The 57671-nt window shown below is 33.4% G+C and carries 65 protein-coding genes (2 of these 65 cut by a window edge); 54 read left to right on the forward strand and 11 right to left on the reverse strand.

Annotated elements, in window-relative coordinates; translation table 11 throughout:
* The 4 genes from IW20_RS25320 to IW20_RS10020 form a co-directional block, all read left to right on the forward strand.
* Nucleotides 1-2582, forward strand: partial view of a DUF6443 domain-containing protein gene (locus IW20_RS25320; RefSeq protein ID WP_081912466.1) — the 3' end only. 2776 nt of this gene lie to the left of the window's left edge; 2582 of the gene's 5358 nt are visible here — the last part of the coding sequence; its start codon lies beyond the left edge, outside the window; it ends in the stop codon at nt 2580-2582.
* A gap of 6 nt (nt 2583-2588) precedes the next feature.
* Nucleotides 2589-3224 carry a hypothetical protein gene (locus IW20_RS10010; RefSeq protein ID WP_012025619.1) on the forward strand — a complete coding sequence of 212 codons (636 nt, stop codon included), beginning with the start codon at nt 2589-2591 and terminating at the stop codon, nt 3222-3224.
* Between the two features lie 114 nt (nt 3225-3338).
* Complete coding sequence (locus IW20_RS10015; protein WP_035621474.1) at nt 3339-3662, forward strand: DUF6572 domain-containing protein; 324 nt, start codon at nt 3339-3341, stop codon at nt 3660-3662.
* A gap of 38 nt (nt 3663-3700) precedes the next feature.
* Nucleotides 3701-4240, forward strand: coding sequence for a hypothetical protein (locus IW20_RS10020; protein WP_012025617.1), 540 nt, complete (start codon nt 3701-3703; stop codon nt 4238-4240).
* 36 nt (nt 4241-4276) lie between these two features.
* Here IW20_RS10020 and IW20_RS10025 read toward each other — a convergent pair whose 3' ends face one another.
* The 4 genes from IW20_RS10025 to IW20_RS10040 form a co-directional block, all read right to left on the reverse strand.
* Nucleotides 4277-4873: a hypothetical protein gene (locus tag IW20_RS10025; protein ID WP_012025616.1), complete on the reverse strand. Its 597-nt coding sequence runs from the start codon at nt 4871-4873 to the stop codon at nt 4277-4279.
* Between the two features lie 25 nt (nt 4874-4898).
* Nucleotides 4899-5333 (reverse strand): hypothetical protein, encoded by a 435-nt coding sequence (locus IW20_RS10030; protein ID WP_012025615.1) that lies wholly within the window; start codon nt 5331-5333, stop codon nt 4899-4901.
* Between the two features lie 28 nt (nt 5334-5361).
* A complete protein-coding gene (locus tag IW20_RS10035) occupies nt 5362-6141 on the reverse strand; it encodes a hypothetical protein (RefSeq protein ID WP_012025614.1) in 780 nt (259 codons plus the stop codon).
* Between the two features lie 181 nt (nt 6142-6322).
* On the reverse strand, nt 6323-6943 hold the full coding sequence (locus tag IW20_RS10040; RefSeq protein WP_123869539.1) for a hypothetical protein: 621 nt from the start codon (nt 6941-6943) through the stop codon (nt 6323-6325).
* Between the two features lie 181 nt (nt 6944-7124).
* Here IW20_RS10040 and IW20_RS10045 point away from each other — a divergent pair, with 181 nt between their 5' ends.
* From IW20_RS10045 to IW20_RS10050, 3 genes are all read left to right on the forward strand, one after another.
* The gene (locus IW20_RS10045; protein WP_035621482.1) at nt 7125-7328 is read left to right on the forward strand and encodes a hypothetical protein; all 204 of its coding nucleotides are present in this window, start codon (nt 7125-7127) and stop codon (nt 7326-7328) included.
* A 66-nt stretch (nt 7329-7394) separates the two neighbouring features.
* Nucleotides 7395-7562, forward strand: coding sequence for a hypothetical protein (locus IW20_RS26235; protein ID WP_159436659.1), 168 nt, complete (start codon nt 7395-7397; stop codon nt 7560-7562).
* Between the two features lie 67 nt (nt 7563-7629).
* On the forward strand, nt 7630-8034 hold the full coding sequence (locus IW20_RS10050; protein WP_123869541.1) for a hypothetical protein: 405 nt from the start codon (nt 7630-7632) through the stop codon (nt 8032-8034).
* A 21-nt stretch (nt 8035-8055) separates the two neighbouring features.
* Here IW20_RS10050 and IW20_RS10055 read toward each other — a convergent pair whose 3' ends face one another.
* From IW20_RS10055 to IW20_RS10065, 3 genes are all read right to left on the reverse strand, one after another.
* Nucleotides 8056-9882 (reverse strand): KAP P-loop domain-containing protein, encoded by a 1827-nt coding sequence (locus tag IW20_RS10055; protein WP_012025611.1) that lies wholly within the window; start codon nt 9880-9882, stop codon nt 8056-8058.
* 68 nt (nt 9883-9950) lie between these two features.
* On the reverse strand, nt 9951-10202 hold the full coding sequence (locus tag IW20_RS10060) for a hypothetical protein (RefSeq protein ID WP_012025610.1): 252 nt from the start codon (nt 10200-10202) through the stop codon (nt 9951-9953).
* Nucleotides 10203-10306: 104 nt separating this feature from the next.
* Nucleotides 10307-10714: a helix-turn-helix domain-containing protein gene (locus tag IW20_RS10065; protein WP_012025609.1), complete on the reverse strand. Its 408-nt coding sequence runs from the start codon at nt 10712-10714 to the stop codon at nt 10307-10309.
* Nucleotides 10715-10887: 173 nt separating this feature from the next.
* On the opposite strand from IW20_RS10065, the gene IW20_RS10070 reads away from it, so the two are divergent.
* From IW20_RS10070 to IW20_RS10095, 6 genes are all read left to right on the forward strand, one after another.
* Nucleotides 10888-12525 carry a hypothetical protein gene (locus tag IW20_RS10070; protein ID WP_012025608.1) on the forward strand — a complete coding sequence of 546 codons (1638 nt, stop codon included), beginning with the start codon at nt 10888-10890 and terminating at the stop codon, nt 12523-12525.
* Between the two features lie 11 nt (nt 12526-12536).
* A complete protein-coding gene (locus tag IW20_RS10075) occupies nt 12537-13373 on the forward strand; it encodes a hypothetical protein (protein WP_012025607.1) in 837 nt (278 codons plus the stop codon).
* Complete coding sequence (locus IW20_RS10080; protein ID WP_035621485.1) at nt 13360-13722, forward strand: hypothetical protein; 363 nt, start codon at nt 13360-13362, stop codon at nt 13720-13722. The genes IW20_RS10075 and IW20_RS10080 overlap by 14 nt, the downstream gene beginning before the upstream one ends.
* 11 nt (nt 13723-13733) lie before the next feature.
* On the forward strand, nt 13734-14294 hold the full coding sequence (locus tag IW20_RS10085; protein WP_012025605.1) for a hypothetical protein: 561 nt from the start codon (nt 13734-13736) through the stop codon (nt 14292-14294).
* 55 nt (nt 14295-14349) lie between these two features.
* The gene (locus IW20_RS10090; RefSeq protein ID WP_012025604.1) at nt 14350-14691 is read left to right on the forward strand and encodes a hypothetical protein; all 342 of its coding nucleotides are present in this window, start codon (nt 14350-14352) and stop codon (nt 14689-14691) included.
* Between the two features lie 990 nt (nt 14692-15681).
* Nucleotides 15682-16149 carry a hypothetical protein gene (locus IW20_RS10095; RefSeq protein ID WP_035621488.1) on the forward strand — a complete coding sequence of 156 codons (468 nt, stop codon included), beginning with the start codon at nt 15682-15684 and terminating at the stop codon, nt 16147-16149.
* A gap of 65 nt (nt 16150-16214) precedes the next feature.
* On the opposite strand, the gene IW20_RS10100 is transcribed toward IW20_RS10095, so the two are convergent.
* Both IW20_RS10100 and IW20_RS10105 read right to left on the reverse strand, forming a co-directional pair.
* Nucleotides 16215-16529 (reverse strand): DUF6922 domain-containing protein, encoded by a 315-nt coding sequence (locus IW20_RS10100; protein ID WP_035621491.1) that lies wholly within the window; start codon nt 16527-16529, stop codon nt 16215-16217.
* Nucleotides 16530-16569: 40 nt separating this feature from the next.
* Nucleotides 16570-17253, reverse strand: a complete 684-nt coding sequence (locus IW20_RS10105) for a nucleotidyl transferase AbiEii/AbiGii toxin family protein (RefSeq protein WP_035621493.1) — start codon at nt 17251-17253, stop codon at nt 16570-16572.
* Nucleotides 17254-17455: 202 nt separating this feature from the next.
* On the opposite strand from IW20_RS10105, the gene mobA reads away from it, so the two are divergent.
* The 13 genes from mobA (at nt 17456) to IW20_RS10165 (ending at nt 27318) form a co-directional block, all read left to right on the forward strand.
* Entirely contained in the window at nt 17456-17890 is a 435-nt protein-coding gene (gene mobA, locus IW20_RS10110) for a conjugal transfer protein MobA (protein ID WP_035621661.1), read from the forward strand.
* A 4-nt stretch (nt 17891-17894) separates the two neighbouring features.
* Nucleotides 17895-19190: a conjugal transfer protein MobB gene (mobB, locus tag IW20_RS10115; RefSeq protein ID WP_035621496.1), complete on the forward strand. Its 1296-nt coding sequence runs from the start codon at nt 17895-17897 to the stop codon at nt 19188-19190.
* Between the two features lie 457 nt (nt 19191-19647).
* Complete coding sequence (locus tag IW20_RS10120; protein WP_035621498.1) at nt 19648-20211, forward strand: hypothetical protein; 564 nt, start codon at nt 19648-19650, stop codon at nt 20209-20211.
* A 4-nt stretch (nt 20212-20215) separates the two neighbouring features.
* Nucleotides 20216-21886, forward strand: coding sequence for a hypothetical protein (locus IW20_RS10125; RefSeq protein ID WP_035621500.1), 1671 nt, complete (start codon nt 20216-20218; stop codon nt 21884-21886).
* 159 nt (nt 21887-22045) lie between these two features.
* Nucleotides 22046-22963: a tyrosine-type recombinase/integrase gene (locus IW20_RS10130; RefSeq protein ID WP_035621502.1), complete on the forward strand. Its 918-nt coding sequence runs from the start codon at nt 22046-22048 to the stop codon at nt 22961-22963.
* Between the two features lie 10 nt (nt 22964-22973).
* Nucleotides 22974-23843, forward strand: a complete 870-nt coding sequence (locus tag IW20_RS10135) for a tyrosine-type recombinase/integrase (protein ID WP_035621505.1) — start codon at nt 22974-22976, stop codon at nt 23841-23843.
* 96 nt (nt 23844-23939) lie between these two features.
* A complete protein-coding gene (locus IW20_RS10140; protein WP_035621508.1) occupies nt 23940-24206 on the forward strand; it encodes a type II toxin-antitoxin system Phd/YefM family antitoxin in 267 nt (88 codons plus the stop codon).
* A 1-nt stretch (nt 24207) separates the two neighbouring features.
* Complete coding sequence (locus tag IW20_RS10145) at nt 24208-24483, forward strand: Txe/YoeB family addiction module toxin (RefSeq protein ID WP_035621510.1); 276 nt, start codon at nt 24208-24210, stop codon at nt 24481-24483.
* 12 nt (nt 24484-24495) lie between these two features.
* On the forward strand, nt 24496-24651 hold the full coding sequence (locus IW20_RS26240) for a hypothetical protein (RefSeq protein WP_165571425.1): 156 nt from the start codon (nt 24496-24498) through the stop codon (nt 24649-24651).
* A gap of 157 nt (nt 24652-24808) precedes the next feature.
* Nucleotides 24809-25657, forward strand: a complete 849-nt coding sequence (locus tag IW20_RS10150) for an RHS repeat domain-containing protein (protein ID WP_262488113.1) — start codon at nt 24809-24811, stop codon at nt 25655-25657.
* A gap of 14 nt (nt 25658-25671) precedes the next feature.
* On the forward strand, nt 25672-26199 hold the full coding sequence (locus tag IW20_RS10155; RefSeq protein WP_035621516.1) for a hypothetical protein: 528 nt from the start codon (nt 25672-25674) through the stop codon (nt 26197-26199).
* 64 nt (nt 26200-26263) lie between these two features.
* Nucleotides 26264-26713: a hypothetical protein gene (locus IW20_RS10160; RefSeq protein ID WP_035621519.1), complete on the forward strand. Its 450-nt coding sequence runs from the start codon at nt 26264-26266 to the stop codon at nt 26711-26713.
* Nucleotides 26714-26724: 11 nt separating this feature from the next.
* Nucleotides 26725-27318, forward strand: coding sequence for a hypothetical protein (locus IW20_RS10165; RefSeq protein ID WP_035621522.1), 594 nt, complete (start codon nt 26725-26727; stop codon nt 27316-27318).
* Nucleotides 27319-27575: 257 nt separating this feature from the next.
* Here IW20_RS10165 and IW20_RS10170 read toward each other — a convergent pair whose 3' ends face one another.
* Together IW20_RS10170 and IW20_RS10175 are read right to left on the reverse strand one after the other, a co-directional pair.
* A complete protein-coding gene (locus IW20_RS10170; RefSeq protein WP_035621526.1) occupies nt 27576-27752 on the reverse strand; it encodes a histone H1 in 177 nt (58 codons plus the stop codon).
* 72 nt (nt 27753-27824) lie between these two features.
* Nucleotides 27825-29504 carry an AraC family transcriptional regulator gene (locus IW20_RS10175; RefSeq protein ID WP_035621529.1) on the reverse strand — a complete coding sequence of 560 codons (1680 nt, stop codon included), beginning with the start codon at nt 29502-29504 and terminating at the stop codon, nt 27825-27827.
* Between the two features lie 346 nt (nt 29505-29850).
* Between IW20_RS10175 and IW20_RS10180 the strand changes: the two genes are divergently transcribed.
* The 28 genes from IW20_RS10180 to IW20_RS10315 form a co-directional block, all read left to right on the forward strand.
* A complete protein-coding gene (locus IW20_RS10180; RefSeq protein WP_035621531.1) occupies nt 29851-30567 on the forward strand; it encodes a hypothetical protein in 717 nt (238 codons plus the stop codon).
* 145 nt (nt 30568-30712) lie between these two features.
* Nucleotides 30713-31585, forward strand: coding sequence for a helix-turn-helix domain-containing protein (locus IW20_RS25325; RefSeq protein ID WP_051885689.1), 873 nt, complete (start codon nt 30713-30715; stop codon nt 31583-31585).
* Between the two features lie 104 nt (nt 31586-31689).
* A complete protein-coding gene (locus tag IW20_RS10190) occupies nt 31690-32370 on the forward strand; it encodes a hypothetical protein (protein WP_035621533.1) in 681 nt (226 codons plus the stop codon).
* 319 nt (nt 32371-32689) lie between these two features.
* Nucleotides 32690-33169, forward strand: coding sequence for a hypothetical protein (locus IW20_RS10195; RefSeq protein ID WP_035621536.1), 480 nt, complete (start codon nt 32690-32692; stop codon nt 33167-33169).
* A gap of 139 nt (nt 33170-33308) precedes the next feature.
* The gene (locus IW20_RS10200; protein ID WP_035621539.1) at nt 33309-33653 is read left to right on the forward strand and encodes a DUF4134 domain-containing protein; all 345 of its coding nucleotides are present in this window, start codon (nt 33309-33311) and stop codon (nt 33651-33653) included.
* A 12-nt stretch (nt 33654-33665) separates the two neighbouring features.
* Complete coding sequence (locus tag IW20_RS10205; RefSeq protein ID WP_035621543.1) at nt 33666-33995, forward strand: DUF4133 domain-containing protein; 330 nt, start codon at nt 33666-33668, stop codon at nt 33993-33995.
* A gap of 29 nt (nt 33996-34024) precedes the next feature.
* Entirely contained in the window at nt 34025-36493 is a 2469-nt protein-coding gene (locus IW20_RS10210; RefSeq protein WP_035621545.1) for a TraG family conjugative transposon ATPase, read from the forward strand.
* A 12-nt stretch (nt 36494-36505) separates the two neighbouring features.
* Nucleotides 36506-37195: a hypothetical protein gene (locus IW20_RS10215; RefSeq protein WP_035621548.1), complete on the forward strand. Its 690-nt coding sequence runs from the start codon at nt 36506-36508 to the stop codon at nt 37193-37195.
* A gap of 16 nt (nt 37196-37211) precedes the next feature.
* On the forward strand, nt 37212-37829 hold the full coding sequence (locus IW20_RS10220) for a hypothetical protein (RefSeq protein ID WP_035621550.1): 618 nt from the start codon (nt 37212-37214) through the stop codon (nt 37827-37829).
* Between the two features lie 6 nt (nt 37830-37835).
* On the forward strand, nt 37836-38465 hold the full coding sequence (locus tag IW20_RS10225; protein ID WP_035621553.1) for a hypothetical protein: 630 nt from the start codon (nt 37836-37838) through the stop codon (nt 38463-38465).
* A 16-nt stretch (nt 38466-38481) separates the two neighbouring features.
* Nucleotides 38482-39678 (forward strand): conjugative transposon protein TraJ, encoded by a 1197-nt coding sequence (gene traJ, locus IW20_RS10230; protein ID WP_035621555.1) that lies wholly within the window; start codon nt 38482-38484, stop codon nt 39676-39678.
* Between the two features lie 30 nt (nt 39679-39708).
* Entirely contained in the window at nt 39709-40317 is a 609-nt protein-coding gene (gene traK / locus IW20_RS10235; RefSeq protein WP_240478474.1) for a conjugative transposon protein TraK, read from the forward strand.
* Nucleotides 40318-40330: 13 nt separating this feature from the next.
* Complete coding sequence (locus IW20_RS10240) at nt 40331-40792, forward strand: hypothetical protein (RefSeq protein WP_035621559.1); 462 nt, start codon at nt 40331-40333, stop codon at nt 40790-40792.
* 4 nt (nt 40793-40796) lie between these two features.
* Nucleotides 40797-42074: a conjugative transposon protein TraM gene (gene traM / locus IW20_RS10245; RefSeq protein ID WP_035621561.1), complete on the forward strand. Its 1278-nt coding sequence runs from the start codon at nt 40797-40799 to the stop codon at nt 42072-42074.
* Nucleotides 42075-42092: 18 nt separating this feature from the next.
* The gene (traN, locus tag IW20_RS10250) at nt 42093-42938 is read left to right on the forward strand and encodes a conjugative transposon protein TraN (protein ID WP_035621563.1); all 846 of its coding nucleotides are present in this window, start codon (nt 42093-42095) and stop codon (nt 42936-42938) included.
* A gap of 26 nt (nt 42939-42964) precedes the next feature.
* Nucleotides 42965-43762, forward strand: a complete 798-nt coding sequence (locus IW20_RS10255; protein WP_035621566.1) for a hypothetical protein — start codon at nt 42965-42967, stop codon at nt 43760-43762.
* Nucleotides 43763-43764: 2 nt separating this feature from the next.
* The gene (locus IW20_RS10260; protein ID WP_035621568.1) at nt 43765-44823 is read left to right on the forward strand and encodes a hypothetical protein; all 1059 of its coding nucleotides are present in this window, start codon (nt 43765-43767) and stop codon (nt 44821-44823) included.
* Nucleotides 44824-44834: 11 nt separating this feature from the next.
* Nucleotides 44835-45140: a hypothetical protein gene (locus IW20_RS10265; protein WP_035621570.1), complete on the forward strand. Its 306-nt coding sequence runs from the start codon at nt 44835-44837 to the stop codon at nt 45138-45140.
* A gap of 76 nt (nt 45141-45216) precedes the next feature.
* On the forward strand, nt 45217-45642 hold the full coding sequence (locus IW20_RS10270) for a JAB domain-containing protein (protein WP_081912468.1): 426 nt from the start codon (nt 45217-45219) through the stop codon (nt 45640-45642).
* Nucleotides 45643-45779: 137 nt separating this feature from the next.
* Nucleotides 45780-46712 (forward strand): HamA C-terminal domain-containing protein, encoded by a 933-nt coding sequence (locus tag IW20_RS10275; RefSeq protein WP_035621573.1) that lies wholly within the window; start codon nt 45780-45782, stop codon nt 46710-46712.
* Entirely contained in the window at nt 46709-49288 is a 2580-nt protein-coding gene (locus IW20_RS10280) for a DEAD/DEAH box helicase (protein WP_035621576.1), read from the forward strand. Before IW20_RS10275 ends, IW20_RS10280 begins: the two co-directional genes overlap by 4 nt.
* Nucleotides 49289-49641: 353 nt before the next feature.
* Nucleotides 49642-50889, forward strand: coding sequence for a GTPase-associated system all-helical protein GASH (locus IW20_RS10285; protein ID WP_035621578.1), 1248 nt, complete (start codon nt 49642-49644; stop codon nt 50887-50889).
* 1 nt (nt 50890) lies between these two features.
* Complete coding sequence (locus IW20_RS10290) at nt 50891-51853, forward strand: TRAFAC clade GTPase domain-containing protein (protein WP_035621586.1); 963 nt, start codon at nt 50891-50893, stop codon at nt 51851-51853.
* Complete coding sequence (locus tag IW20_RS10295) at nt 51854-52681, forward strand: TRAFAC clade GTPase domain-containing protein (protein WP_035621589.1); 828 nt, start codon at nt 51854-51856, stop codon at nt 52679-52681. It abuts the gene before it with no gap.
* Nucleotides 52681-55218 (forward strand): GAP1-N1 domain-containing protein, encoded by a 2538-nt coding sequence (locus IW20_RS10300; RefSeq protein WP_035621591.1) that lies wholly within the window; start codon nt 52681-52683, stop codon nt 55216-55218. Before IW20_RS10295 ends, IW20_RS10300 begins: the two co-directional genes overlap by 1 nt.
* A 6-nt stretch (nt 55219-55224) precedes the next feature.
* On the forward strand, nt 55225-56370 hold the full coding sequence (locus IW20_RS10305) for a hypothetical protein (protein WP_035621594.1): 1146 nt from the start codon (nt 55225-55227) through the stop codon (nt 56368-56370).
* Nucleotides 56371-56372: 2 nt separating this feature from the next.
* Nucleotides 56373-57404 (forward strand): trypsin-like serine peptidase, encoded by a 1032-nt coding sequence (locus IW20_RS25330; RefSeq protein ID WP_051885691.1) that lies wholly within the window; start codon nt 56373-56375, stop codon nt 57402-57404.
* Between the two features lie 4 nt (nt 57405-57408).
* A protein-coding gene (locus IW20_RS10315) for a DNA/RNA non-specific endonuclease (protein WP_035621596.1) crosses the window boundary here: on the forward strand, nt 57409-57671 show its 5' portion. The gene runs 664 nt beyond the window's last position; only the first 263 of its 927 coding nucleotides appear in the window; it begins with the start codon at nt 57409-57411; its stop codon lies beyond the right edge, outside the window.

Raw genomic sequence — 57671 nt, forward strand, 5'->3', positions numbered from 1 at the left:
GAAAGCAATGGGAGTTTATTGTATATGATAAACTAGACCGCCCTGTGGCTACAGGGCCTGCAAATTCTCCTTTTAAAGACGATACAGCGGTAGGTTGGTTAATTACGAAATATGATGTTTTTGGAAGACCAATTTATACTGGTTGGTTAAATTCAACCTCAAATAGTTTGAGCAGAAAAGCCATGCAGGATGCACAAAATAAGGCAACAAAAATATTTGAAACCAAACAAACTTCTGGTACGATTGATGGAGTTGCTGTCAATTATAGTAACAATATTGAGCCAAAGATTTTTAAACTATTAACTGTTAACTATTATGATAATTATAATTATCCTAATGTGGGAACAGTTCCTACAACTATAGAAGGAGAATCTGTTTTGTCAAATGCCAAGGGTTTGGCAACAGGTAGTTGGATAAGAGCACTTACATTGCCCTCTGTAATTTCAGGAGAAACTAACAGTACATTTTATGATAACAAAGCAAGAACCATACGCAACAGTTATACTCAAAATACAGGGTATACAAATATCGATAGTAAACTAGATTTTACAGGAAAACCATCGTATACGATAACCAAACACAAGCTTACATCAAAAGCTGTCGAGCTTACAATAAAGGAAGAATTCACTTATTCAGCCCAAGATCATCTCCTTACCCACACACATCAAATAAATGGTGGAGCAATTGAATTATTGGCTGCTAATACCTACAATGAATTAGGGCAACTTATTGCGAAAAGCGTAGGAAATAATATGGGAAACCCCTTGCAAAAAATAAATTACGGCTATAATATTAAAGGCTGGCTCACAGAAATAAACAAAACGACCAATTTGCAGCAAGACACAGATCCAAAGGATTTATTTGCCTTTAGGATCAACTACAATAAAGTAGATTGGAATTCAGCTGCTGCTAAAAAACTTTATAATGGTAACATAGCAGAAACTACTTGGACTACAGGTACTGATGGGGTTGGTGTTGTGCGAGGATATGGATATCAATATGACCAACTGAATCGCTTGAAAGATGCTACTTATCAAACTCCGAATCTTACCGACAACAAGAATTATTTTGGAGAGAATCTGGATTATGATAAAAATGGAAATATCATGCACTTGCAACGCATGAATATTGCAGGTATATCAAGTAATCCTTATGTTGGGGATATGGATAATCTGGGTTATTTCTATCAAGATAATTCAAACCAACTAATGAAAGTGAGTGACTCATCTAATTCTCCAAAAGGATTTAAGGATGATAGTAATGGTTCTAATGATTATTCTGATGATTATGCCTATGATACTAATGGTAATTTGATTAAAGACGAAAACAAGAACATCACTGAAATACGTTATAACCATCTTAATCTGCCTACAAAAATAACATTTGGAGAGACAAATGTGATTGAGTATATTTACAACGCAGTCGGTCAAAAACTAGATAAAAACGTTTCAGATAATGGAATTTTAACCAAAACCAAATATTTTGGAGGGTTCCAGTATAAAAACTATGTATTGCAGTATTTTCCAACAGCCGAAGGGTATGTAAACAATACTTCGATAAATGCAACAGATAATTATAATTACGTATTTAATTATACCGACAATTTAGGAAATATCCGCGTGAGTTATAAAAAGAATGCTCAAAACGTTCCTGAAATTATTGAAGAAAGTAATTACTATCCATTTGGTTTAAAGCATCAAGGGTATAATCTTAATGAACCAAGCACTTACAAATATAAGTACAACGGCAAGGAGTTCCAAGACGAGCTGGGACTGGGACTTTATGATTATGGTTGGAGAAATTACGACCCTGCAATTGGAAGATGGATAAATCCTGACCCACTTTTAAATGATTTGAAGTTTACTTTTGATGACAGTCAAGTTGATGAAGACGATGACGATGAAGTTTTAGAAGCAATAATTACAAAAATTGATACTGGAGGAGGGATTTATAATCCAGATAATCTAAATCCTTATGGCTACGGTTATGATAATCCAGTAAGTTTTGCTGACCCAGATGGGAGATGCCCTATTTGTCCATTTATTCCACTTGCCATGTTACTCTTTGCTTCCGAACCTGCTATGGCACCCACGAAAGACCATGCTGGTGATTCAAGAAAAATGTCAGAAGCAAAAGAAGCAAAAGGTGCTATGATATTGTCGACAATTCCAATAGCTAGAGGTGCTTCAGCTCTTAACAAGCTCTCAAATGCTACTAAAGGAAAATCAACGATAAAAGAAAATGCAGAAAAAGGCAAGAAATGGGAGAAAGAAGTAACAAAACAATTAAAAGAAGAAGGGCACGATAATGTAAGTGAGCAGATTACTGTTAGTCCTAATGATGGAAAAGGTGGCACTACACCAAATGTTCGAGTGGATAACATGAGTAAAAAAGATGGTAAAATTAGACTTACTGATGCAAAGTCATCAAAAACGGCTGGTAATACAAAAAATCAAAAAGTTGGATATCCAGCACTTGAAAAACATGGAGGTACAGTCGTCGGAAATAAAGGAGCGGCACATGGTTATCCTGCTGGTACAAAGATACCGCCGACAAAAGTAGATATTATAAGACCTAAGTAAAGAGAAATGAGAAATTACGAAATAAAAGAAAAATTACTTTCCAAATTAGAGGTTGTATTATCGCAATACAATTACAAACTGAAGAAAAGTGCCGATGAGTTTATCCATAAAAATAAAGACGGATGGTTTAAGTTTCAACTTATTTTTTTAGAGAGAGATGATGATTGGGAAATAAATTTGGGAATGCTTATTAGAATTGACAATATTGAAAACATTTATCATAAAGGCTCGTATTTTGAACCTAAATATCATAAAACTACACCTACAATTGGAATCACGGTTGAAAATTACATTAATGATGGAAATGAATATCGTTTTGATTTAATAAAATCTCAAGATGTAGAGACTTGTTTCAACGGTATATTTGAGCTTTTTAAAGAAGTCGCAATACCATTTTTTGAAAAATATAAAAGTATAAATGAAATTGAGAAAGCAATAAATGTAAAAGAAGGAAACAGTATTTTTTCTGGGATAAAATACGAAGGTAACCTCGGAATAATACTAGCTAAGCTTGTTAATAATCCTGATTATGAATTTTTTAAAGCAAAATATTTGAAATATTACACAGAGGATTATGACGGATTTTATTTGGAAGAATATCTAAATATCATCAAGGTTCTAGATTCTATAGTCCTTCAATAAATTTTCACATGTAAATAAGGGATGTGCAAACTAAAAATGTAGACAAAGTTAAGGGTGTATTTTTGCACCCTTATCTTTTTTGATTACAGTAACAAAATTAAAAAAAATAAAAATATGTCTATTGAAGATAAAAATCTAATAGATCTTATTAGCGTAGATAAACAGGGAATATTAGTTCTGACGATATCTGATCATTTAAAGTGGGATGATAAGAATGAACATTTATTACTTTTACAAGAGAAGATAAATATTTATCTGGATTTCATTGAAAACGGTCAATTGGATGAAAGCTATCCTGATAAAGCTGATAAAAAAATTATGATACAAATTGTTTTTAAATATCAGCCGAACAAAACAGCTGAAGATTTTTTAGAAAAAGCTGGAGAAACTGTTAAAGGAATTGGTTATGGTTTTAATTTCTATCAGCTTAATCAATAAATGATAATGTCAGACAAAATTTTAAAGAAAATATAAATATGTTGCAATTTGATCCTGAGATATGGGGAACAGTTTCTGATTGGTTTATGGTAGCAGTTACTACGTTAACAGCTTATTATCTGTACAAAACACTAAAATCACAAAAAGAAGTTCAGATAACTCAAAATAAACTTTTTGAAATTGAGAGTGTGAGATTCAGGGAAAGTATAAAACCTGTTCTTAAGTATAATATTTCTGAAAACATTATTACTCCTCAAGAAAGAGAAAAAAGTAGAGTTTATACGATTGAAGTTACTAATGATTCTTATAATACGGCATTAGAAATTTCAGTTGATCATCCAGAAAGAGACGATATTAAAAGAGTAGCTTGGGCACCACAGAAGCAAAATCATCTTAAAAAGACGGATGGAATTTATCTAATTCACTTTTTGATTGAAAAATTTAGCGATAATCATTTGATAATTTTCAGTATTGAATATAAAGATCTCTCTGGAACAAAATATAAACAAGGTGTTCTTTGTAGAATTGATAGTTATGGGAATGAAATTAATCCTTATCTGCCTGAAATTATAAATTAGATAAACTAAACGATTTAAGATAATATTAAAAGATAATTACAAATCGTCTAGTGCAGTTTTTTTTACTGTTGAACTATTGATTTTGTCAAAATATGCTAATTTAACGAAACAGCTTGTTACACTTTTATGATCAATTGATAATTGTATTTTTCCCTTGTCTGTTTCCCAAATCGAATAATATTTACAACGGTCAAACTTAACATCAAACATTTTTGTTCCATCATCTTTGGGCTCAGAAGAGCGGTTGTCAAACTTCTCAACCACAGCAGAAGGTTTCCCATATTTTTCTGTCAGCATCTCTTTTAGATTAATATAATTATCGTAAAGAGTTGACCAAGTATCTTTTTCAGGAAAAAGAACGGCTATTTTGTGGACTAAATCTTTCTGGTTTAATGTAGAAACGCCTACATAGCAGTCTTTATAACCTGCAAAATCTCCCTGCAATGTTGCCACTCCATCTTTCGTGCTTAGATGGTCGAATCCATTTTGTTTCATTTTTAATACATATTCTTCAAGCGTGCCATCAAGCGGAACACCTTTAAATACCAAATGTTTTGAAGTATCATCTTTTGTTTGCGAAAAAGAATTGTAAATAGGCAGTAAAAGAGTTAACATGATTAAAATTTTCTTCATAATCTATTATTTTTAATTTCTTTAATTAATGATGATTGCTACTTTCAGTTCTCGGCAGTTGATCTAAAACAATTTCTTTACGGTAAGTATTAAATAAAGTTAAGAAAAAGAGACTGAACTTATCTTTGAGCTGTTGTCGGCTAGTTTCAGTTTGACTTTGAGCGCAATTATTATAACTAACAACAACTTCATTGAATAATGTAATTTCATTAGCATAACCATAAAGTTGAATTAGTTTGTTCACTTCTGACATTAAACCCTTAATATCATTTTCAGCAGAGAGCTTGTTTGTGAATTCCCATAGCTCTACTATTTTTTGAAATAAAATAAATCGATATTCTAATCTTTTTTCAAGTTTCTTTGACTTAAGATTGAGAATTGGTGTTATAATAAAACCCGTAATTGAAATAATAAATCCTATACTTCCTAGAATTAAAGCAACAATATTTGATGTATCCATTCGCTTACTAATTTTGAAAAACTTAATTTTATTTTTGATTAAACTTAAAAGTTTTATCTCCAATTTTAACCTGAGTATTAATGCCTGAGTGGATTAGAGACAGGGCTAAGTCGAAAGGCTCTTTAGCATCTTTAGGTTTATAGGAAACAAACACTTCAGTCCCTTCGTAAAAATTCATCACCATTGCAATTAAACCAAATTGATCTGGCTCAAAGAATTGATAATTGAATATTTTCGGATTTTCACCTTTTAATTCATGGGGAATTTCATCAGTTTTAAGTTTTTCTTTTACCATTGCAGTCATGGTTGCTGTTGTCTGGTCATTATATTTTATAAATCCCATTAGCATTTTTATTTCGCCTTCAAAAGTATATCCAAACTCATTATAATAAAGACCATATGCAATATGTTCAAAACATTTTAATAATCTCTCATAATTAGGATTGCCATGGAGTACAGGAAACTTTTTTCCATTCTTTGTCTTTAATGTGTAGTTTTTCGCATTTCGTATAATTTCCTTGTCTAAAAAATCTTTACTTTTTCTGCGGAGTGCCCTGTCAATTTTGGTCTGTGTCTGTAAATATCCAATAGGATTATTTCCAACGATGCTGGCAATTGTAACCATTAGAAATTCGTCATCATGTGACTTATTTGAGTTATGTTCATCACATGAAGGAACAGTTATTAAATTATTTCTAAAATTTAAACCAAGAATATCTTTTGCTTCAGGAAATAAACTTATTGGAGGAACATGTTCTCTTGAAGTAGCTGGTGCTCCACATTTATAGCAGTATTTTATTTCATCCATAATAATCGTGACTTTATTTTTAACAGACTATTTTGTAGATGTTGTCTGTTTGTCATTTCAAATTTAAGGTTTTATATGAAATTATCTAAAATTCTTACAGATTTAATTGAGCGGATAATTTCAAGAAACAGGAAGAAGAGAGTCATATATCTATTTTACGATTTGACCAAAACGAGAGATTTTACGGCATTATTTCCTTATAGCTAATTATAATTACAGATTCTTCAAAAGCACTATAAATTTGCCCAACACTAGTTAAATTTTCTTTTCCTTTTTCAATTAAAAAAAATTCTAGCTTTTTCAGACCAGTGGGATTTTTACTCAGTACATTTCTCCAATCAGCTTTTCCTTTTATGAACTTTAAAAAACTCTCCTTGTCTTCTACTACAAAGTATTTTCTTCTTGGGTCTTCTGAGGTTAGAAGACCTATGTAATTACTAAAATAACCTCGTCTCCTTAATCCGTTAGAGCTTTTATCGTTCCATCTGCCAAATTTAAATTCAGCAATCCTTAAATTAGTTTCTAAATCAAATTTTTCTTTATGATTTCCAGCACCAAGCGATAAGTATTGTAATTTTTCATTTTCTTCAAGCCATTTTTTCTGTGCTATCATTATGCCTGTTGCATGAACAATTTCATCAATCTGGGCGGAAGCTTCTTTAATTATTTTGGAAGCGGAGAAAATATTTTCAAAATCATAATCCGAAACTACTGTATCGAGTTTTTCTAATGTTTTGAAGGTTTCCCGTATATCTAAGTTTTTAAATTTATTAATTATGCTGAGTGCTTCTATTAAATCCATTTTTTCAATTTTAGTATTTAAATGTTCAGTCGCCACATGGCTATGCTCATTTTTTTGCAATGATGTCCTTTAAATATTGAAAGAAAGAAAGAAAGAACATCATTTCAAATAATGAGTCGTTCGAATCCTTAAGCTTTTATCTTTCTGTTATCAAGAAAGTTGAAATTTTCAACCACTTTTCATGTTTGGAATAAATAATATTGATGCTGATTTCGATGTCACAGCAAATATAAAACAGCCTGCTTTAATTTGCTTCATCAAAAACAAATCAGTATCAGATGAATTTTTGATGTCCTATTTTATTTTAAAGCCTGTAAATACCTTGCAGGCATTGAGTTTTTTTAAGCGTCCTGATTTAATGTTTAAAACCTTGACAGGCGAATAAAAAATAATTAAAAAAAAAATCAACTTTTTTAAAAAATAGGAATATTTATATATAAAGGAAAATATTATGGATACAATTGTACAGTTAGTGGTGGTTATTTTTGTCTTTATCTTTGTGATGACTATTGTTTTAAATTTTGTAAAAAAAGACAGAATACCTCTTATGGGAGATTTTTTTGAGAAAGTCCTTCCAAGATTACCAATCAGTAAAATATTTTCAAGAAAAAAGAAATAAGCTTTTTGGGAAATATATAATAAGCTTTTTGGTACTTTTATTAATGAAACTAAACGTAAAAAATCTAATGAACAATATAATTACGGGTTACAATTATGATACACCCGAAGATGCAATAGTTTCTTTAGAAACTGCATTTTCAAAAAAGGATATAGTAAATGCTATTGCTTCAAAAGATTTTGAAGCAGAAGCAAAAATAGTTTTGCGCAGGACAAATGTAGAGATTAATGAAGAAACTGTTGATCTGACGGCAAAATTACTTGAACTCTCACTTGTTGAGTATATTCTAAATAATGGGTTTCCTGATTTTTCTATGGTAAAAAGGCAATTTTCTGAATTAAGTGAAATAGATAATCATTTGTTTTTCATCGAGGAAATATTAATCTATGAGAATGGTGAAACTTTCAGTAATATAGTTTTTCTAACATATGAGAATGAAAAATGGAAAGTAGCTATGACTGAGGAGAAATAATCTTAATGTGATGCTTAAGAATTACTCCATTCTTTCACAAATTTCTTCGAGCTGTACTATTAATTCTTTTTTGAGCATTTTCTGAAGATTTCCTGTACTTTCTGAATTTTTAATACAGAGAATCAGATCCTTGAAAAGATCAGTATTATCGAGAAAATAAGTTTTTATGTTTGAAAAACCGTGGCGCTGTTTAAGCAGGCTCGTAAACTGGACTAAAGTTCTATTTTCACAGCTTTGGAGGTGCGTCCATAAACTTTGGGCGCTGAAATTCTGAAACAGCTCTTTGTTTATGTTATATTCATCAAATACATCTTTCATCTTCTCCAAGTCATTCTGTGCAATAGCATTTAAAAGTGAATTCGTTTTTTCTTTTTCAAATTCTTTCTCGCTTTCATTAATATACTCAATAATTTTATCTCTTAAGATTGTATCATCAGCAGGATTTTGATCCATATCAAATGAAAAGTTTCGTGTTCTCTTAATAGGTACAAAGTCTTCTTTGGCAATAAGAAGTCCTTCAAGCAGAATTTCCCTTATCTCATCTTTTGTATGGTTAATAATAAAATTTTCAGAATAGAAATTTAAAAATTTAGAAATCTGCAGATAATCTGAGATTTCATATTTGCCTTGTTTTGCAAAAAGTAAGAACCGCTCAATATTTTCATTAAATTCCTCATTAGATAACTGTCTGAATTTATTTGTTGCAACATTTGTGAAGGTAGCATTTTCAATTGTAGGCTCAACAGGAATACGGCTTTTAAGTTCATTATTAAATTTTTCAAGATCCAAATAACCTGTGAGTATGAACTGGTATACAGCTGGATAAAAAAAGTAATCCTGTATATAATTGGAAAGATATCTGTTATAGAATTTTTCCAGTTCGCTTTCTTCTTTTTGAGTTTTTTCAGCTTTTTTCGAAAGTAAACTAAATGAAGGGTCGAAATTGAACATCACATAGGCTGGATTCAATAAATCAAGATCATTAAAATTGTTATAGTTACTGGAATTCAGATTACCTTTTTTAAACTCCAGTGTAATAATCAATGTAAATAATATAATTTCTTTTTTAAATTCTAGATTTGATTTTAAAACAGGAAATAATTTATTTAAAGCTTCAAGGTAAAAAGATAAATTCCTTAGATTTTCTTCTTTAAACTCTGCTAAAATTTCAAGTATATATGATTTATTCTGATCTAGGAAAGATGAGAATTCAGGATCCGGAATTTTATATCTCTCAATAAAAAATGGGAAGATATAATTTAAATCATTACTGAAATTTAATACCCTGCCAATAACTTTTTCTTTAATAGAGTTATACGTGGATTTATTTACATCCTCACTATCCGGTATTTTGGATTCATCAGATAGAATGAGAACTTTCGAGTTTTTATGTTCAACAAAATTATTGATATATCCCAGCACTTCGCTTAAAGGAATATTACATCTTTCAAGGTCATCAAAGCATATTACCTGCTTTGAAAAAAGTGCAGTGTCAACTTCAACATCTTTTAAAATTTCTTCAGGACTAAAATTGTATTTACTCTGTATAATTTTTCCTCCTATATTTTTTAAGAGATTAAGTGTCGAGACAGCCTTTTTTGTATCTAATTTATTTAGAAAAGGGATAAGTTTAATCTTTAACTGATAATCTAGTGTTTCTATTTTATTCAATCCATTTAATGAAATATATAAAGTTTTGAAGTTATTCTCGTCACAGATTTTACTTAAAGAGTCTTTCCAGAAATAAGTTTTACCGCTTCCCCAGCTACCATTAATAAGTAAAGCATAATTCGAATTAACTGTTTTTAAGTAATCTTCAAATATTACTTTGATATGTGAACTGTCCATAGACTGAATATTTTTTTGTTAAGAAATGCGTTTGTTATTATGTGAAGCAAACATCAAAAAATGACTGTTTACTCTTTCAGAAGTGTTATAATATCTGTTACATTATTAGCTGAAATAAAATCTAATAAAAATTTCTCAGCTTCTTCTTTTTGCTCTTGAGAAGTGGTAAAAGTATTTAAGTAAAAATCTTGATTTTCATCTGCTATGTGGATTATTTCAGTGTAGCCTCTTGTAATTAGAGAGCCTTTAAGCTTTAGCACTTTAAGCTCTTTATCCCTTTCAATTTCTTTTTTCACTCTAAGCTTTATCGTTTTATTCATGGTATTTATTTTGGTATTTTAAAAAGTCAGAACAAATAAACTTTAAAAACAAAAAAGAGACTTGAAAGTCTCTTTTTGGAATTAATATATCTTTTATAAAAGCATCATTTTGCTTTTAGTAATTTTTCCAAGTATTCGACTTTATCTTTTTCCGCCTGAACCAAACGCTCATAAAGTTTGATCTGCTGTTCGTGGGATTCGATTAATTTATCTAATGGATTAAAATTGCATACATTATTTGCAAAAGTATTATTGCCTGAATCGTTAAAAGTATTAAAATAATTAAACACACCTTCTTCCGAAAAATTCTTAATTGCCTCTACACTTACACCCAATGCTTTTGCTACTTCGATTAGTTTTTCTTCTTCGATAGTCTCGCTGTTTTCCATAATAGAAATCGCCTGCTGGTTTGTACCCATAGCCTGTGCCAGTGCTTCCTGTTTCATGTCTTTCAGTTCACGGATACGGCTGATTTTACGCCCCATGTGACTTGGTTTTGTTGATGTATTCATAGCTCAAAGATAATAATTAAGAATAAAAAAGTAAGTCCTATGTATGATATAGAAATTTTACTGTACGGTATGATACAAATTGATACGGTACAGTACGACTAATCACTTACTTGCTCGTGTGTTAAACAAAAATACAATTTTTCACACAAGTATTAATTAAAAAAATTAAAATTATGAGTAGTGCAATTCAATTTCAAGATCAGAAAGAATTGGAGAATGCCGTTAGAGAGCTCCAATCATTTATGGACATTACAGCGGTCACCCTGCATGAGGCAGAGACCGCAGGTAAAAGAGGTTATATACTTACTATAATCTTAAGGGAAGATTCACAGCAGATTGCATCGGAAATGTATGACTGGGCGGATAAGGTTTTAAAAAAGTATCCGTCCGTTCCTTATGTAATTATAAATCTATGGGATGTACTGCATCGCTTAAAGCATGGGAGCTTGTATTATTTAAAGTGGTATTTATCAAACATAAGTCTGTTTAAAAACGAGGAGTTTGGTTTTAAGATTACAAAAGATATTCCCTCTGTATCCGTTCTGCTAAAAAAAGCAGTAAAGAAAAACAGCGGGCTTTTAGCCAAAGCAGAATCATTAAGAAGAGGTTCCCAGCATTATGAGGGAACAAATAACCATCATATGGCAATCTATACAATCCATCAGGCGGTCAACCTTCTTTTTGGTATAATCGGAGAACTTGTCATGGGAAAATCTCATTCGAATCATTATACACTAGAGCACTTAAATACGATAAAGGATTATGCACCTATTTTGAAACAGGTGTTCAATACTGATCATGATAAGGATAGAGAAATTGCCGATTTACTTGATAGAGCAAGGATTGAATTCCCTTATGGAGGCAAAACAAAAATTAAGAAAGACAGGGTTAAAGATGCACAGAAGAAACTTTACCGCATCTTAAAAGAAACTAAAAAAATCTTCCAAGACCAGCTTTCTTACTGCGAGGAAAAATCCGTTTTTTTTATTGAACCAAAACAGAATCCAGAAATTTTAAACGATGGTGTCATCGACTATGAGAAAATTGTCAGTGATACCGTTACGTCTTATCTTAAGACCGAGGCAGTTTATTGTTTTGGAACAGCGGAAAAAAGGGTTAAACATTTTTATCTATTAGTACTTTTCAAAGAAAGTAAAGTAAATGCAGTGCATGATCTGGCTGATATGATTAAAAGCAGAACCAAAGAGCAGTGCACAGCAACACTTTTGATTCATCATATTTCAGAACTTAAGAGCGCAACAGGCGATCAGAAATATTTCTTTTTGAATGTTATAAAAAATGGAAAGGCTTTATTTAAAAAAGAATCTGTTGCTTTAGAATTTGGAGATCTTCCAGTTCGCAGTATAACATCAGCAAAAGAATACCTCTGCTATAGAAATATTGTGGTAAACTACATGGAAAGCTGGCAGGGAGATTATGAATGGGCGTGTTATGCTCCTCTTAAAGGTCTGATGCTCCATACTATGGCAGAACAGATCTGTCTTGGGATGATCCGTTTGTTTATGGGGTATTCTCCAAATCATTTTTCCCTTTCTTATCTATTAGAAATCTGTGATTATTTTAACCCTGAAATAAGCACTTACTTCCCGCGGGTTACAGAGCAGGACAGAAACTTGTTTACGATATTAAGCAGATCATATGCTTCACTGAGATACAGCGGTGCAGATACTTTTTCTGAACTCGATATGAATCTTTTGCAGGATCGATACAATGATTTTGCTGGTTTTTGCACAGCTGTTGTAAAAGATGAATTAGGACGCACTGAGAATCTGATTTCGGCTGAACTTTAAACAGACAGATCATGTATTATAATATTTTAACACAGAAAGACCATCCCAAATATAGGGCAGTCAAGAAAACAGTGAAACTCTTGGTAGAGTTTGTAGAAGCTGAGTGTGTTTACTTTTCGGATTCTGCTATAGAATCAAAAATAGGGATTCTGACAATTGTTGTGAGCAAAAAAAGCCCCCATTACTATGATGATGTTGTCTTCCATTTATGGAAAGTAATTGAAAACTACAATAATTTTTCATTCTGTTTTTTTGACAGGGAGTGTATAAAGAGAGAAGTGGGAAAAGGAAATTTATTTTTTATTTTCAATTGTAAAGAAACGGATCTTGTGTATAGAAACACTGAAGGGAAAACTGTTCTGGATATAAAAAAATTAAATATGAAACGGCTTTTGAAAAAGACTGTTGCAAATTATCAAATGTGGATATCAGAGGCCAATACTATTGGCAGAGACTTAAAATACCACCGTGGAAACGAGAATCATTTAATGGCATTGTATGTTATACATGAGCAGTTTCGATATCTCTTTATTAACGCTTCATGGGTTCTAACGGGTGAATGGGTGATAGATGGAAACATTTCAGACCAGCAGGAGCGCATTGCGAAGTTTAATAGTGTCTTAGGCAACACTTTTGATTTAGAAAACAAAGAAGAGAAAGAAGTTTTAAGAAAGCTTGATCTTGCCCGAAAAGCTGTTCAGTGGGGAGAAGAAATTGAACCATTAACTGCAGAAATTGTTGAATCAGCATATGAAAAAATGCAGTGGCTGATGAGTGAAGTAAAAACAATGTATCAGCAGTATGCTGAGCAAACCAAACAAATATTTAAAGAATATGGAAACCAATGATAATAAAAAGGCGGATGATTTTATCAAAGAACTGAAAAGCAGTTTTTATTTTAGAACACTGACCCCGCAGAGAGAGAAAGAAGGTATTTATCATGCAAATATAAAATTTACGAGCTACATAAAACTCATTTATACAGTACAGGATCTACTCAAAATAGCACTTCACACACTGGAGAATTCAGATCTTGAGAATTCCAGCCAGATCGAAGATCCCGCTTTTCATCTTACGAGTATTTTGGAAATTGCAATACAGCTACTTCCGTGCAGTGAAGCGGAAGGGCTTGATAAACTGCATAAGCTTTATTTAGAGACTAATAGTGAAAATAAAAATGAACAAATGGATAACTAATTTTTTAAATCATGAAAAAGAAGAAAAAAAACTTTGAAACCAAGTTCTGGGCTGGATTTGAGGCGGGAAATCCATTTGAAGCATCTGATGCCCTTTTTGATTTTGCACATCTTGACTACTATAAGCGAAATTTAACGCAGGCAGTACTGTACAGCTTTAAAGAAGAAATATGCAGTAATGATAGACCAAGCGAGATTTTTATATTCTATAAAGCAATATGCTCATTTTTGAAAACATACTACTGCCTGCATAAAAAAAGCAGTAAATGGAGAGTGAAAGAGTCAGTGCGCACTGAAAATGTATTTCATCTCACTTCATTGACAAAGCAGGAATATGACAATCCTTTCACAGTATTTCGAAAGGCATTTGCAGAGAAAAGCCTTAAGGAGTTTGAATTTTTCCTTTCTGAAATAGTGAGCGTTTCATTGTCTCCATACAAAGGAGACGGTGATATTGATCTTACGACTCCGTATATCCATTTAATAAAAATGCTTGATGCAGGAGAGCTTATGCGTGAAAGAGGGCTTGAAAAAATAAAAAAAGTTAATGAATCTAAAGAGAATGCCGAATGATGAAGTTAGTGCATCATTACATAGATACTAGATTTAACTAATAAAATATATAGATATGAAAAAAAATAAAATCAAATTAAATAATCTGGTTGAAAATCCTGAACGTTATTTTATAATGCTCAAACCTGCATCAAAAATGCGGAACGATATACACAATCTCGAAATAAATGTGCAGGGATATTCAGACCTGTTCTGCCTGATTATGGATCTGCTAAAAGCTGGAATGCTTGCTTTAGAAGGAGTTGAAGGAAGCGGGGAAAATGTTAAAGATCCTGAAAGATATGTTGGAAGTCTGCTCAGGGTAATAGAAATGCTGATCCCGCTGGAAGAAGGAGATTTACTGGATTTGCTTTATATAAAACATCTAAATGAGAAAAATAAAAGTGGCTCCCAGTAACTTTTCTCCAATTGTAACTATAATAAAAACGGCGACTTCGGAGGCGTTTTCCAGCCCCGCAGGGCAAGTTGTTTTGAGATGCTGAATTCATTTCAAGCATCTCAAAACACAACTTGCATTTTCTCTCGAAAATAGCATTACCGATGGTTTTTAATTGAAAGGGCTTGATGCCCTTTTTTTATTTTAATGGCTGTAAGTAATTTGTTTTTAGGGATAAGCAGGGAAATAAGCTTTTAAAGTGTAGACTTAGCGCACGGCATTTTTAGCGTATTTAGGCAGACTGGGCGAAGATTACCTGCTCTAACTCCTATGTCTTATTCTTGCATGCAGGTCTTCGGGGAAACCTGCTTTCAGGCATTCAAGAATTCGAGTGTGAATGTATCCATGTATCCATGCATTCATGTATGTAAGCAATCAGGTATTCAGGTTTGCCTGCTTGCCTGCTTGCCAGCAGGCATTCAAGTACTCAAGAGCGCAGGCAGGCAGGTCTGCAGTTATATTTTTGCAGACTTTGCAAAAGCGAACCTTTACATAAATGCTTTTAAAACTATAAAGCTTTAAAAATGCTTTCAAATAAAAATGCTTTACTATAAATCCATAGATTTTTGCAGATATATTCCTGCCAGACCTCACAGGCACAATTGAACCTGTACAGCAACCAAGAAAAATAATATTTTTCCAAAGAAAGCAGAAAAACGGAAAAAAGAAAAAGAAAGCAATTTTACAGGACGGGATGCAGGCAGGCCAAAAGGAAACGGAATAAGTCCCGAAGGGTGGCTTGTGAGGCACGAGCAAGACATTATGCCGTAAGCTTTTGGACAGGCTGATCCAGCACGTCCTACCTTGGTTTTCTTTTTATTCTTTCTTTAGGCAGAATATAATCCCTTCCAATCTAAAAAGCCAGACAAATAGCGCCAATCAAGGACTTAGAGTGCCAGAACGAAGGATAAAAAGCTCTTATGATTACCTTTCGCCGTAAAAATCAAAATCATGAAAAAAGATAAACATAAAGAGAAAACGGAGAAGAAAAAGAAAAAACCGATACCGCATAGACCTGAAGAGGAAAAAAAGAAGAAAATTAAAAAAGATAATAAGAGAAAAGCTCCATTTATGCAGGTAGACAGGGGCGGGAACATTTTTACCAATTTTTTTTCTAATTTTCTCAGACAGCTTAAAAACCCGACAAATACAGGACTGGGCAGGCTGTTAGATAAACTGCTGTTTATTAAAATTAAGGAAAATGAGAATAAACCCGCAGAGAAGCCCGAGAAGCTTCCTGATATAATGGGGCCTGTTAAAACTGTCCTTCGCTATATAGACAACAGCGGAAATAATAATTTAACCCCAAGCGAGAAAGAATCTCTGAGACAGCGTACAAATCAGTCTGTGAATATCAAGCCGGAACAGCGTAATGAAGAGATAATAAATGAACCAAGAAAACCCCGCTTAAGGATGTAGTCTTAGCAGACCCGGCAAGCTAAAAAAAGAAAAACAATCCGGTCTAAAACATTTTTAAAGTAAAACTAAATCCAGTGATACGGTTTGTCCTTGCGGTTCAGATAGCAGTACATCTCTTCTTTTTTAAGTTCGGGAAAGAATCTTATGGCACGATCAATGGCATAATTAGGCAGGAAATAGATTTCGTCACGGACTGCCTTGATTACTTTCTCATATCCATAGAAACGAACAAGCTCATCAATTTCCTGCTGACCTCCACGTTCTATGATACGGGCAATAACAGCCTTGTAAGCTTTCTGCCAGTCAAGCTTGTCTATATCCGTATCCCAAAAAAAACTGGATTCAAAATCAGGTGCGGGCTTGTTATCTTTTAGATTCATAGCAATAAATTTAATGATTTATTTTTAATTTACCAAGCTTTTAACGCTTATATCCGCCTCCTTTACCCCTTTTTGGAGGCGGTATTTTAGGTATTGTAAATTCCCTGGCTGGATTTAGCGAAGCTTGTCTTAATCTCTCTGATATTTTTGACCATCTGTGCTCTTTTCCTTTAAGCATCTTAACGCCAAACTCTTTTATAATGCTGTCGAAAAAAGTTAACCCAACAAGAGCCAAGGCAGGATCTGCGTTGTACTTTCTTTGATACGCCTGCAAATAGTCCTTCAGCGGATGATGGTCTAAAAGGAAGTACATATCTACAAAATCCTTGATTCTTGTGCCGTTTTGAAAGATTGCATGAAGTTTCATTGCTCCGATATCCTGTATCGATGCCAAACGCACATTTTCGATAGTCTCGGCTGGGCTCTGCCATGCATATTTATGGGCAAGTATATCAACCTTTATACTGCCTATTTTTATCATCAGCGTATTTGTGTCCAGATTTTCGACCTTTAAAGAAGAATGCGATTTTTTTAGGTGGCCTAGCATGGACAGAACATCAAAATCCTTTGTAGTGAACAGGTCAATATCAATGCTCAGCCGGTGTCCGATCTGAAGGCTCAGGGAAGTCCCGCCAACGAGATAAAAATCTTTCAGCATTTCATCTTTCATCAGCTTTTGGAGCAGTTCCCACATCTCTGCGCTGACTGTTTCTTTGTACAGCATAATTTTCGTTTTCGGAAAATTAATCCCGAAAATGGAGCGTTACTCCAAAGTGTCCTCCAATGGCTCTACTTGGCCTTCATATGTCAGGTGCACTATTGAAAGCTGGACAGCGTAAGACAAATACTTCCAGATTGTGCCAAATCCGTGGGGCACAGCTTATAATAAAATATATTGGTTTTCAAATGATGTAATACTTAAAGTCATGGAAGAAAACAGCAGAACCAACCCGCACAAAGGAGGCAGGCATCCTAAAAAAGATCCTGCCGTCCATCGCTATTCCATCAGCCTGAATGCCCAAGAGAATGCCCGATTTCTGTCCCTGTTCGAGCAGTCCGGCATGAATGTAATGGCACACTTTATTACAGCGTGCATTTTCCAAAGGGGCATCACAACGATAAAGGTTGACAAGACGGCAATCGATTATTATGTGCGCCTGACTTCGCTATTTGGTCAGTTCAGGGCTGTGGGGGTAAATTACAATCAGGTCGTAAAAATGCTGAATAGCAATTTTTCAGAAAAAAAAGCCCTGGCATATCTGTACAAGCTGGAAAAGCAGACGGCAGAACTTGCTTTTTTATCACAAAAGATAATACAGCTTACGGCGGAATTTGAAGAAAAGCACCTGAAAGGAAAGTGATGACATGATAGCAAAAATCTCAAGAGGCATCAGCTTATACGGTGCACTGGCCTATAATTACCAAAAGGTCGAGAAACAAAAAGCACAGGTGCTCTTTACCCAGAAGATTATCGAATCGCCTGACGGCAGTTATTCCCTACAGCAGTTATCACGTTCTTTTGAACTGCATCTGCTGGCCAACCGAAAAACGGAAAAACCAATACTTCATATCTCGCTAAATCCTGACCCCAAAGATACCGTAAGCGATGCTGATTTTGAGAATATGGCACAGGAGTATATGAAGCAGATGGGCTACGCAGACCAGCCTTTTGCAGTATTCAAGCATAATGATATTGACCGCACCCATATCCATATCGTGTCCGTGTGTGTGGACGAGGATGGCAGGAAAATATCAGACAAATTCGAGAAAAGACGTTCGATGGCCGTCTGCCGGACATTGGAAAAGCAGTACGGTCTTAAAGTAGCTACCGAGCAAAATGAAAATCCGAAAAGCCCAGTATTCAAACCCATAAATTATAAAGAGGGTGATATAAAAAGCCAGATGGCATCGGTTGTCCGCCATCTGCCCAAATACTACCAGTTCCAGACTTTCGGGGCGTATAATGCCCTGCTTTCCCTTTTCAAGATTACAGCAGAAGAAGTCAAGGGCGAATATAACGGGATTCCAAAAATGGGACTGGTATATTTTGCGCTAAATGACAAGGGAGAAAAAGCTGGGCATCCGTTTAAGGCTTCCCTGTTTGGAAAAAGTGCCGGATTATCACAACTGCAGTCCCATTATGAGCAGAGCAGGATAAAACTAAAAGCCAGTCCTGCTAAGGGATCAGTTAAAGGCAGGATCGAATCAATTATGCAGACTGCATCGGGCGAATCGGAGTTTAAGAAAAAGCTGTTGGAACAGGGAATAAATGTCGTGGTACGCAGGAATGACACTGGGCGTATTTACGGGGTCACTTTTATAGACCACAATTCTAAAACAGTGTGCAACGGATCAGAGCTTGGCAAAAACCTTTCGGCCAATGCATTCAATGACTGGTGGAATAACGGCACTAAGGCAGACCTGCCACAAAAAGAAAACACTTCGTCTCAGAAAATTATTCCTGCAGAGGATACAATCAGCGAGCCACACCGCCTGCCTGCCTTTTCAGGGAAAGAAGATATGCCCGACAGCCGACAGGATAACAATATTTTTGAAGCCTTTGGAAGTTTACTGCCCCAGGCGCAGGGAGAAGATTTTCAGGAAACTGCATTTGCAAATCAGATGAAACGCAAGGATAAACGCAGGAAACCAAAGCTTTAAGCCTGTTTCCAAGCCTGTGTTATTTACATCAAATGTATGAAACACGATTTTCAATGTACCGTATATAAAAAATTGATAGGATACATTATTGGGATTTTTTTAATTGCCTGCTATTAAAAATACAATTCCCCGGTTATGTACCAAACCATCTCCTTAATTTATCCTATCAGGTGTCCGCCCTGCGATTTTCCGCAATTATGAAAGCATGCTCTGAGCTGGCTTATTTAACAATATCTATCTGCAAGACTGCTGGGCAGTAATGCCCAGCACTGATAAACAAATTGTCTTCATTGCGACATCACAAGACAAATAGTGCCGGCAGTGCCTATAATGCACCAACTTCAAAAACGCATTTTTATATTTACTGGAAGACGTTCATATCTTCTTTGTTATAATACAGGACTGCCGAGGGCTTCGATCGCCTTATCTCCGAAATAATAGAAAACCATTACTATTTATGGAAACTTTAGAAACATTGTTCCGGTCTTTTGAAACGGGTATCCGAAGTGCAAAGGCTTTAAAGCCCAAGGAATACCTTAAAAGCATCGGGCTGGAATATTCTGATCTTCGGATCGGTTTTAATTCAGGCCAGTTTCATCATCGCCGGGAACAGCAGGCAAAAGACCACTTTGAAAGACTGGGACTGCTTGCCAAAAGCAATGCACCTGTGAGGGAAGCAGGAATGACAGCCTATACCGTCTTTGGACGCTATGGGCTGATTTTTCCACTGCTGGACAAGGACAGCACCATCGTTAATTTTTTTGCACTCCGTTTTGATCTGGACGAGCAGAAACAGAAATATCTGAACAGCGAAGGAATCTATCCCGCCTATCCGCATCCCCTAACCAAGAAGTTATACTTAGCGCCGACTGTTATTGACTGCGCCAGTTTAATACAGAGTAAGGTACTGGATCAAAGGGAAGCGGTTATTGCCCTGCATGACGGGGAACTGCTGGAACAGCATTTAGAAATTATCAAATCATTATATGAATTAGAAGAAATAATAATCTTTAAGCGGTGAGAAAATGGAAAAGATCAGATTACAAATGCAGGAGATCAGACCCGATGTTCCACTCTCAATAGTGGAACTTCCTGAGGGACATAGTCTGAATGACATGTGGGTCAATTATGGGACAGACGGAATATCGAATCTTTTAAAAAATGCAAAAGCAGAAAAGACAGGCAATGCCCTTCAGATTGTAAACGGCTATAAAATCAGCTATACGGGCATTGCCGGAATATTTTATGTTGTGGGCAACCTGCCGATGGATTTAGGAAATCTGAGGGTATCATTACAGATTGTGGCACATACTACACAGAAAAAACACAGGCTGAAAGTTGACCTTTTTGATTTTGGCAGTGTGCAGAGCCAGTGCGGGGAGCTTTCCGAAAAGCAGGGCTTTGACTTTCAGGAACTCGAAACAGACTTTTTACAGCTAACGGATTTGCTGGAACAGCATCGGGAAGCACTCTTTGAAGCTGAAATAAACCCTGTTACAGATCGCTATTCGGAAAAGGAACTTACACCGCAGGCACATGAGAAAGCAGTCGAATTTCTTTCAAAACCGCAATTGCTTGAAAACATAAACAAGCTGTTGGAGCAGAACGGAATTGTGGGGGAAGAACAAAACAGGATGGTTCTTTTCGTACTCGCTTCCAGTTATAAAATGCCTTACCTGATGCACGCCATCGTGCAGGGATCAAGCGGGGAAGGAAAAAGCCATCTGATTAACGGGATTGCGCAGTGCATGCCTCAGGAGGATGTGATGAACATGACCCGCATTACAAGCAAATCCCTATACCATTACAGGGACAAGGAGCTTATCAATAAGCTTATAGTGATTCAGGATTTTGACGGACTTGATGAAGAAGCTCAGTATGCATTTCGTGAAATGCAGTCCGCAAAGTTCCTGACAAGCTCGACCGTGGTCAAAGATATTTTTGGAAACAACAGGGGAAGAATAAAACAGGTACAGGCACACTTTGCCAGTATGACAACCACGACCAAAGCCGAGGTATATTATGACAATATGAGCCGTTCGGTAATATTGGGCGTGGATGAAAGCCAGGCGCAGACTATGCGGATCATAGCCATCCAAAACAAAAAACTAGCGGGAAAAGGAAATAGTGAAAATGAGCTGCAGGCAACCCAGCTTCTCAGAAATGCAATGCGTGTACTCAAATCCTACGAGGTGATTAATCCCTTTGCGGACAAACTTATACTTCCCTTAGAAGCCAAGATGCTCAGAAGACTAAACAGCCAGTTCCAAAACTTTGTTTCACAGATTACGATCCTGCACCAGTACCAGAGAAAAACCGACAGCAAAGGAAGACTTATAGCCACAAAGGAAGATGTGAAATCTGCCGTTGATATTTTCTTTAGTTCTATCATCATCAAGGTGGATGAACTCGACAAAAGTACAAGACAGTTTTTTGAGAATCTCAAAGGCTATGTGAAGAGCCAAAAGAACGGAACAACGCACCGTTTTACCAATAGGGAAATCCGCCAGAAACTCAATATCAGCAAAACATCTGCTTTCAGGTATATGCTGTTGTTGCAGGAACTCGAATACATTCAGGCAATTGAAGGCTCTGTAAACAGGGGTTTTAAATATGTAATAAGCTACTGGGACAATATGGAAAAACTCAAAAGCAAGATCAGGAAAGAGCTGAACAGCCAATTAGAACAATTTTAAGACACAAATAAAAGAAATAACCAAAAATGGAACGCCCCGGAACGCCAGCGGAACACCGGAGCGCCTGTTTTTACAGGCCATACGATACTGGCGTTCCGTGTTCCAAGGAGTGCGCAAGCGAAAGGTTTTAATTATAACAATTAAAGAACACTAAAAAAGATGAAAAACAGGATACAAAATAAAGAATTCCGCAGGCTCTTGGATGCCTTTGAGAGTTTTATAAAGGTCAGGAATTACAAAACTGGAAACAGTAGAATGTACCAGAATACCCTGATAGAATTCTTGGTATGGCTGGAAGAATCGGGAATCAGCAGGATTCAGGAGCTCACTTCGAAAGAATCAATTAAATACTTTGAGTACCTGATTGCAAGGCCAAAGCTCAGGGGCGAAGGAACGCTGTCACAGAAAAGCATCAAGTTTCATCTTTTCGTACAGGGACTGTTCCTTTTAAACCTGATGGAAAACAAGGAAATTGAGAACGGCTATTACATACCCAGCTATGAGGGAGGCAGTGAAAAATCCAGAAATACGCTCAGTGTTGAAGAAATAAAAAGCTTGTATAAAAATGCAGAGAATGAACTTGAACGGGCTTTGCTCTCTGTCGCTTACGGATGCGGGCTCAGGCGTTCTGAAATCAGTGCGTTGGATTTAAAGGATGTAAAGCTGGCTACGGGAATGGTTGTTGTCAGAAGCGGAAAAAACAGCAAAAGACGTGAAGTTCCCATGAGCGACACGGTTATGGGATACTTAAAAAAGTACATTCAGGAAGAGCGCAGTCAAAGGCTTGCGGGAAAAAACCAGACCGAAGAAGCCTTTTTTATTAATTCCAAAGGCAGGCGCAGTACGGGGGAAAACCTGAATGATATACTGAAAAAAATGATTGAGCAGACTAAAGATTTCCAGCTTATCCAAAAGGATATTACGCTCCACTGCCTCAGGCACAGCATTGCAAATCATCTGGCGGAGAATAATGCAGGTATTGATTTTATAAGAAGGTTTCTAGGGCATTCCGATATCAATACAACCTATATCTACGCTCTTAAAAATAAGAAACGAAAACCGATCGTAACCTTTTAAATAATCAGCTATGCCAAAACAGACACTAGAGCAGTTCCTGCTCCAAAGTTATAGCCCACAGACCGTATCAAGCTATTTGTTTGCCATCAATCACTTTTTAAAATTGAATCCAAAAGCCAAGCGATACAAATACGGGAATATCGTCAAGTATATGGAAGAAATAAGTGCAAGGCAGTCCAACAGCAAATATCGTGTTGTCATTTTATCGGCAATCAAAAAGTATTATGATTATCTAGTCATGAGCGGGTACAGGAATGACCATCCGTGCAAACGCCTGAATATAAAAGTAAACTGCAATCAGGCGATACAGGTACAGGATCTGTTCAGCAGTCCGGAACTGCAACTGCTCCTGGAGCGTGAGAACCGTTACAAGCATTTGGATATCAGGAATAAGATGTTGCTGTCCCTTCTGATCTATCAGGGACTGACAAGCGATGAAATTATAAGGCTTACTGTAAAGGATATTGATTTGGATAATGGGACTGTTTATATCAAGGCTTCCAAAAACCTCAATAAGCGGACAATGAACCTAGTGCCAAGGCAGATGATTCTGTTTTTCAATTACCTGCAGGAAACCCGATTGGAAATGCTTCGCTGTAAAACCGAAAAACTAATTATTACAAAGCTTGGCAAGCCTATCTCGGTCGATAGCATTCATGCAATGATTACCCCTTTAAAGGGATTGTTCCCGGATCGGAAACTCAATCCGCAGACCATCAGAATGAGTGTGATCTGCAACTGGCTCAATGAGAAAAATATTTCTTTGGAAAAGGCTCAGGAACTGGCGGGGCATAAATGGCCGGGAACTACGGAAAAATATATCAAAGTAAACAGCTCACATCAGAGAGAAATTATAAACAGATATTTTCCCAGTTTATGATGCCAAGTGTTAAAGTTTATTAATGGCATATTATATGCTATTAATTTTTAGTACATTTGAACGTACAAAATAACGTACTACATAAAAAAGAGTATTATGAAAGCAGTTACTATTTCAACACTTAGAAAAAACATTAAAGGATACTTCGATGAAGTGTCAGATTCATCAGAAATTATTATCGTTCCAAGAAACGATGAAGATGACGCAGTAGTGATTATTTCAATTAAAGAATATAATTCAATGAATGAGACACAGCATTTATTATCTACTAAAGCGAACAGAACCAGACTGGCCAAATCGATTCAGCAGGTCGAAAAAGGCGAATTGAAGACTTTCGATTTAGACCAACTAGAACCTGCTTAAAATGGATTTTAGTTTTACGACAGAAGGCTGGGAAGATTTCGAATATTGGATGGATACCGATCCTGATACAGCTGTCAAGATTAGGAAACTGCTTAAAGCGGTCAGACAAGATCCATTTAAAGGAATCGGAAAACCCGAACCATTGAAACATGATTTAAAAGGTTACTGGTCAAGGAGAATTACAGGCGAGCATAGATTGGTTTATAAAGTGTCCGGTACAAAAGGTGTCGACCAGAAATGCACTATCATTCAGTGCAGATTTCATTACGATGACTAATAAATAAAAAACATGGGGGAACATACAACTACACCGACTCAGAAGAAGATTATAGAGGCAATGGATAAAGTTTCTGAAAATTTAATTGAGTTTAAAAAGAAAAACAACAGCGATCTTGTTGTTATGAAGGAAGGAAAAATAGTTAGAATAAAACCAACTTCCTTATAGGTTACTAAATTTTAACTACCTAAAGCTCTCAGAAATGAGGGCTTTTTTATTGCCATAAATGAAAATTTATTAGGAAAATAACTGAACTAAATCTACTTTCGTAGTATAGAAAAAAATGTAGCCGGACGTTCTTTATATAGAAAATTTTTACAAAGGGGTGTCTTGTATAAAAAAGTTTACAGAACCCTATAAGTATAAGTACAACGGAAAGGAGCTACAAGACGAGCTGGGGCTTAACATGTACGACTATCAAGCCAGAAACTATGACCCCGCTCTTGGCAAATGGATGAATATTGACCCAAAAGCTTTTAAATATCCCGATGTATCGCCATATGTTTATTGCATTGATAATCCTTTAGTCTTTACAGACCCAACAGGTATGGAAATTGATGTTTCGTTTATTTATGAAAAAAATAAGAAAGGACAATATATTAATCCTGGATTAGTAAAGGCATTTGAATTTTTTGCAAAATCAAAACAAGGAATTGCTTTTCTAGGTAATTTTGCTAAGGCTGGACAAGTTATAGCAGGACATAAATATGAATCTAGCGGTAAATTTGATAAGAATAATACAGATTTAAATTTTGTTGAAAATAAAAGCAATAACAATGCTCAAACTGGTTCTGAACTCAAAAAAGGACGCATGGAAATTTCGATTCAGGTAAGTGGTGGAGCGGATGGAAATGACAGATTGGAAGGATTGATTGATGATATTGGACATGAATCATTTATCCACGCTGAAAATATAGCTGAAGATTATTATGATGATAAAAAGATAAATTATTCTAAAATAGACAAGGATATCAGGGATTGGATAGATGATGCTGTGAAAAATGGTTCATATCCTAAAAAATGGGCAGAAAATTTAATGCAACATCGTCAGGCAAAAACGCACAGTACTTTAGAAATAAAATTATTGCCAATATTGAAAGATTATTATAAGAAAAATAAAATTCCAAAAACCGCCCAAGAAATAAAGGCTGAAATGAATTATTATAGAGAATAACTTAACTTATTATTATGAAATTTAAAAAAAAACATTTCTTTTTGTTTTTTGTACTTATAAATTTATTTATTAGTTGTGAAAAAAATCAAACAAAAAAACAAAAAATAGCTTATTATATTGATTTATCAGTACAACAAAAAAGTACAATTAGTTCATTTAAAATTGAACCCAATGGAAAAGGTATTGTATTAATTAATGGGATGTCGGGAATTGACTCAATCTATCAAGTCCAATTTAATAAAAAGGAAATTGATAATATAACAAAAAAAATAAATGAACTTTCATTAACAAAATGTGATACTATTGATAAAAACTATAGTGACGGAATGAGATATATTATGATAATTAATGATAATAAGCAAAATAAAAAAACTTTAATTAGTGGAACTTGTAAACAGCTAGAAACTTTAGATAATTTAGTTTTGTATATTATGAATATATATGATAAGAAAGAAAAATCATTGTTTTATGAAAGTTTAAAAATTATTACTCCACCGCCTTTTCCTGAAAATTTTAAAATGGAAAAAGACAATAAAAATTAAAATTCATCTTAAAAAATAAAATATTAAAAGCCATTTCATAAACGGAGTGGCTTTTGGTTTTTTAATGGCCGGTATAACAGATGTTGTTTCTAAAGGCGAAGACATGCAGTTTAGTACATCCGAATTAACTAACGATTCTACCTCTATCTATTATGCAAAAGAAACAAATTCGAAAACCGATGGAAATGCATATTTTACAATTGGGTCGAATAACGGAAGTACTTATACCTTGGGAATGGAAAATTCACCTGCAAGCATGAAAGAACGTACTATGACATTTAATCTAACTAGTTATTTATGGGAAGGAAAGCAGTTGACAGTTAATAACATTCAAAATGCAGCTGCCCATGAAGGAAATGGGCATTTTAAGAATGGAGTACCTGGAGATGGCGTAGGTCATGCAGGGGCCTATCAAATGCAAATCAATCACTCTTCTTGGAAAGGAACAACTCCGGAATGGAAAAAAGGAATACAGAAAGCATTGATTAAAGTACAAAACGGCATAATTGATTAAAACAAAACATTATGAAAAACTTAATATTAATACTTCTTTTAATTTTTATTAGTTGTAATAGAAAAAATCAGAGTGATTATAGAATATCTGCAGTTTGTGAAAAAATAATTGTCCAAGACAGTATAAATAAGATTTCTATACATTTCTTGGTAAGCTTTGATAATCCCAATGAAAAAGAAATGGTATTTTTTGCAAATTCTTACAATATAAATACTCATCAAAAAAAATATAAATTTGCTGGAGTCTATTTACGATTTAATAATTCTAATATTTTATTAGGTCAGCCAAACTCTTCAACAGTCTTTCATATAAAACCAAAAAGTAAAATTAAAATACTCTATACTTATAGTAAACAGTATCAAAATGAGAGATTAAATATAGATAATTCCAAATCTTTTATTAAACAACTTAATGAAATTAAACTATATTATAAATATAATAAAAAGGTAATGGACAGTATTTTATTTAGTGATGAAAATTTAAAGTCCAATGTAGCTACTTTTACTTCAAATTTTGAAATAAAGTTAAAAAACACACCAATAGAATTTAATAAACACATTACTATTGAGGACGTGAATAAATTAGGTATAGTAAAACAAAGATAATGTATGATGAAAAGTGTAAAAGTAAACCCTGCTCCGCAAAGTGTAGCTGCTGTGTAGCTGCTGTGCGAACGTCTCCGACTTCGCGCCACAATGATAATCTACAACGAATAAAACAACCAACCTCGTCAAATACTGACGAGGTTTTTTATGTGTTAGATAATCCAAATCACACCCGATAAGCTTTAATTCTGAGCTTGAAAGATTGTAAGGATATGGATTTCATAAAAGAAAGGCTGTTAACTGTGGATATCCAAATATTATTTCTTAGACTCTTCCACAGAAACTTTTCTAAACTCTTTTAATAGTTTTTCAATTTCTAAAGTTGATTTACGAGCTCTAGGTCCAGCAGCTTTCACGCCTTTCTCGATTAGTGATTCTGATTCTGTTTTAAAAGTTTCGAATTCCGCATTGATTTTTGATACTAGATCTTTCATGATTTTATTTTTAATTTAAGAACCCAAAAATATTCTTTTTGTTCTTAATGCATAAATGATATGCAATTAATTTTACAATTGCTGTTTCTCCAATTCTCTAATAAAAAAGGTAGGGGAGATTTCAACTCTTAGTTGAAAGGCATTTGTAAAGCGTTGTGTTGAACTAAAACCAGCTTCTTCAGCTAATGCCGCATTACTAAACTTTCGGATGATTCTGTTAGTTTTCATCAGTTCAACCAAATAGTCAATTTTTAAATCATTGATATATTCCACAAACTTTTTGCCTCTATAATGATAAACTATTTGTGAAAGATACTTGGTGTTAGAGTCAAAGGCAGCAGATAGTTTTACCAATGTCCAGTCTTGTTCTAGAAATTTCTTGCCTTGTTCAAATTTTTCTAATTGCTTAAGTATTCCAGCTACAGTATCAGGATTGATGTTTAGTTCACTTTCTGGTATTTTTTTTAATCTTATTTCATCTTTACTATTTTCGCTTTTAAACATTAGTTCGGCAAATTTTTTCCTATAGTTTTTTTTATTTCTGATGTTTCTGTATCCTAAATAAGAGGAGGAAAGAATAAGAAGCCCAATAACAGAAATAAAAATTAGCTCTGTAGTTTTTTTTCTGTTAAAGGAGTTTTCTAGTTTCATCTTTTCTGCTAGTAACTTTTTAGTATCATATTCTTTATGCACTTTTGCTGTGAGATATTTATAGGTACTATTTGAAATGCTATCGACTTTTAGTAACTTATTGATATAATATAATTCTTTTTCTGGGGTATTCTTAGCATCATAATAATCTATGAGTAACTCATACATTTCGCGAAGATCAGGACGAATATATTTTTTAAGATCAAACATTTTGTCAACTTTTTCAAAGTAGTGTGATGCTTCCTTTTTTCTTTGCAATTCCCAAAGGCTTTTGCCGATATAAAAATAACCAATAGTTTCGTTTGCAAAATCGTTATTACGACGAATAGCAGGTAGTGTTCTTTGAATGGTTTTTATTGCCAATCTATAATTTTTTTTGCCATATTGATTGACTCCTTCTGAATGGATAAAATAAGATTCTATCTCTCTGTTATTAAGTCTTTTTCCTTCTGCTAGTCCTGTTTCGTTTATATCACTACATAAGCCATAATTACCCAATCTATTGTGTGCTAACCCTAGAGAATGCAATGAATTGAGATATCCTCTAACATTATTATTTTTAAAATGATTCACGCATTTTTTAAATAATAAAATAGATTCATCATATAAACCAAGGTAATATTTGATGAGTGCCATGTTGTATTTTACTTTGTAAATGAGATAGTCATCATTTGTTTTAGAAATAAAGTCGTTTGCAATGATGTAATTGTCTAAAGTAGCGGTGTATTTTTTTTCCCCATAATAGACAGCTCCTTTGGAGAGATATGCTGATCCGATTAATGCGTTGTCTTTTGATTTCTTTGCAGCATCAATCATGCTTTCACTATACATCAATTTAGATTTTTCATCGGATTGAAGAAAAATATAGTTTTTATACCCTTGTACTATCTCTTTATAATTATTTTCTGATTTAGCTTTAGCTAAGTAAGAATTAACATATACTATTGCTTTGGATGCATCTTTTTCAAAAATATCAATATGCTTATCCAGATATTCATAATCTTTATTACAAAGTGAATCTGGAATTATTGAATTTTTTTGTTGGGCAACGAGAAGTTGTGTTGCCCCTAATAGTAGCAAAATAAAGTAGGTAGAAGTCATAGTATATCTATTTAGAATGGGGATTACTCTATAAGTAATGAAATCCCACTAGCTTTCGATACTTTGGCTTAGGGATATTTGTCGTATTTGTACTTCAAAAATAATATAAACGATTGACATATAGTGAATTGTTGAGAAAATGTAGTATGGATTTCGTGGAAATACACACACCAATTCATGGAAACACACAATGAATGTGTTGCAGAGTATATTATCTCCATTTAGTTTTGTTTCGAATTCACAAGCAAAAATTAAGGCATCGTGCCAAATTAAAGTTCAGCTTACCCGGGTGAAATGAATAGAGCAAACCAAAATTGCTTAATAATATTTTAACACACCAAGAATTATGAAAAAGACTTTATTATTTATTTTAGTTTTTCCGTTATTAATCATATCATGTACTACGGAAGAAAATGTTTCAGAGGAGTTGAAAAATAAAACAGCTAAGATGCTGAAGATTAAAAAGATTCTATTACAGCCCGCAAACACTGCAAATCCTTATGATGATATAGGAAAGCAACATAACGACGTGCTCGAGATCTATTTAGCGACTTATCCACCCACTGACTCAACTGGAACTATTATGTCACAAGTTCAATTAATCACGTTGAGCAATACTTTTAGTATTAAGCAGGATTGTAATTCACCTTATGCACTTGAAGCCATAAGCGCCATTCTTGCTAATCCTCAAAATTATGTCACCTCCACAATTGAAAATTCTACATTGACTACTCCAGCAAAAACTAGTCTTTCAGATTTTATTAACTCTTGGCCAACTTTACAAACACAGGATTTTGAGTCTATTTACCAATTTATAATCACATTTGAATCTGGAATTCTTACGAACAGTTTATTAACCAGCGAGGATAAGAGAATTATATTGACAGCATCAACCATAGCCCGTTACTCATTTTATTACAAGGAATGTAAAGATAGAGATTGGGATACTACAGTAGGTAATAGTGTAGGTGGAATTGTTGGAGCGCTTAATGATTCTTTATCACCTGTGACAATGGCATTAGTAACTGGTATTGCCCAATATAATTTAAACGTTCATAGGTAATTTAGATTCAGAAGAACAATTATTTCATGATGATATTACGGTATTTGTATTACTATGAAATAATTGTTTTTTCTATGAATGTCTTCCAATCAATGGAATGTAACTACAACATAAGCTTCTATTATAGCATCAAGTTTAATTAATAATGATCGAAGATTTCATAAATAGAGATTTTAAATTTGGTAATAAAAATGAAATGTTTGTTAGTGTTATCAAGCAGTACGAAGCTTGTGATTCGAACAAATCTTTCAAGCTAAACAATTTTATAATCTTATTGATTCGAAGTGGAAGTTTAAAATTAAAGCTAAACAATCAAATAAAAACCTATAATGCACAGGATTTAATTTCAATACCCAAAAATACTATTTGTAACATCTTGAATATGGATGAGTTGCTTCAAATGTATATGATAACTTTTTCATCTTACTATTTCTTTAGAGATAATTTAGTTGTGCAACAAAAGTTTTTATTTTATTTTTTCAGCACTAACAATTCTCCAAGTATAAGTCTTAATACGACTGAATTTAAATTAATGTTACAGCTTTTTAAATTTATAAAACTTAAGAAAAAAAATGTAATAGTTTCCGATTCTCAAAATGAATTAATGCAGTATTCCATGACTTTTTTTTTTCAAGAGATACAAATTATTTATAGCAAATACCTAAACAATATTCCTTCTTGTAAAACAAGAAAAGAACTTCTTGTTTTACAATTTCGAAATCAAATTAGCATATATTGTAGAGAACAACATAGTGTACAATTTTTTGCAGATACCCTTTGTATCACTCCGGGGTATTTAAATAGGATAGTCAAACAAATTACGGACAAAACAGCTAAAGATCTCATTTGTGAAGGATTGCTTATTGAAGCGAAAATATTATTGAAAAATTCACAAATAACAATTTTCAATATCGCTGATGAATTAGAATTTAACAATTATTCTTCTTTTAGTACATTTTTTAAAAGGCATACTTCCCTGTCACCCTCCGAGTATCGATTACAATTAAATCCCCATTGAATATAAATATAATTTGACTGGGTTAAGAATGTTCTATAAGTATTGATTTAGAGTACTGTCGATCACAAGTCGAGAGAAATATTTACTAAGTAAAAGTAAAAAAAATGACTCAAACCTATCTTTTAGAATGGATGGATTTAACGGTGACCTCAACCCTTAATCCTAATAAAGTGGATCTTAGTATGATTACTCCGATTCAATCACGAGCAATTATTAAGAAAGCTACTCAACAAACTTTTTTGATTCAGTCACAGTTTACTGTGCAGGTTTTTTCACTTACTAACGAGAAACAGATTAAAATTTTGGTAGGGAATTATTATTCTTCCTTGTTATTTCTTTTAGATAAAATAACAGAAATAAATGGGAGTAATGAGTTGCACAAGGATAACTTAAAGGAGGTTACAGCTACCTTAATTTCTTGCCTAGATGAATTAATAACATTTGTAGAATCTAGATTTTCAAACTATTTAGGTATGCCTTTTCCAGTCATAGAAAGGAAAATGGAAAGGTTTACTCTAGTGAATAGACCTTCGAATAAGGTTTTATGTAAACTTTCCACAGATCAGACAGCGCTCATACTTAGGGCATCAGACGAATTAAAAATTCTTATTTCAAAATCAATGAATCATTTATTTAAAACAATTGTTCCTTTTCTGTCTACACCAAACAAAGTAAATCTCTCTTATGATGCGATGCGGAGTAAAGCTTACGTAGCCGAAGAAAGAGATAAGGAGATTGCAATTGAAACATTGGAGCGAATGATTAAACAGATTAAAGAGTATTAATGAAGGCTGTAATAATTTAAAAACATGAAAAAGCTTCTCTTTAGAATATAAAGTACTGTTTTTATAATAGCTTATTTCATCATCAAATTAGCCTCCCAATCGGGAGGTTTTTATTTTTTTGATATTTTTTTATTTTTTTTCTCCTTGATTTTATTGAGGGTACAGTGGGGTACAATTAGGGTACAACAAAAAACTGGACTTGTAGTAGCTTATTGTCTATTGTTTCTTTGTTCTATAAAATGATGACAATCCTGATTGCGAATTATTTCATCAAGTGGGATTACGAGAAACTAATGTAGAACGATAAAATGATGAGCGTATGTTTACAAACATTTCATGGGGCAATTACATAGTTGTAGTTGTGCTGCTAGTAGTAAGTTGGTATTTATTTGTAGGATTCCGATTTTACCTTGAAGAACTCAAAGGTATTACAGTAGGAAAGCGGAAACTTCAATTTCGCAGATTAGGGGAGCCAAATTATGGAGACTTCCAATCTGAATTAAACGATCAGGATCCACCTCAAATGACATTCGATCAATCTTCGTTTGGAAGATTTGATGCTACGTTTGAGGATGTTGATAGTCTTGTGGAAGAACTAAAAAACTTTATCACAGATGCAAAAAAAAGGAAACTAGCCAAGCAGGAAGTACTGGACTACATTCAATTATTTTTTAACCAATACCCTTCTGTAAAAGATTCAGCATTTCGCTTAGCTGTGAATGAGCTTATTGTAACAGAATGTGAAATACTTGATGTTATAGATATTACTCAGGCAGAAGTGGAGGGATTGTGGAACTGAAAAATTAAAAAAAATATAGCGGAGGAAATACTCTTGTCCATCCTTGTGCGGTATGGCTTATGTGACATGAAAGAAGAATTGTGACAACGGCAATCTCCTCCGTTTTATCAGCATTTTTAAACTTCAAAAATAATGAGCAATGAAAAAATGGAACTGGAATTTGAGAAAGTTTATTGGGAAAAAATTATCTGTTATCTGCACGTTTCTAGTGCAAATTCTTATGGTAATAAGCTATGAGGTCTATGCTCAAGATGGACTTGCTGGAATTAACGAGGCCAATCAGCAAGTACGAAGTTATTTCGATGCAGGAACTGAACTCATGTATGCCGTTGGAGCAATATTAGGACTTATAGGAGCAGTGAAGGTATATCAGAAATGGAATGCAGGAGATCCTGATACTGGAAAAGTTGCAGCTGCATGGTTTGGTAGTTGTGTTTTCTTGGTAGTAGTTGCTACAGTAATCAAATCCTTCTTTGGGATTTAAGTGTATTGCACCATGTCAAATAGTGTATATCAAATTAACAAAGGAATTAACCAAAGCATAGAATTTAAAGGGTTAAAAGCGCAATATATTTGGTATTTGGGCGGGGGAGTAATTGCTTTAATGATACTATTTGCAATCCTATATATAGCAGGTTTATCTTCATTTATCTGTATCGGAATTATTGGTATTTCGGGGACATTATGGGTTCTGAAGATATATAAGATGAGCCAGAAATATGGTGAACACGGAATGATGAAAGCTTTAGCAAAACGACAGATTCCTAAAGCTGTAAAATCTCAGAGTAGAAAGATATTTATGATGGAGAAAAGTGATTTGTTCTGATCTAAGTAAATGGTAAAAAAAAGAGGAAGATGGAAAAGATGATAAATGATATTTTACCGATTATGGATGTAGAGCACGATTGCATTCTTTCCAAACAAGGAGATGTAACGGTGGTTTTTAAGGCAGAACTACCTGAGATATTCACGTTGTCGGATCAGGAATATGAGGCATTCCATCAGGTATGGCTCAAAGCCATAAAGTTGCTTCCCAAGTTTAGTGTGTTCCACAAACAGGACTGGTTTATAGACAGTAAGTTTGAGCCGGATTTCACAAGTGAAGATTCCAGTTTCCTGACCCGAAGCAGTGATCATTTTTTTAATGAGCGTCCATTTCTGGATCATTCGTGTTATATTTTCCTGACAAAGAAACCAGCAGGAAGGAAAACGTCCAGTTCTTTATTTTCCAATTTACTGAGAACTTCTATAGTTCCAGTAGAAACATTAAAAGCGCAATTACGCCAGGATTTTATTGATAGTACGGGACAATTCAAACGTATATTGGAAGATAGTGGTTTTGTGAAATTAACTCGTCTGGGAAATGATGACTTAAGAAGTCACAGTAGAAAGGTTGGAATCATAGAAAAGTACTGTTTCCTGTCTGATGCAGCAAACTCATTTGTTTATAAGGATATTGCTTTCGATGATGGTTTGCAGGTTGGTGATAAGCATTGCCAAATTTATACTTTAGGTGATGCCGCTGATCTGCCTGCTCTTTGTGGATCTCGAATTAATTATGATCGATATTCCACGGACAAGACCAAGTTTAGTATCGGATTTGCTTCCACGCTTGGTCAATTGTTATCGTGTAATCATATCTATAACCAATATATTTTCATAGAGGATTTCCAAAAGACATTGCAGAAATTAGAGAGTAAAAGACTGCGGTTACAATCTTTATCGGCGTATAGCAGAGAGAATCTTATTGCACGTGATGCTACTAATGACTTTCTTAATGAAGCCATTGGTCAACAACGGCTGCCTGTAAAAGCTCATTTTAATGTGCTGATTTGGACAGACAACAAAGAAGAACTCAAGGACCTGAAGAACAAAGTTTCTTCAGCACTGGCACAGATGGACGCAGCTGCTAAGCAAGAAACGGTAGGAGCTGCGCAAATATTTTGGGCAGGCATTCCTGGAAATGCGGCAGATTTCCCTATGAACGACACCTTTGACACGTTTACCGAACAAGCTACTTGTTTTTTGAATCTAGAGACAGGCTATCGTTCTTCTCTTAGTCCTTTTGGTATCCGTTTAGGAGACCGCCTTACAGGAAAACCTGTACATGTAGATATAAGTGATGAACCAATGAGAATGGGTATTTGTACCAATCGCAATAAATTTATTCTCGGCCCATCGGGTAGTGGTAAATCCTTTCTAAACAACCACATTCTTAGAAGCTATTATGAACAAAGAACGCATATTGTACTTGTTGATGTGGGGCACAGTTACAAAGGATTGTGTGATATGGTGGGAGGGTATTATTTCACTTACGATGAAAAGAATCCAATTCGGTTCAATCCGTTTTATATAAGTGAAGGTGATACACTTGACACAGAAAAAAAAGAGAGCCTTAAAACATTGTTGTTGGCTTTATGGAAAAAAGATAATGAAACTTTCAATCGAAGTGAATATGTGGCACTCTCCAATGCACTGCAATTGTACTATGAAAAATTAGACTGTACTTCTGATTTGTTTCCCTGTTTTGATAGCTTTTATGAATTCCTGAAAGATGATTTTGTAGCTATCTTGGAAAATGACAAAGTAAAGGAAAAAGATTTTGATGTGAACAATTTCCTCTATGTACTACGACCTTACTACAAAGGAGGTGAGTTTGATTATCTACTTAATGCTACCGAAAACCTGGATTTGTTAAAAGAACGTTTTATTGTTTTCGAACTCGATAATATTAAGGATCACCCGATACTTTTCCCTGTGGTGACCATCATCATTATGGAAGTATTCATTAGTAAGATGCGGAAACTAAAAGGTATTAGGAAAATGATACTTATTGAAGAAGCTTGGAAAGCTATTGCCAAAGAAGGTATGGCAGAATATATCAAATATTTGTTTAAGACTGTACGGAAGTTTTTTGGAGAAGCTGTTGTGGTTACTCAAGAGATAGAAGATATTATTTCTTCTCCAATAATTAAACAAGCTATCATAAACAATAGCGATTGTAAAATACTTTTAGATCAGAGTAAATACCAAAATAAGTTTGACCAAATACAGGAATTATTAGGGCTGACAGAAAAAGAGAAAGCTATGGTTCTATCGTTGAATAAAGCAAATGATCCCGATAAAAAATACAAAGAAGTATTTATCTCCTTGGGAGGAACGCTTTCAAAAGTATATCGCACAGAGGTATCTCTCGAAGAATATTTAGCGTATACCACTGAAGAAACTGAAAAAGTAAAAGTACAGGCGTATGCTAAAAGGTTTGATGGTGATATCAGAAAAGGTATTGCAGCACTTGCTATGGATATGAGGAATGGAAAATAAACTATACTAATTATGAAAACAAAAAAGAATATGACGATCTGCTTGTTGTGCTTTTTACTGATTAGCACTCCTGCAAGACCAGCAGAAAAGGTAGCAGTAATACCAATTTTAGAAATGGTAAAAGTCGTTGCCAAAAAGGTAATTAAGGCGATTGACCTTAGAATACAAAAACTGCAGAATAAAACCATCTGGTTACAGAATGCACAAAAGAAAATAGAAAATATCCTTTCCAAAGTAAAGTTGAATGAGATTTCTGATTGGACACAAAAGCAAAAAGACCTCTATAAAGATTATTATGAAGAACTGGCAAAAGTCAAATCTATTATTACGTATTATCAGCGCATAAAAGATATTAGCCAAAAGCAAATTCGTTTGGTTGAGGAATACGAAAGAGCGTGGGACTTGTTTGAGAAAGATACTCATTTTAATACAAACGAATTGAAATATATGCAAAGTGTTTATTCTGGGATATTGGATGAAAGTCTAAAAAACATCGACCAAATATTTTTAGTCCTTGATTCTTTTACTACCCAAATGAGTGATGCCAAAAGAATCGAGATAATTAATGCTGCTGCTGATCAAATCGATGGGAATTATGATGACCTAATCCTCTTTAATAGACAGAATGTTTTGCTGAGTCTTCAAAGAGCCAAAACACAGCATGATGTCAAATCACTCAAGAAATTTTACGGAATTCCGTAATAAATAAAAAAAAATCATGAAAAGGATATTTTTACTATTGCTTATAATCCCATTCACAATAGGTAATCTTAATGCACAAGCAAAACAGCAAAAGATGCTTTTGCAGCAAATTGCAGCCCTTCAAATGTATATTGGATATGCCCAGAAAGGTTATTCCGTAGCCAAAAAAGGGTTAGGAGCTATAAACGATTTTAAACGTGGAGAGATTAATCTTCATAGCGACTATTTCACGTCACTCAAGAGTGTTAATCCAAAAATTAAAAAGTATGCAAGGCTCACAGAAATAGTAGGACTTCAGATAAAAATCATAAAAAACTCGAATAACTTTTATCGACAAATTAAACAAGATGATTTATTCCATGGAGATGAAGTTGACTATATCCACAGGGTATTCGAGAGGTTGATTGAAAATTGTGATACTAATATGGATGAACTATTGACAATTGTTTTGGATGAAAAATTAGAGTTGAAGGACGACGAGCGAATCAAACGTATTGATACCATCTATCAAAATATGCTTGATAATTTTGCCTTTTCGCAGAGCTTCGGCAATCAAACCAAACTGATGGCTTTATCAAAAGCCAAGGAATTGAAAGAAGTAAAAAACAGCCGTGTTTTGCGGAGCATAAATTGATATACCATGAAAAAATTACTGATTATAGGAGTTTCATTTATTGTTTTATTGTTCCCTTCGAGGTTAACTGCCCAAAAACAGGAAATCCAACAATTGATTTTGAACATAGAGAAATTGACTCAGTTCAAACAGATTCTTAAGGATATGAAAAAAGGGTATGAAATGCTCAGTGGTGGTTATAACACAGTTAAAGATTTATCTAAAGGAAATTTTAGCCTGCATGAAACTTTTCTTGATGCGTTGATGCAAGTTAGTCCCACAGTTCGAAATTATAGGCGTATTGGAGATATAATCAATTATCAGGTACAGTTGGTAAAAGAATATAAGTCTGCTTTTGCTCGCTTTCGAGACAGTAAAAATTTCAATGTTGATGAAATCGCTTACTTAGAAAGAGTGTACAATAATTTATTCAAACAGAGTGTTAGAAATCTAGATGAGCTAACCTCTGTTGTTACTGCTAATAAAATGCGAATGTCCGATGAAGAGCGGCTTGCTTCGATAGATAAAATATATGTTGATATGCAGGATAAACTTTTGTTTATCAGAAGCTTCAATGGTAATATTTCAATGTTGGCTTTACAACGTACCAAGGAGTGTAATGATGTAAATACAATACGCAGCATGTATACTAAATAACTAAATATCTACTGTTATGATAAAAATAAATAAGGAAGTTCTATTGACTATCCTAGGGGTTTTGTTGCCTTTTGTTAGTCAGGCACAAGGAATAGCAGACGATATGAATGGTCTACATAGTGTATTGGAAAAGTTGTATGATGAGATGATGCCGTTGTGTAGTAATCTGCTTGGAGTAGGACAGGGGCTTGCTGGTTTTGCGGCTATTTGGTATATCGCATCTAGAGTTTGGAGGCATATTGCCAGCGCAGAACCTATAGATTTTTACCCGTTGTTTCGTCCCTTTGTTATTGGATTTTGTATTATGATTTTTCCTTCGGTATTGTATATGATTAATGGAGTGATGAAACCTACTGTAACGGCAACTGCAGCTATGGTGGAAGGATCAAACAAAGCTATTGAACGACTACTCAAAGAAAAAGAAGAAGCGCTCAAGAATAGTGACCCCTGGAAAATGTATGTGGGGTCAACAGGAGGTGGTGATCAGGATAAGTGGTACAGATATACTCATGATGATGAAGATCCTAAAAAAGAAGGTATGCTTAATGGTATAGGAAATGATATCAAGTTTGCTATGAGCAAAGCCTCTTATAATTTTCGACATTCAGTAAAGGAATTGATGAGCGAAGTATTACGAGTTCTGTTTGAAGCGGCTTCACTGTGTATCGATACACTTCGGACTTTTCAATTGGTGGTGCTGTCTATTTTAGGTCCATTGGTTTTTGGAATATCAGTTTTCGATGGTTTCCAACATACTCTTACAGTCTGGTTAGCGAGGTACATTAATATTTATTTATGGCTTCCCGTTGCTAATATATTTGGAGGTATCATAGGTAAAATTCAAGAGAATATGATAAAAATTGATATCGGACAAGTTAATGAAAAAGGGGATACCTTTTTTAGTAGTTCCGATGCTGCTTATCTGGTATTTATGATTATTGGGATTGTGGGCTATTTTACTGTTCCCTCTGTTGCCAACTATATCGTTCATGCAGGCGGTGGTGGTGCATTGGGTCAAAAAGTGACCAGTATCTTTAGTAACGCTACAAGTTCAGCAATGGGTACAGTATCCCAAGGAGCTGGTATGACAGCAGATGCCATGGGTAATGCTGTAGGACGAATATCTCAAAGTATGTCAAGTTCTGGTAACTCTTCTTCTTATTTTAAAGATAAGGAGGGTTACATGGGAAACAAATTAAAAGGCAATTCGTAACCCCTAAATAAAAGTATCATGTTTAGTAAAATGAAAAATATAGACACTGCTTTTCGGCATGTTCGTGGCTTTACGATGTTGGTAATTATAGGAAGCATTTTAATTAGTTGTTTTTCGCTTTACAAGAGTTTTACTCTGGTAGCACAAATGCAGAATAAGGTTTACATCTTAGCTAATGGTAAAGCACTAGAAGCCTATGCTTCGGATCGAAAAGATAATATACCTATTGAAGCACGGGATCATGTAAAGACATTTCATCAATTCTTCTTCACTCTTGACCCAGATGATAAAGTGATTAAAAGCAACGTTACCAAGGCACTTTATCTAGCAGATGATAGTGCGAAACGAATCTACGATGATTTAAAAGAGAATGGCTATTACTCCGGTATTATATCGGGTAATGTTAGCCAAACTATAAAAGTTGATAGCATAACTATTGACACCAATAAATATCCCTATCAATTTCGATGTTATGCCACCCAAAACATTATACGTACTACCAGCATTGCTTATCGAAGTCTGATTACCGAAGGTAATCTTCGAAATGTGTCGCGAAGTGATAATAACCCACATGGCTTTTTGATCGAGCGTTGGAATACGATTGAGAATCGGGATTTAAGTACCGAAAACAGAAAATAATAAACTACTGATTATGAAATTCTCTGATAAAAGAAATAGTCTATGGCAAAAGTTTGATGAAACGAATCTGCGATTGCAAAAAAAGTGTGCACATTGGTTGGAGCAAAGGACATCACATTTTTCACGACTTAACTGGATAGTAATTCTGTTCGGTTTTATTGTGATAACTGGTAGTTGTAGCATTTATTTGATTGTGACTAGTTTTTCAAATAATACTACTAAGAATATTACTGTAATTCCAATTACGAAACCAAACAATTCAATACCCTTAGAGAAAGAGATTATCCCGTTAAATGGAATAATTAGGAGTAAAACTGAATTTGTGAAAATTATACAATTCCGCAGGTATTTAGATAGTCTTGGCCGAAGTCCAACAGGAAAAAAAATGTATGACAGTATTGTGCAACACCGTCCCGAAATACTTGACAGTCTAGCAGTAGTAGAAAATTTTTATAATTCAAATTTTGAAAATTGATATCATGGAACAGAAAGAAAAATCACAAAAAGTACTAAAGCAACGTAAGATGCTATTGGTATTACCAGTATTAGTTTTACCATTCTTAACTGCTATATTTTGGGCATTGGGTGGTGGAAAAATGGATGCTGCAAATGTTGCAGCGCCACAGCAAAAAGGTTTTAATATAAAATTACCCAATGCGAACCTCAAAGATGGACTTGCATTAGATAAGATGAATTACTATGATCAGGCAACCCTTGATTCTGCTAAGCTCGATGAGCTTATCAAGAAAGACCCTAATTATCTGAGTCAGTCTTTTCATATTGATTCTACAGAAGATAGCAGTGCTATTGTTGTTAGAAAAAGACGAGCAGGTCTAAATATATCGGTGCATCGTGACCCAAACGAAGAGAAAATACATCAAAAATTAGAAGCGCTTCAAAAAGTAATTAGTGCACCTGTATCAGTTCCAGTTCAAAATAGGGATTACAAGAAATACGCAAAATTAGATGAACCAGCAATTCATTCAGATGATGTGGACAGACTGGAACAAATGATGAAATCCATGAATAATGGACAGGATAACCCGGATCCTGAATTGCAACAACTCGGTGGGATGCTGGAGAGTATATTGGATATTCAACATCCTGACAGGATACAAGAAAAATTAAGAAAAGCTTCCGAAACTCAGCGAGGACAAGTATTCTCTATTTCTTCCAGAGAAGAAGATAATCCAGTTTCGTTGTTACAAAACAAAGCGACAAATACAAGCGAGTCAAGAAATAATGGATTTTATTCTTTGGATGAACCAGAAAATACGGATGTAATGCAAAATGCTGTGAAAGCAGTGATTCACGAAACACAAACCATTGTAAATGGCGTTACAGTAAAGTTTCGACTTATGAATGACATCTTTATAAGTGGCATTAAAATTCCAAAGAACAATTTCATGTTTGGAGTAGCATCTTTAAAAGGAGAAAGACTGACCATCAAGATAAGTAGCATTAGATATAACAATTCCTTATTCCCTGTTGATTTGTCTGTTTACGATATGGATGGACTTATCGGAATTTACATTCCAGGAGCCATTAACCGTGATGTAGCCAAAGCATCTGCTGACCGTTCTATGCAGACTTTAGGTGTTGCCTCATTAGATGATTCTTGGGGTTCACAGGCAGCAGGAGCTGGAATAGAAGCTGCTAAAAGTCTGCTGAGCAAGAAAGTAAAAATGGTCAAAGTAGTTGTGAAAGCGGGTTATCAAGTACTCGTTCGAGATGAAAAGCAAAAAGATTCTAATTAAAAACTAAAAATGATACAGATGAAAAATTTTAATTTACTAATGATAGGCTTTCTATTATTTATGAATATCGGTGTGTTTGCACAACAGACATATAGAAATAATGGCTCCAAAATTGAGTCCGATTCTTTACAGATTGCGTATTCCAAAACAACCAATATTGTATTTCCTTTTGCTATTAAAAGCGTAGATAAGGGAAGTTCTGATATACTGGTACAAAAAGCAAAAGGTGTTGAGAATATACTTCAAATTAAAGCAGCGCAAAAAGGATTTTTTCAAACCAATCTTACCGTGGTTACTGCCGATGGTAATATTTATTCTTTCATATTAAATTATGACGAAGATTTCCCAGAATTGAATCTCAGTATAAACAAACCAAAAAATGCAGCGCAGGAAGTTTATTTCTCTGATGACATTAGAAACGAAGAAGATGTCCAAGAATATTCCAAACTAGCTTTTTACGACAAGAAAAAACTGCGAGGAGAAAAAGAAAGCAACTATGATATAGATTTTGTACTCAACGGAATTTTTATTCGTGATGAAGTGATGTATTACAGGATAAAAATAACAAACAATTCCAAAATCAATTATGATATCGACCAGTTACGTTTTTTTATTCGTGATACCAAAAAAGTAAAACGAACGGCTTCACAAGAAATCGAAATCACTCCAATCTATATCTTGAACAATGTAGTAAAAATTGAAGGGGAAGCAGAAAACACCTTTGTATTTGCAATTCCAAAATTTACAATTCCGGAGAAAAAATACTTAGCGATACAACTCATGGAACAAAATGGGGGAAGACATGTTGAATTGCATGTTAAGAACACAAAGCTGGTACAGGTTACTGTGCTTCCTAAATTATAAATAGTAATCATTAAAAATATTGAGTCATGAACGAGAAAAACTTTGAATACTTAAAAGACCAGATTAAGTACACCGGTTTCGGTGAAACACTGGAGAATGAATTAAAAGAAAAATTACAGAAAGAAGAACCTAATTTCACTTTGAATCATACAGTTAAATATGGCGAGGATACTGTCATCGCTACCTTGAATTTTAAAAAATCTGACCAAAGTGATATGTACTTTTTTAACTCTTATAAAGTAGAATTGCAAAAAGAGAATTCAAAAGAAGCTTTGGAACAAACCTTTTATATCAATAAAGGCAACAATATAACCATGAAGGAGGCTTTTAATCTTATGGAAGGGAGGTCTGTAAATAAGGATCTAACCAATAAAGAAGGAGAATTATACAATTCCTGGTTGCAAATGGACTTTAAACAGAATGATGCTGCTGGAAACTTTAAATTAAATCAATACCATCAAAATTATGGTTATGATTTGGAAGCAACATTAGCCAAACATTCAATTAAGGAATTGGAAAATCCTAAGTACAAAGAAGATCTAATGGATTCTTTGAAAAAAGGAAACCTGCAATCTGCTACTTTCTTAAAAGATGGTAATGAAGTCAAACAGTACATTGAAGCCAGTCCACAATTCAAAACTATCAATCTGTATGATATCAATCTGCAACGCATTGACAATCGTCATTCCAAAGAGGAAAAGCAATCTGAAACCCAGCAAGCTTCGGAAAAGCAGGGCAGCAAAAAACAAAATCCAAGTGCTGATGACGATAGTCCTGAAGTACCAAAGGAAGCTAAGAGAAAAAGGAAAAGCCAATCCATGTAATCATGAATGAACAAGTTCTCGTTAATAGAGTAGAGATGGAGTTAAAGCAGTGGCGCTCCAGGGAAGAGCGTTTTAGTAAACTGTTTAATTTCAGTCTTTCCAATAATAAATCGCTGGTTAAAGAAAAACTACATCATTACGAACGCATTGGAACAAAGTATAAAGGAACTAGAAATATTGACGAACGTTTTGCTTTGCAGATGCTCAAGCAGGAGAAGAATAAGATATTAAAGCAACTTTATCCTAATTTATTAGTACGACTTGTTCGTAAACTGGTCGTTGCACCACTTATAGATCAAATCGCAGTACGTAGAAATGAAAGAGAAGAGCAAAAGAACTACCAATCGCTGCACGATCAGGTGCAGCGTGTTGGTTTTAAAGATTTGTCAAATCAAATCGATCAGCAAATAAAACAAGGTCAGGAGCAATTTACTATTCCGGTTTCCTATTATGTCAATGAAAAAGAACGCCTGCATCATGAATTATCTTTTGCTAAAGACCAGAATGGACAGTATCAATTTGAGGGTTTTAAAACCACTTTACAAAATGAATCATATCCTGGAGAAAACAGGAGTCAGTACTTCAAAATACAGGACGAGAATTCTATTAATACAACACAGGCATATAATTTATTAGCGGGACGAGCCATTCAAAAGGAAGGATCTTGGACACAACTAGACCTTAATGATAAAGATGTTAATGGGAATCATCGCATCAAAGAATTTCATTCTGGTTATGGTTATAATCTAGAAAGAGCTGTACAAGAACTGCCCTTAAAGGAATTGTCAAATAAAACGAGTGCATGTAAATTACAAGATGGCTTAAGGCAAGGGAACAGAGAGTTGGTGACCTTACTTAAAAACGGAAAAGAACATCAGTTTTACATCGAAGCGAATCCTCAGTTTAAATCGGTAAACATTTATGATGGTCACTCGAAGAAAATTGCACTTGCAACGGCCTTGGGTGATAAAAAGATAGAAACTGCAAAGCAAATACAAAAAGTGAGTGAGAGCGCACAGATGAACCATTCCAAACGAAATGGGCTGCATGCAAGTAGATAAACTTGAAAATAATGGACACACTACAACCTTTATCTAAATTTTTTAAAGCAATTGAAAAAGATTATAGAATCAGTATTACTCATATTGGTATATATGCCGCGTTATTGCAATATAGAATAAGTAAGGGTTTCATTAATCCTATTGAGGTGTATCGTTATGAAATTATGGAGATTGCAAAAATAACAGGACCAGCAACATATCATAAATGCATACGGGAATTAAACGAGTATGGATATATTAGGTATGAACCGAGTCATAATAGAAAGAGGAGGAGCAAGGTATATTTTATTTTGCTGGAAGATTGTATTGATGTATAATTTTATAAAATGTATTATGGAAGAAATTGTAACAAAAGACGATTTAAGACAGTTTGGTCTATAGTTATTGGATAGAATGCGTGTAGTGATTAAAGAGACTACTTCTTCGCAAACAGAATTACTTAACCCTGAATGGCTGAAAAGTAAGGTAGTGAGAAAAATGATGGATATGTCTGCTGGATCATTGCAGAACCTAAGAGTTAGTCAGAAAGTACGGTTCAAAAAAGTTCTGAGCTCGTATTATGAAGTGTCTTCTGGAGGTATTTCCGACACTGTGGTTGACCTCAGACTGATATTTGCAGTAGGACTTAAAGTAAATGCCGTATCGCTGATTATGATTCATAACCATCCTTTAGGACAACAGATCAGACCTTCCGAACCTGATAAACAGATAACCAGAAAAGTAAAGGAAGCGAGGGGAATACTCGATATTGTACTGCTGGATCATTTGATCATTACTCCGGATATTTACTATTCCTTTGCAGATGACGGAGCTTTTTAACTCCGTTATTTAATAAAAACTTTTATTAAGACTAGTATTATTTTTTTTGTATAATTGTATTGTAGATTTTTCTAAATGAAGCTTTTACTTCAAAACAATAAATATTTTTTGTTTAATCTTCTAATACAATATATCTGATGAGTTTAAAAACTGATATTAGAAAAGATTTTCTCGATTTGTTCTACTCGGATATAAAGGATCAGGAGCTAGAAAATTTAAATAAATTAAATTTATTTACTCTGCGGGTTACTAATAATCAATTTGTATACAATGAACTGATTGAATTATTAGCCGACCAGCTGCATTATTTTGCTTTGTCCCGAACAGAAGTAAGGAAATTAGTTGATGAAGGAAAATTTAGGACGCTTACTGATAAAGCAAGAGGCCTTCTAAGAAATCATTTAGAAATCAAAAAAAATACTTCATCTACAACTAAAGAGACTGAAGGAGGTGAACTTGGGGAAATATTACTTTATTGCCTATTAGAATCTCATTTAAATGCTCCAAAAATTCTAACAAAACTAGAACTTAAAACATCAAATCAAATGTTTGTTAATGGTGCAGACGGAGTTCATTTGCTGAAATTAAACGATAAGGATTATCAATTGATTTTTGGAGAATCAAAGCTACATTCTGATTTGCAGCAAGGCATTTATAAAGCATTTGAATCCATTGGTAAATTACTTTCCCAAAAAGGAGTAAAAAAAGACTTTGAAATTGAATTAGTAAGCAGCCAGCTGGTAAAGGAAGCTTACGATGAGAATAGCTATGATCTCTTAAAAAAAATTATCATACCAAGTGCAAGCACAGACGAAACAAATATTGACCATTCATTTGGAATCTTTTTAGGATTTAATATTGATATTGATCCCGACGAAAAAAAGTTGCCCAATCATGAATTTCGTGAAAATATCAGAACTAAAATTACTGCTCAGGTTAATTCATTATTAAACTCAATAAATTACCAAATAAAGAAAGCCGAATTCACTGGTTATAATTTTTATATATACGTTATTCCATTTTCTGATTTAGAGGAGACTAGAAAGGACATAATAGAGGAACTGTTATGAGCCAACTAAAAATCATAGATAAATTAACCGAGGACATACTGCGTGATGAATATTTCAAAATTTTATTCGATAAATGTTCTTTGATAAATGCTGAACAAGCTATAAATAAAGAGATAAAAAGCATTCTTTCAAATAAAGAATTGAAGGATTCATTGAGATTTGCAGATATTCTTTCAAATTCATTAGATTCAGCAGCAAGAAACAGATCTTACCAGATTGTTACATTTCTTAATTATAATTATTGTGATAATGAAATATATAGAACGATGTCAAAAGCTATATATTCAAAATTGGGTAATTTTCCCGCAGTAAGATATCTGGAAAATTTAAATTCAAATCATTCTTTAATCCCATTTGATCGGATGATTGAAGTGGAAGCAAAAAAGATAATCCAGCATGTTCCAGACTCCGAGGATCAGGTTTTTACGGATTCTCAATATTTATTGTTTAAGAATTTAAGTTCAAGCTTGAGATATAGCTTTTCTGGTCCTACTTCAATGGGAAAATCATTTATAATAAAAGCTTTTATTAGAAAAGTTATAAAAAATATTCCTCCTGAAAATTTAGTTGTATTAGTTCCTACAAGAGCTCTAATTAATCAGTTTACAATAGATTTAAAAGGAGAATTACAAAGCATACTTGAACGCTATAATTATAAAATTGCAACAAATTCCAATATTAGCGATCTACTGACAGAGGAAGTTCATAACTATATTCTCATTTTAACACCAGAAAGATTAATCAGTTATTTGTCGCAAAAAAACAATCCTCCTATAGGTTTTTTATTCGTAGACGAGGCTCATAAACTCGCACAGGAAAAGGATTCAAGAAGCATAACCACTTATTCTGCTATTGAGCGAACGTTGAGCAAATATGGTAAAAACGTTAAGTTGTATTTCTCCTCGCCCAATGTTTCAAATCCGGAGGTTTTTTTGAATTTGTTTGACAGTCAGACTAGCGATAATTATTTTCAAACAGATGAATCGCCAGTTTCGCAAAATTTATACTTCATAGACATATTAAGTGAAAGAGTAGAATTAATTGAGAAAAATGATTTCAAAAAAATTGAGACAGAAAATTTTAATGAAAAATTTTCCACGATCAGTAAAGTGATAGATTATCTGGGGGAGAATTCGAATAATCTAATTTATAATAACAGCAAACCAAAAACTATAAATGGAGCGGTTGATTATGTAAAAAACAGAGAGAATAAAAAAATAGAGATCACAACTGCCATTGCGAACGCCTCAAAACAAATTAGGGATTACATCCATAAAGATTATTTTTTGGCTGACTTAATAGAAAATGGAGTTGCTTACCACCATGGAAAACTTCCGCAATTATTGAGAAATCTTGTTGAAGATTTATATAAGAGCGAGGAAATCAGGAATGTATTCTGTACATCGACATTATTAGAGGGGGTCAATATGCCGACTAAAAACTTATTTATCCTAAATAATAAAAATGGTTTAGGAAAATTGGAAGAAATTGATTTTTGGAATCTTACTGGCCGGGCAGGGAGGTTAAATAAAGAATTATTTGGAAATATATACTGCATCAAACATGAGTATTGTACATGGGAAAATAAGAGTACTATTTTGCTCAAAAAGCCCATAACTTTAAAGCCTACAATTTTGACCAAAATTGACAAGAATCTTCAGAAAATAGAAAAAATTTTATTAAACAAAAATATCAGTGGTACGGAAACTGAAAAAGAAATTTTAGATTACATAGCAAACATAATATGTATCGATACTTTAGAAATCAGGTCTTCATACAAAAGCCCTGTTATTGAAAAACTTATCCAGAAAAATAAACAAAATATAATTGAAATTGCCAAAAGCATTACAAAGGATATAACTGTACCCAGAGAAATTCTTAATACCAACCAGTCGATAAATATTAGTAAACAGCAAAAAATTTTTAATGTTTTAAAAGGAAGACATTTAAAAAAGCAGGATTTAAGACTTCCAAATACAGATATTTCGTATGCTGTTTGTTTGCAGATTTTGGAAAGTATGTATGATTTATATGAGTGGGATAAAGCTGAAAAAAAGCTTTCAAATAAGAATAGTATGAAATACTATGCTGTTATAATGAACCAATGGATGAATGGAATAACTTTAAATCAAATCATAGTTCAGTCTCTTAACTGGCATGATGAAAAATCTTTGCAGTTACAAGTTGATTATAATGAATTTGCAGTATTTGAGAAAAATAATTTAAATCATGTTAACATCGTTATTGAAAAAATTATTGATGATATTGAATATGTCTTAAGATTTTTGTTTGAAAAATATTTTAATCATTACTATCAAATAGTAATAAACCTATTGGGTGAAGAGAATTCGGGAGAAAATTGGGCAACTCTTTTAGAGTATGGTACTCAAAATAGAATTGTTATTGCATTACAGAATATGGGATTATCAAGACATACTGCAATGACTATTTACAATAAATGCAGATATGCGCTTAATATTCAGGACTCAAAGCTAGTATCCATTAACAAAAGTGAAATACTTAAAAAATATAATGAGTCATCTATTGAGTATCATGAAATAAATAAAATGCTGTAGTCCCCGATAGCTTAACGTATTAAATTATGAATAAACAGGTATTAATACTTGGTTATTGATATTTGGTAATCGATATATTTGAAGGTTAATATGGTTTTCCGTAAAGAATGTTCATATTAAATTGTAATATTTGTTAATCACTACAAGTTAGAATAGTTTCATATAAAAATATAGGGAACAAAGGTAATGATCATTTAAAATTGATGCCAATCTTCGAGTATGTTAATTACATGGACTATAAGTAATTAAAGAATAAAACGGGTATTAATTAAAAACTGGAACTAATATTTAGTGAAATGTTAATATTAAGAATTTGCTTAATGGACTAACTTTATTTAAAAAAAATAATATTTATGATACAAGAGTACTTGAATTCCAATCTTCTTTCAGTAATTAATGATGAAGATTTTAAAAAATTAAAAAAGGCTGCAGATGAAATTGCTAAGAAACTGGTAAAAAGTAAAATAAAAATAGTTTCATATACTTTGATAGCAATAAATCCGGATATATCAGCAGATGATGTCAATATAATCGAAGTAAAAGAAATTATCATTAAAAATTGGAGTACTTTCTTATCAAATACCAAGGATACTCCCTTAACTTACATAAAAGCAGTTATGCTTGAAGCTTTAAATATTACAAGTGAGGATTTAAATAACTCATTGCTTATTTGGTTTGCAAGTAGAAATATCATCAAATACTTTAAGCTATTAGGAGAAGAAAAAAGAATTATTTTAGATTTTATTTCTAAATTAGGAAATAACATCAATCAAACTGCTAACAAAGAATGGGCCTTGTCGGATGGAAATGAATTAGTTAAAAAAACTATTGATTTAAAAGATATAACTAAGTACTTACCAAACGAAGAATCGTTGACAAAGTATTTAGAAGATGCAGTAGGGCCAACAAACAAAGCTGGAAAAGCAAATTTTGATTCTCCAAATCCATATTTACCTGATGAAGCAGCTGAATGGACATATGAGTTTCCTTCAAGAACAGCTAAGGGAATAAAAATTATTATGGACGGTTGTCTTAGGGCTATTGTTACTATTGCCAATGAAAATAAAAATATAATTCAAAGTGTATTGAATGAAGAGTTAGAGGTGATTAAAAAAGAAATTTACGATAAAAATAAATCATCAGAGATTAGATCTGAACTTTTATGGTGGAAGGAGGCAGGATATTCAACGTCTGCAGATACAAGTTATCGAGAACTTGATCAAAGTGTTTTAGAAATACTATTAGCGAAGGACTACTCATATTTCATTCCTGTAGTTTACCCAAAAGCCGTTGATTATTTTCTTAAAGGAACTTATAAAGAACTAAAGGTAATTACGGAACAAGAAATGACAATTGAAGACTTTCTTACAGCCATTCAAAAGCATTCAGAAACATTAAAAACCATATTGCCAGAGCAGGAGCTACTTACCGGGAAAACCAACTTATTATACTTTATCAATGGACTCTTATGGAATAAACTCCAATTGACTCAATTTGAGAAGTTGGTAGGAATAGAATTAAGTACAAAATTATTTCCTACTGAATTAGTAAATTGGCTTTTTCATGACTTTCAATTAATAAAAATTACAAATACAAAATAGTATGGGAGGAAACTGTTCAAATCCAGAATGTGCTGCTCCTATTAACTGCCACGAAGGAAAAGACAAACCTGCTGATTGCGAGTTTTGGATAAATTCAAACGCGCAACCATCTAAAAAGATAACTACTATAAAAAAAGAAAAGGTGTCAGATCTACCTTGGTCTGGAGAAGCTTTAAATATAGAAGAATTAATTAAAGTTACTTTCAGAAATCCAGCAATTATTATTGGTGTCGTAGGTAAAGCAGATGCAGGAAAAACAACTTATCTCGCTATGCTTTTTACATTGCTTTTAAGAGGCGTTAAACTCCAAGATTTTGATTTTTGTGGAACAAAAACTATTAAAGCTTGGGACGAATTTTATCATAAGTTAAAAGTGCAAAAGGAAAGTGTTGCATTTCCTGATCCAACTCCAGCTCAATATATTCGTTTACTACATTTAGCATTGCGAAATAAATCAAAATTATTGAAAGACATTTTTTTATCAGATGCTTCTGGAGAAGTTTTCTCAATTTGGTCCCAAAATAGAGAGGATGAAAGAGCAGAAAATGCAAGATGGGTTTACGAACATTCAAATGCTTTTATTTTGTTTATTGACTGTGAAGATCTTATAAATAGAAAAAACCAAGGGAAAACCGAGGTTGTAGATATAGCACAAATGTTAAAACACGACTTAAAAAATAGACCAGTAATTGCTGTTTGGTCCAAAAGCGACAGAAAGGAGGAAGTTCATACTAAGATTAAGGAAAAGCTACAAGAAGAATTAAGTGAAATTTTTGAGAACAACTTTACGGAAATAGATATTAGTAACTTTTCTGCCGAAGATCCAGATGTTTTAGTACATAAAAATAATATAATTGTACTGGACTGGCTTCTCTCTGTAATATTTAGCGCTAGTAAGACAGAAATTACATTGGAGAATAAAAATGTGGGAAGAGATATTTTTTTAAATTATAAAGTTAATTAAATGAGCAAATCAATATTATTAATTGGTAAACCACATTCATCTAAAACGGTGTTTTTATCACAATTTTATTCAAGGCTTCAAAAAAAGAAGAGTAATCTCAAACTTTATAAAGCTGTAGATGATTTATCGCCTATTTTCGGTGCAAGAGAGTCTTTATCTGCTGGTGAAGAACCACAGACAACTCCTGCTGAAAAAAGTGTTAAGTTTTATTTACCTATACAATTCTCAGAAAGGCAAATAGATTTAAGATGTCCAGAATATGGAGGAGAACAAGTTTTAAGTATTGTTGAAAATAGAGAATTAAATAAGGAATGGAAAACATCAATTAGCGAAAGTAATAGTTGGGTCCTTTTTATAAGATTAAATAGCGTTAATAAGTCTCTTGATATTAGTGATATAACTTTTTCTGAGCAACATAAAAAAAGCACAGAAAAGACGTTACCAATTGTCGAAGATAAAATATCTGATCAAAGTTTTTTTATAGAATTATTGCAAATTATATTGCATTCGAAAGGTTACGACTACCATTTAATCAACAACAACGTGAAACTAACAATCGTTTTAACTTGTTGGGACGAAATGAATACAGAAGAAAAACCATACGATATATTAAAAAGTAAACTACCTCTTTTATTAAATTTTGTAGAGTCTAATTGGAATTCAGAACTTTTGAAAATAATAGGATTATCTGCCCAAGGATTTGCTCTCGATACACCTGAGAATAAAGAGAAATATCTGATTGAAGGACCAGAAGAATTCGGATATTTAGTATTAGCTGATGGTACTCACACAAAAGACATAACACAACTAATTGAAGAAGCATTATAGTGAAATTTTTAGTACATCAATCAATTTGTGGAGAAGTAAACAAAGCATGGGGTTTGATTAAGACCACAATGCCAGATATTAATTTGGCTAAAAATATAGCATTCAGAGCTGATCTACAGGATCAAACTGGAGGAGTTATGTGGGTTCCTGCCATTCGAGGTTTTTTTGAAGGCGAATATTTTCTTATAATGAAAACTTTTGAAGATTTGTCTCCTGAGGTAAGAAGAGGCAGAAAATTTTCACATGTTCTAATTATCCTTAAAAAAGATATTCTTGGTATTGAGGATATAGGCCAAATCATAAACTTATTACCCGATAAAATAGTAAAAGATGTAGTACTAGAATCTATTCAAGTTGAATATAAAAATAAGGTTGATCCTGATTTGATATCGTCGACATTTCAAGGAAGATTCAGTAAGCTAATTAATGGATATGTTAATGTGAAAAATTATAAAAACACTTTAATTTGGATTGGACAGGAAAATTTTAGTTTGGCAGTAATAGAGATATGGAAGCGTCTTACTGAGCAGGAACGGCAAAGTTTTCAATTTGGGATTTCTTTTAATAATGATGATAAGATAGTTGAAGGTATTAATTTAGTTGCAGTTCCAGAGAGTGTTCAAAGTAAGTTTCTTAGATCAGATTTTTTTATTATTGCAAAAAATGACAATCATAAACCGGTAGAATTTATTGAGCAATTATTAATTGGAGATTCTTCGGTAAAACAGCGTATAGAGAATTTTGAGAAAGTTATTGGCTCAAAATCTCTTTCAAGAGATGATATTAATTTCGTTGCAAAAGGCCTTGATACGTTCGAAAAGATGGAGGATGTAGTTGATATAAAAAGATTAAATACACTTTCACATATTATTGCAAAATTTGCTCCTGCTGATAATCAAGGGAATGATTTTAAACAGAAATTGTTAGTGAAAATTATTCAATTAATGGACGGTGGTCAATTTTCTGATATAGTGATATTAAAAAATTTTAGAACAGAAAGTTATCGAAATTCCACAGTTCTTCTTTCAGAAGCTCTTACTAAGTGGATAAAAAATAATATATTTTCAATCAGAAAAACTTCTAATGATTTAAAATTATTTTTTGATAATCTAAAAAGTAATAATCTTAATTGGTGGGACAAATTAATAGAAATTGAGTTGGAATTGTATTTAAAAACAATAAATGTTTCTAAAGTGGTTGTGGTTTATATGTGGTTAATGGAATCGCCATTGTTTTTATCTAAAATTACGCGTTTTATTAGTCAATCGAAAGAATCTGAGTTATGCTTCATTGAAAAGCTGCCTAAAAATCTTTCTCAACTAATGTTTGAAGAGCTAAAAGTATTCTCATTAAACAATGGTTGGTTAAGACTTTATGCCCAGAATTTAAATTTTCAATTGGAATTATATGAAGCTTTGACTGAACTTATGAAAGTTGACAAGGATTCATCGCACTTTGATGCAATTGATATAATAGTTAAAGGAAAGAATGAGGGATCTATTATTGATTATGCTGTTAGAACCGGCGATATACGATTGATTAAAATCGCGGGTAAAATTTGCTCAAAGTCACCAAAAAACTTAAGTAAATTAAAAGTTTTGGATGCTAATTGGCAAAAAGTTTGGCTGGAAGCGATTTTAATTGGAAATGAGATTAAAACTGGATTAAAAGAACCAGATAAAGAAATTAGTAAATTATTTGATGGTTTGATTTTAGGTGCTAATATTTCTGAAGAACTTATAGACAAAATTTCACAGTCTGAACATGGCAATATTCTCTTTTATCCAAACAGATCTGAATTTTGGATGAAAATTTCAGGTAATGCTAAGAATAATTTTTTAACGAAAACATCAGCAGCTCTCCTTAATCAGTTAAGTTTAAATTCTAATACAGAAATACCCGATGATGTCTTTATAATAGATCATATAAGTCAGAAAGGTGTTTGGGACTTTTTATTTTTTAATCGAAATAATATTAAAAGTGTGATTCCTATTTTCGATAAGTTTAATCTTCAAGATAGTAATCTCAAAGATTATCTTAGTAATTACACAGGAAATATTACTGCAGTTGAAGCAACTCAACTAGGAACGTTAATTGCAGTGAAAAGATTTACTAATTCCGCTTACATAATTAATAGTAAAGCTTCAAAGAGTAACAATTGGAAATTTGCTTTGGCAGAATGTCATTATCTTTTGGATTTTATCACTAAAGCAGCACTTGTTATTTCTGGCACGATATCTTCGGTCAATATTCCGACTGATGAGTGGTGGCAAAGTACAGAAGAGCTAATAGTTGAATTATATCCCAACGGTACTGCCTTAACTACTATTTGGAAAAAAGCTGGAGGAAAGGAATCAGATTTGCTCACTAAGAGTACAGCAAATGAAATTTGGAGTGATGCACTTTACAAAGTACGAAGGAATCAATTTAAGAAGATAACTATGAATAAATTGCTAACGGAAATCGAAAAACAATATGGAGATAGTAAAAAGTTTAAAATCATATATGGGCTACGAAAGAATTATATAAAAACATAATTAGTCATGAGTCTACAAGAATTATATAAAGGAGCTAAAATTATTGAAACAATTGAAAATTATTCTTTTGCTCAAGAAACAAGTAGTCAGACTGTGGTAGCTGATGCCAATACTACTTATTGGTTTTATACAGATGAAGAATTTTGGAAAAGTGTTATTGCTGAGCCAACAAAATATTGGGGGCAGAAAATTAATTTATACAATTTTGTTGTTTCAGATTGGATTGCTCGTGTTCCAGGGCTGTATTGGTCAAGTTCATCTAAATTAGTTCGACAGCACGAACAAGAAGATATTGCAATGCAAAGCAAGCAATGGCTTGAGTTTTATCCCCCTGGAAAATCAAAAAAAGTTATGGGAGGGGTAGGGACTTTGTTACTTCCACCCACGGACGGTGGCAAAAAATTAATGTCTATAAGCGCTGGTTGTAATGCTTCTGTGGGAATTCCTATTTTATTTTTCCCAGAAGTAATTGAGATGCTAAAAATTAAACAGGGAGATTGTGTTGTAATAAGCGAAGCGAAGTGGCAGCCAATGGACACGCATTGGGCATCAAAGTTTGCTTCAACCAAAGATATACCTAGAGGCTATTTGCTAATTGATTCTATTGATAAAATTCAAGTATCTAAAAAAGATTGTCCTATAGAATATCACCCTTTTTCTTTAATGGAGTATGAACATAAAGACAGTCTTTTTTACGATTTTGTCTATGTTACGGCTGATAGTAAGGTTTTAGATGTTGATTCAAAAATTCAAAGTTTCTTTGAAAGTTACGCAAGAAAGGATGAACGTTTCGGAGAATATCTACTAAATCCAAATCTGGTTAAGCCAATTTTTGAATCACGTTATTTTTGTCCACTAGAGTTAACTCATGCTTCAGAAAAAGCAAAGCTTAATTTGCTTTACGAAAGAATTAGAGGAGCACATTTTAGAGGGTTATCTGTTGAACAGTTAATCATAAAGCTTCCACAATTTTACCAATCCAGTATGTCTATCAGAACATTAGCAAAGAATATTGGCTTGAATGTTTCCTTATTCGTTGAAGACTCAGCCGTATCAATGTCTTCTCAGCTAATAAACATTTGTATTGAAAAAACAATGGTTGAAAGTCTTATTGACAGAGTTGCAATGGATTATCCACAAATTTTTAAATAATTATGGCTTGGACAAAAAAACTAACACAATTAAATGATGTGTTAAGTGAATTAGTATCCAATAAGGATAGTATAAAAAAATATGTAAAAGCATCAGGGTTAAAAGAGCAGTTCATTGATACTAGTGGTAACGCAATGGATGTTTGGAGTAGTGTTCTTAGTGAGGCAGATAAAAACAGTAAGGTAAGTGAATTGGTGAAATCCGTTTTAGATTCATATCCAGATAACCAATTTCTAAAATCTGCATTAATTTCTAAAGAAATTGATTTTTCGGAAAGTCCTGACATTGATGAATCCTCTGATTGGAAGGATGTTTCCAATGAGACATTAGAAGTACTAACAATGGATCGAAGTACCTTACTGCCCGTTAATTTTTTGGCTAAAGGGGTACAGAAAAGTAAATCAGTTGGAAAAGTTGAGATTAAAATTGGTAATAATAGATATAATGTTGGTACTGGTTTTTTGTTCAAAGTAAAAGATATTGATGATGTCTTTTTTATTACTAATTATCATGTAATCAATAATCAAAAAGACATAGAAAAAACAAGGGTAATATTTGATTATGAACTCGATATTAATGGGAATACTATTCCTTCTAGGAGTTTTATGGTTGATGTAAATGGACCTTGGTATTGTTCAGAAGTAAAAGACTGTGATGCAACTATTTTTAAATTAAGTGATGAAAATAATACATTAGGAGAATATGGTTTTATTGAGTTAAAAGAGATTGAAATTTTAATAAATGATTTTGTTAATATTATTCAACATCCGAGGGGAGAGATGAAACAAATTTCATTATATCATAATATTGTGACTCATACGAACGAAAGAATTGTTCAGTATCTTACCGACACTCTTAAAGGCTCTTCAGGATCTCCTGTCTTTAATTCTGAATGGGAGGTTGTTGCTTTGCATCATAGCGGAGGTGGAAGTAAATCTGATGAACCGGCTCTTATAGATGGATTAAAAATAAGAAATGAAGGAATACTAATAAATAAAATTATTCAATTTTTCAAAGATAATCATAAAAACTAACTAGATGAAAAGCAAAATGTTATTTAAAGGATATGATGATGAGTTTATTTTAAACAAAAAAGTTCTTTTACCAATACTAAATCAAGAGCAATCCAGAGATTTAGTGATTGATGAAGATGGCAATAATGTAATAAATTACATCAACTATAGTTTGCAATTATCGTCATCTCATAAATTTCCCTTTTATACAGCAACTAATATTGACGGTTTAGAATTTAAAAAAGTTCCTAGAAAAGACAATTGGCGTAAAGACAATAGGATAGTAAA

This window comes from Flavobacterium hydatis, from assembly GCF_000737695.1.
Taxonomy (GTDB): Bacteria; Bacteroidota; Bacteroidia; order Flavobacteriales; family Flavobacteriaceae; genus Flavobacterium; species Flavobacterium hydatis.

Excerpts from the sequence above, each read along its gene's own strand:
- IW20_RS10295 (WP_035621589.1), top strand. The coding sequence starts at position 51,854 with ATGAGCAAATCAATATTATTAATTGGTAAACCACATTCATCTAAAACG.
- IW20_RS10085 (WP_012025605.1), top strand. The coding sequence starts at position 13,734 with ATGAAAAAGAAGAAAAAAAACTTTGAAACCAAGTTCTGGGCTGGATTT.
- IW20_RS10210 (WP_035621545.1), top strand. The coding sequence starts at position 34,025 with ATGGAAAAGATGATAAATGATATTTTACCGATTATGGATGTAGAGCAC.
- IW20_RS10095 (WP_035621488.1), top strand. The coding sequence starts at position 15,682 with ATGAAAAAAGATAAACATAAAGAGAAAACGGAGAAGAAAAAGAAAAAA.
- IW20_RS10180 (WP_035621531.1), top strand. The coding sequence starts at position 29,851 with ATGAAAAAGACTTTATTATTTATTTTAGTTTTTCCGTTATTAATCATA.
- IW20_RS10125 (WP_035621500.1), top strand. The coding sequence starts at position 20,216 with ATGGAAAAGATCAGATTACAAATGCAGGAGATCAGACCCGATGTTCCA.
- IW20_RS10140 (WP_035621508.1), top strand. The coding sequence starts at position 23,940 with ATGAAAGCAGTTACTATTTCAACACTTAGAAAAAACATTAAAGGATAC.
- IW20_RS10035 (WP_012025614.1), bottom strand. The coding sequence starts at position 6,141 with ATGGATGAAATAAAATACTGCTATAAATGTGGAGCACCAGCTACTTCA.
- IW20_RS10285 (WP_035621578.1), top strand. The coding sequence starts at position 49,642 with ATGATACAAGAGTACTTGAATTCCAATCTTCTTTCAGTAATTAATGAT.
- IW20_RS10240 (WP_035621559.1), top strand. The coding sequence starts at position 40,331 with ATGAAATTCTCTGATAAAAGAAATAGTCTATGGCAAAAGTTTGATGAA.
- IW20_RS10070 (WP_012025608.1), top strand. The coding sequence starts at position 10,888 with ATGAGTAGTGCAATTCAATTTCAAGATCAGAAAGAATTGGAGAATGCC.
- IW20_RS10105 (WP_035621493.1), bottom strand. The coding sequence starts at position 17,253 with ATGCTGTACAAAGAAACAGTCAGCGCAGAGATGTGGGAACTGCTCCAA.
- IW20_RS10145 (WP_035621510.1), top strand. The coding sequence starts at position 24,208 with ATGGATTTTAGTTTTACGACAGAAGGCTGGGAAGATTTCGAATATTGG.
- traM (WP_035621561.1), top strand. The coding sequence starts at position 40,797 with ATGGAACAGAAAGAAAAATCACAAAAAGTACTAAAGCAACGTAAGATG.
- traJ (WP_035621555.1), top strand. The coding sequence starts at position 38,482 with ATGATAAAAATAAATAAGGAAGTTCTATTGACTATCCTAGGGGTTTTG.
- IW20_RS10135 (WP_035621505.1), top strand. The coding sequence starts at position 22,974 with ATGCCAAAACAGACACTAGAGCAGTTCCTGCTCCAAAGTTATAGCCCA.
- IW20_RS10195 (WP_035621536.1), top strand. The coding sequence starts at position 32,690 with ATGTTTACAAACATTTCATGGGGCAATTACATAGTTGTAGTTGTGCTG.
- IW20_RS10205 (WP_035621543.1), top strand. The coding sequence starts at position 33,666 with ATGTCAAATAGTGTATATCAAATTAACAAAGGAATTAACCAAAGCATA.
- IW20_RS10040 (WP_123869539.1), bottom strand. The coding sequence starts at position 6,943 with ATGGATTTAATAGAAGCACTCAGCATAATTAATAAATTTAAAAACTTA.
- IW20_RS10020 (WP_012025617.1), top strand. The coding sequence starts at position 3,701 with ATGTTGCAATTTGATCCTGAGATATGGGGAACAGTTTCTGATTGGTTT.
- IW20_RS10045 (WP_035621482.1), top strand. The coding sequence starts at position 7,125 with ATGTTTGGAATAAATAATATTGATGCTGATTTCGATGTCACAGCAAAT.
- IW20_RS10270 (WP_081912468.1), top strand. The coding sequence starts at position 45,217 with ATGCGTGTAGTGATTAAAGAGACTACTTCTTCGCAAACAGAATTACTT.
- IW20_RS10280 (WP_035621576.1), top strand. The coding sequence starts at position 46,709 with ATGAGCCAACTAAAAATCATAGATAAATTAACCGAGGACATACTGCGT.
- IW20_RS10100 (WP_035621491.1), bottom strand. The coding sequence starts at position 16,529 with ATGAATCTAAAAGATAACAAGCCCGCACCTGATTTTGAATCCAGTTTT.
- IW20_RS10170 (WP_035621526.1), bottom strand. The coding sequence starts at position 27,752 with ATGAAAGATCTAGTATCAAAAATCAATGCGGAATTCGAAACTTTTAAA.
- IW20_RS10050 (WP_123869541.1), top strand. The coding sequence starts at position 7,630 with ATGAACAATATAATTACGGGTTACAATTATGATACACCCGAAGATGCA.
- IW20_RS10030 (WP_012025615.1), bottom strand. The coding sequence starts at position 5,333 with ATGGATACATCAAATATTGTTGCTTTAATTCTAGGAAGTATAGGATTT.
- IW20_RS10120 (WP_035621498.1), top strand. The coding sequence starts at position 19,648 with ATGGAAACTTTAGAAACATTGTTCCGGTCTTTTGAAACGGGTATCCGA.
- traN (WP_035621563.1), top strand. The coding sequence starts at position 42,093 with ATGAAAAATTTTAATTTACTAATGATAGGCTTTCTATTATTTATGAAT.
- IW20_RS10275 (WP_035621573.1), top strand. The coding sequence starts at position 45,780 with ATGAGTTTAAAAACTGATATTAGAAAAGATTTTCTCGATTTGTTCTAC.
- IW20_RS10215 (WP_035621548.1), top strand. The coding sequence starts at position 36,506 with ATGAAAACAAAAAAGAATATGACGATCTGCTTGTTGTGCTTTTTACTG.
- mobA (WP_035621661.1), top strand. The coding sequence starts at position 17,456 with ATGGAAGAAAACAGCAGAACCAACCCGCACAAAGGAGGCAGGCATCCT.
- IW20_RS10155 (WP_035621516.1), top strand. The coding sequence starts at position 25,672 with ATGAAATTTAAAAAAAAACATTTCTTTTTGTTTTTTGTACTTATAAAT.
- IW20_RS10015 (WP_035621474.1), top strand. The coding sequence starts at position 3,339 with ATGTCTATTGAAGATAAAAATCTAATAGATCTTATTAGCGTAGATAAA.
- traK (WP_240478474.1), top strand. The coding sequence starts at position 39,709 with ATGAAAAATATAGACACTGCTTTTCGGCATGTTCGTGGCTTTACGATG.
- IW20_RS10255 (WP_035621566.1), top strand. The coding sequence starts at position 42,965 with ATGAACGAGAAAAACTTTGAATACTTAAAAGACCAGATTAAGTACACC.
- IW20_RS10055 (WP_012025611.1), bottom strand. The coding sequence starts at position 9,882 with ATGGACAGTTCACATATCAAAGTAATATTTGAAGATTACTTAAAAACA.
- IW20_RS10260 (WP_035621568.1), top strand. The coding sequence starts at position 43,765 with ATGAATGAACAAGTTCTCGTTAATAGAGTAGAGATGGAGTTAAAGCAG.
- IW20_RS10025 (WP_012025616.1), bottom strand. The coding sequence starts at position 4,873 with ATGAAGAAAATTTTAATCATGTTAACTCTTTTACTGCCTATTTACAAT.
- IW20_RS10090 (WP_012025604.1), top strand. The coding sequence starts at position 14,350 with ATGAAAAAAAATAAAATCAAATTAAATAATCTGGTTGAAAATCCTGAA.
- IW20_RS10265 (WP_035621570.1), top strand. The coding sequence starts at position 44,835 with ATGGACACACTACAACCTTTATCTAAATTTTTTAAAGCAATTGAAAAA.
- IW20_RS10225 (WP_035621553.1), top strand. The coding sequence starts at position 37,836 with ATGAAAAAATTACTGATTATAGGAGTTTCATTTATTGTTTTATTGTTC.
- IW20_RS10200 (WP_035621539.1), top strand. The coding sequence starts at position 33,309 with ATGAAAAAATGGAACTGGAATTTGAGAAAGTTTATTGGGAAAAAATTA.
- IW20_RS10305 (WP_035621594.1), top strand. The coding sequence starts at position 55,225 with ATGAGTCTACAAGAATTATATAAAGGAGCTAAAATTATTGAAACAATT.
- IW20_RS10160 (WP_035621519.1), top strand. The coding sequence starts at position 26,264 with ATGGCCGGTATAACAGATGTTGTTTCTAAAGGCGAAGACATGCAGTTT.
- IW20_RS10165 (WP_035621522.1), top strand. The coding sequence starts at position 26,725 with ATGAAAAACTTAATATTAATACTTCTTTTAATTTTTATTAGTTGTAAT.
- IW20_RS26240 (WP_165571425.1), top strand. The coding sequence starts at position 24,496 with ATGGGGGAACATACAACTACACCGACTCAGAAGAAGATTATAGAGGCA.
- IW20_RS10060 (WP_012025610.1), bottom strand. The coding sequence starts at position 10,202 with ATGAATAAAACGATAAAGCTTAGAGTGAAAAAAGAAATTGAAAGGGAT.
- IW20_RS26235 (WP_159436659.1), top strand. The coding sequence starts at position 7,395 with ATGGATACAATTGTACAGTTAGTGGTGGTTATTTTTGTCTTTATCTTT.
- IW20_RS10290 (WP_035621586.1), top strand. The coding sequence starts at position 50,891 with ATGGGAGGAAACTGTTCAAATCCAGAATGTGCTGCTCCTATTAACTGC.
- IW20_RS10190 (WP_035621533.1), top strand. The coding sequence starts at position 31,690 with ATGACTCAAACCTATCTTTTAGAATGGATGGATTTAACGGTGACCTCA.
- IW20_RS25330 (WP_051885691.1), top strand. The coding sequence starts at position 56,373 with ATGGCTTGGACAAAAAAACTAACACAATTAAATGATGTGTTAAGTGAA.
- IW20_RS10065 (WP_012025609.1), bottom strand. The coding sequence starts at position 10,714 with ATGAATACATCAACAAAACCAAGTCACATGGGGCGTAAAATCAGCCGT.
- IW20_RS10010 (WP_012025619.1), top strand. The coding sequence starts at position 2,589 with ATGAGAAATTACGAAATAAAAGAAAAATTACTTTCCAAATTAGAGGTT.
- IW20_RS10220 (WP_035621550.1), top strand. The coding sequence starts at position 37,212 with ATGAAAAGGATATTTTTACTATTGCTTATAATCCCATTCACAATAGGT.
- IW20_RS25325 (WP_051885689.1), top strand. The coding sequence starts at position 30,713 with ATGATCGAAGATTTCATAAATAGAGATTTTAAATTTGGTAATAAAAAT.
- IW20_RS10080 (WP_035621485.1), top strand. The coding sequence starts at position 13,360 with ATGGAAACCAATGATAATAAAAAGGCGGATGATTTTATCAAAGAACTG.
- IW20_RS10130 (WP_035621502.1), top strand. The coding sequence starts at position 22,046 with ATGAAAAACAGGATACAAAATAAAGAATTCCGCAGGCTCTTGGATGCC.
- IW20_RS10075 (WP_012025607.1), top strand. The coding sequence starts at position 12,537 with ATGTATTATAATATTTTAACACAGAAAGACCATCCCAAATATAGGGCA.
- IW20_RS10175 (WP_035621529.1), bottom strand. The coding sequence starts at position 29,504 with ATGACTTCTACCTACTTTATTTTGCTACTATTAGGGGCAACACAACTT.
- mobB (WP_035621496.1), top strand. The coding sequence starts at position 17,895 with ATGATAGCAAAAATCTCAAGAGGCATCAGCTTATACGGTGCACTGGCC.